Raw genomic sequence first — 57,671 nt, 5'->3', positions numbered from 1 at the left:
GGTGACCTCGCCGACCCGGAAGGCCCGGCGCTGGGCGCCCGCGCCCTGGTCGAGGGTGAGTTCACGCTTGGTCGTCTTGCCGTTGGCCAGCGTGATGGTGGCCTCGACGCGGTGCGGCAGGGCCGACTGGGAGAGCTGGTCGGCACGGGCGGAGACGCCGGGCGTGATGAGCAGGTCGAGCAGCCGGGTCGGCTCCTCGAACTTCGCCTCGATCCACTCGCCGCGGCCCGATGCCGACACGCCCGGACCCCACCAGGTGTCGTTGAGCTTGTCGAAGGCCAGCGCCGGCTTGTGACCCGGGTAGGACCGGGACGCGCTGACGCTGTCGGGGGCGACCTGCGCACGCTTGGCGAAGTGATCGCGGGTGGCCTGGACGCCCTTGGGGATGCTGAACGCCAGCCAGATCAGCAGGGCCAGTACGACCGCGGCGGTCAGCCAGGTCAGGATCTGGTCGAAGGCGCGGCGCAGTCTCGGCCGGTCGCCGGCCCAGGGGGTCTCCCGGTTCCGGAAGCCCAACAGCCGCCGCCACCAAGGCAGTCGACCGGGTATGGGCCCCTCGCCGGCCATCGGCATCGCGCACCGCGCGCAGTAGTGCCGCTCGGGCCGATTGCGCGTCGCACACCAGGGACACGGCGTCCCCCCGTCCGCCCCGAGTTCCTCACCGGGCGCCCGCACGGTCTGCGGCCGCTGCGGCGCGGGCCGTCCCGGCAGCACCGGCGCGACTGCCGGCTCGGCCGTGGGGCGAGGCTCCGGATCGTTTACCGGCACGAGCAACTGCCGGGCGCGGTGGGCCATGTCGTCGTGGTACGCCGGGTCCGCGGGGGGCGGGGCCGCCGGGAAGACAGCGGGGGTCGGAACCGTCCCCGCGGCGAGGGACCTCGATTGGTTGGGGAGGGTGTCGTCGTCCTGGTCGGCGGGGGACTGAGGGGCGGATTGAGAGGGGGTGGGCGACGGCGCGACGGGCTGAGCGGCGGAAGGGGACGGGCCGGTGGGCTGAGGGGTGGCGGAGGACTGAGCGGTGGAGGGGGACGGGCCGGCGGAGGCGTTCGTGGCCACCGGCGCGCCACCGGCATCGACCGCTGCGGCCGACGTACCGGAGGCCAACAGCTCCTCCCGCGCGCTACGGACCAGCCCCGCACTCCCGTCCGACCGGGCGAAGGCATCCCAACCGGGGTCACCGGACCCACCGGGCCCGCCGGACGAGGAACCGCCCGCCCCGGCGGAGGAGGCGGACCCGGCGGAGGACGTGGCGAAGGCAGCGTCATCCGCCCCGCGGCCCGAGGCGTCCCCGCCCTGAGCGGAGCCGTTCCCGTTCCGACCGGTCGCTCCTGAACTGCCGTTGGAGGCACCGGTGTTCCTGTCGACGGCCTCCTCATCACGACCGGAGTCGTCCGTGCCCCTGCTGGAGCCCTCCGCACCCCCGCCGGAGGCACCCGCACCCCCGCCGGAGGCACTCGCGTTTCCGCCGGAGGCACCGGCGGGCACCCGGTCCGTCCAGCTCAGTACCGCCCCGCAGGCGTCGCAGAACGACTGGCCCGGTTCCGCGCGGGTGCCGCATTCGGCGCAGTTCTGGGTGGTCGTCATGTCTGCGGGGTCCTTTCGGCGGGGTCGCCTGCGGTCACTTGGACCGTGTACGGCATGTGGGCTGGGCGGGCGGCCGCCACGAGGGCGTCCAGGCGGTGGTGGTCCGCCGAGGTGGGGGAGGGCAGGCGCAGGTGGACGTGGAGGCGCGGGCGCGCCTCGCCGGGGACCGGGCCCAGCGGGCGCGCGCTCCAGGCCGCCGCCCCGCTCTCCGTGATCTCCGGTGTCACGCCGAAGGCGAGTCGTACCGCTTCGGCGAGGCCGCGTACCGTGCCGCGCACCCGGTGCAGATACGCGGCGGCGGCCACCGCGGTCCGCAGCAGGGCCTCCGGTTCGCTGCCGTCGGTCTCCGCGCCGACCCAACTCCCCAGCCACTGGGTGAAGTCGAGCGGCGCGAGGGACGGGCGGAAGTACGTGTCGAGACAGTCCAGCGTGTTGTGGATCGGGGCCACCACCTCGTCCAGCCCGCCGACGAACCGCTGCGCGAGGTCGTCGTCGGCGAACACGGCCGGCAGCATCATGCCGATCGGCGCCGAGGATTCGAGGCCGTCTATGGAACCTCTCATCAGTTGCCGTCCCCGATCACCCGTACGCGATGGTCGAACGAGAAGACCAGTGAGGGCGCGGACAGATCGATCCGGTCCGTCGCCTCGCCGCGCTTGCCCGTCAGCGGGTCGGCCGGGTGCAGGGTCACCTCGTCGACCAGTTCCACCCCGGGTACGCGCTGCAGCACCGCGAACACCTCGCCGGACTGCACGGGCCGCCCGAAGGGCCAACCCGTGCCGTTCGCCCCGCCGGTGAGCGGATCGAGGTGCCGGTACAGGGCGTCGTGCGCCTCGCGGCGCACCTTGTCGGTGTCGACGCCCCGGAAGGCGTGCACGGTGGCGACCACGGTCACGCCTTGGTAGTACGGCGGCCCGACCGCCAACCTCGTGCCGATCAGGCGCCGTTCGTCGAGGTGTCGGGTGATGCGGTCCAACAGGGCGTCCCCGGGGACCAGTTGCTCGAAGCGCAGTCGGCCGCCGGGATCCGCCACCGCCTGCGGTACCACCAACACCCGTACCGCGTACGCTCCGTGCTCGCCCTCCGCGCCCTCAAGGCAGGTGATGCGCGCGGTCTCGGGGGCCGCCCGGCGGGCCAGCTCCTCGTAGTCCCGCAGCGTCACCGCCCGTTCCTGCGCGCGCAGCGTGATCGGCGCCCGGACCTTGGCCTCCTGGACGGTCTCCCCGTCCACCCCGCCGCGCGCGGCCTCGCGGTTGACGACCTCCGAGACGTACGGAATCGAGGTGCGCAGGATCTGTACGGCGCCGCGCGCCACGTTGCCGGCCCGGCCGCCGCCGGTGCGGTAGCGGCGGGCCCGGATCGGCGAGCCCTTGGGGGCGACTGTGCCGTACTGGCGCAGGGAGCCGTCGGGCTCGCGCACGGCGGGCCCGAAGGAGATCTCGCCGCTGGTCGCGTCGACGACGATGTGCCGGTCGTCAGGGCCCGAGTCCGCGAAGTGCGGCACGACCCGCCAGTCCGTCCAGCCCTCGTGCTCGGCGGTCTGAAGCAGCACCGGCGGATCGTCGCCGACCACGGGCGCGTGCTCCAGCCGCACCCGCTGCCCCGGCAGCCCGGTCGACTCGCCGAGCGCCTCGTCGTACACCGCTTCGGCGTGTACGGCCGCGGTGGTGCCGCCGATGGTGAAGGCCTCGGCGGCCCGGATGGTCGGCGAGGTGGTGTAGAAGGGCTGGCCGGGGCCGGGTTCGGTGACCCGGCAGCGCAGCCAGCCGGCCTCCTGCCCGGCGTTGCGGGACAGGACGTGACCGCTCGGGATGTGCAGGACGACCTCGCCCGGCCGGTTGAGACCACCGGTGCCGTCCCGGTCGACCTCGCACAGCTGCCAGCCGTCCGCGGTCCACGCCTCCCACACCAGCGGCGGCTGCCGCGGGTCCACGCCGACGCCGTCCACCCGGCTGTCCAGGTCCAGCGCGACCGCGCAGTGCGGCACCGCGTTGGTCAGGCCCAGCAGCATGCAGTCACCCGGGTCCGGGGACTCGGAGAAGCACAGCAGGTCCCGGTCCTCGATGGCCAGGTCCGGTGTCCGGTCCACCGCCGGCTCACCTCGGTGCTGCACCAGCAGGTGGCTCAACTCGCACGGCACGACGGTCAGTTGGCGCTCGGTGGCGAAGACCACCGCCTCCTCGCTCTCGGTCCGCATGGTGGCCACCTCGGTGCCCACCGGCACCGGGATCGCCTCCTCCTGCGGCGCCGACAGCCAGAACGTCACGTCCGTGCGCGCGGCCGACGGCGGGAACAGCGTGATCCCCACCAGGTCCAGGAACGCCAGATGGTTCTTCTCCGGCACCCGGTTGAGCCGGTAGACGATCTGGTCGGCCATGTGGGCGACCGTCTCGACGAGGGTGACGCCCGGGTCGGAGACGTTGTGGTCGGTCCACTCCGGGGCGCGCTGCTGGATGTAGCGCTTGGCGTCGTCGACGAACTGCTGGAAGCGGCGGTCGTCGAGGTTGGGTGAGGGCAGGGCCATCAGCGGTCGCTTTCAAGGGAGTTGCCCGCGCCGGGGCCGGCGTCGGGCTCCTCGTGGGACGGAATGACGTAGAACGGGAAGACCAGGCTGCGCGGGTTGTTGGTGCCGCGGATCGAGTAGCGGACGTCGATGTAGAGCACGCTCTGGTCGCCGCCGGCGGTGACCTCGACGTCCTCGACCTCGATCCGCGGCTCCCAGCGGTCCAGGCTTATGTGCACCTCGTGCTGGATGCGGCCCGCGGTCTGCTCGTTGACCGGCGCGAACACCAGGTCGTGGATCGCGCAGCCGAAGTCGGGCCGCATCGGCCGCTCGCCCGGCGAGGTCGACAGGACCAGCCGGATCGCCTCCTCGACCTCCCGCTCGCCGCTGACCAGCGCGATCCCGCCGGTCGGCCCGATCCGCAGCGGGAACGACCAGCCGGATCCGACGAACTGCTCGGCCATCAAAGACGCACCTGCCTTCCTGGGAAACGGCTCACGGGACCATCGGGACGGGGATGGTGGTGACCCCGAACACCGGGGACATGACCATGGTGGTCGGCGCCTTGATCGTCGTGTTGACGGCCGAGGTGACCTGCACGGTGCCCACGCCGGTGAGGCTCGCGGCACCCAGCGCGTTGAGGTTCAGGGCGCCCGCCGCGTTCAGGCCGATCACACCCGCGGACCGCATGTTGACCACACCGCCGCCCTGGATGTTGAGCGGACCGCCGCTCTTGATGGTCAGCGCCCGCCGCGCGCTCAACGTGAGGTCGGTGCCGGCCTCCACCGACACCGACCGGCTGCCCTTGATGGTGACCGAGCCCTTGCTGTCCACGGTGATCTCGGTCTTCGTCCGGTCCAGGAAGACGGTCAGCATCTTGTCGCCGGAGATCAGCCGCACGCCCTGCTTGCGCATGCCGGTCTTCTGGCTGAGCAGGTCGAGCCGGTTGCCGTCCCGGTCGGAGACGGTGTGCCGGCTCGCCTTCTTGCGCACGGTGTCGTGCAGCGGCACATCACTCACGACGGTCGGCTTGTCCCGCCCGTTGTAGAGCCCGCCGATGACGAACGGATGGTCAAGCGCCCCTCGGTCGAAGGCGACCAGCACCTCGTCGTTGACGTCCAGCGGGAAGATCCCCCCGCCGCCCAGACCGCCCATCTGCACGGTCCGCGTCCAGTCGCTGACGTAGGTGTCGTCCAGCCACGGGAACTGCAGCCTGACCCGGCCCTGCTTGAGCGGGTCGTTGACGTCGGTCACCAGCGCGTTGGCCACACTCGGCAGCCGCGGCGAGGAGTCCGCGCCGCCCGAGGCAAGGCCGTACAGAGAACGCCACTGCCGGCCGCTGACCGTCACCCACGCCTCGTAGTGCTTGCCGTCGCCGAACACGTGCCGCACCGAGGTGACCGTGTACTTGCCCTCGAAGGGCACGCCCACGTCCGCGAGTGCGACCGGAACTCCCGGGCGCAGCTTGGGATTTCCGCGCGCGACGACCTCCAGCTCGGCGAACGAGCCGGTGACGTCGTCGGCTAGGGCGTCGGCGGCGAACTTCACCTCGTTCTGCTTGTCGTAGGGCGTGCCCGTCTCGACCAGCTTGGCCGTCTTGAACTTCCCGGCCGCCGCGCCCGGAGTGGTGCCGATGGTGATGCCCGGGTTGGAGGTCGCGGGCGCGATGGCGGTGAGTTTCTTCTTGGTCGTCACGTCCCAGCCGCGCGCCTCGACCTTGCCGACCTGGTCGGCGGCGGTCGCGGCGGCCCGGAGCCGCAGGATGTCGTGCCCGGCCTGGAGCACGAACGGACTCTTGTCGCCGTCCGTGTTCGGCGAGGGCGCGCCCGAGGCCGACTTGGGCTTCACGAACTGGAACTTGCCGTCCGCGTCCACGGACATGACCATCTCGTTCTCGTCGGCGAGGCGCGACAGGAAGTCCCAGTCGGTGACGTTGGACTGGCTGATGAACTCGTAGACCGTCTTCGTCGACTCGATCTTCCCGACCGGCACACCGTCCTGGCCGGCCAGCTTGCGGGCGATGTCGGAGGCGCTCTGATTGCGGTACGCGGCCACCCGGCGCTGGCGCAGCATGCGGTGCCCGAGGTCGTAGCCGCGCACCACGGTGTAACTGCCGGTGCCGTCGTAGTCGGCCTCAAGTCCCGTGACCTCGCCGGTCAGCAGCGGATCGCCGGCGCCCTCGCCGTCGGCCACCGGCGCGAACACCACCTTGGTGCCGAAGGTGATGTTCAGTTTGCCAAGGAGCAGCCGGTAGGGGTCGCGGAAGGTGAGCCGGAACGCGGCCGGCACGCCGACGCCCTGGTCGACGTAACTCTCCACCAGGTCGGGGGCGAACTCGGGCGGCAGCTTGGCGCCGCCGATCTTCACGTCTACGACGTTGGAGTACGCGGACTGCACCATCAGCCACGCACCTCCTCGGCGGCCGGCAGCACGAGTTCGATGCCGGTGGGCAAGTGCCCTGGGTCGTCGATGCCGTTGATCTCGGCGATGGACCGCCAGGCGGCCGCGTTGCCGTACTCCCGCCAGGCCAGCGACTGAAGGGAGTCACCCGCCACGACCCGGTGCACGCGCTGGGCCGTGAGCGCGCCCGAAGTCGGGTTCTGCCCCTTGGTCTTGCTCGGGATCTCGTGCAGCTGGAGCCGGCAGGTGGCGCGGATGGGCACGCCGGTCGTCGAGAACAGCGTGTAGTTGGCCTCCGCCGAGCTGACGTACGCCGTGAAGCGGGCCGTCGCGAACGACCCCCACTGGAAGACGACCCACGGCGGCGAAGGCTGCTTGGCCGCAATGGACTTGGTCGTCACCTCGCAGCACGACAGCAGCGACTCGACCTTCTTCATGACGGTGTTGCTGGTCGGTTCGTCGGAGGAGTCGAGGAAGATCTCGACGCTCATCTCACGCGGCTCGGAACCCATGAACTCCGGTAGCGGGCCGTCCCGTTCGATCTGCGCCGGGGTCACCTTCCACTGCGCACGGCGGGTCAGCGACAGCTGCGCCGGATTGAAGTCGAAGCCGAACGTCTTGATGATCCCGCCGGGCGCCCTGCTCTTGCCCTTCGGCGGTTCGTGGATCGCGAGCGTGGCGTGTACCAGGCTCTTGCCCGCGCCCTTGCTGCCCTTCGCCATGTCTCCCGCTCCCCGCTAGTCCGTGAACCCGTGGTGGGCGATCTCCAGCACCTCGGTCGCCACCGACGGGCTCGCCGGGTCGAGGGTGGGCCCGGTCCAGCTCACCGGCAGCACGTCGATCAGACCCCAACGCGCCACCTCCGAACCGTCCGCGCGCAGCGCCGCGATCTGCGCGGTGGGCCGCTTGATGCCCGTCTGCACCGACGAGATCCACTTGGCGACCTTCGTGGTGTCCGGGGTGAGCGGACGCGTCAGCCGGATCGTGGAGAACGTGACCCGCGTCGGCAACTGCCAGACGAAGCCGTTGTTCCCGCCCTCCTGGCGGTGCTCGACCTCCACCTGGGACGACAGGCCCTCGCATCCGTTGAAGTAGCCGAGGCTCTCCCCGTCGATGCTGAGGGTGAACCAGATGGTGGAGCCCGGGTCCTGGCGGGACATCACGGGGCCTTTCTGTCGTTCAGTGGCGGGTGGGTGCTGGTCGGTCGGGCGCTTGTCAGTGGCGGGGGTCGCGGAGCTTGCCGATCCGCTCGCGGTCCATACGGAGTTCGGTGCGGATCAGCCGTGTGATCCGGCCGATGATCCGGTGGACGAGTTCGTCGAGCTGGAAGTCGGTGAGCTCCCGCGGGTCGAACCCCCCGGCGGCCACCGCCGTGTACTCGGGCGGCGGCGCGGCGGCCGAGGCGGACGCGGACACGGAGTAGGGCGGCGGCGGGTCGTTCGGCGGGCCCGAGGTGGTGGCGGTGTACGGCGGTGGCGGTTCGCTCCGGCGAGCGGTGGCGGGCGGGCCGGAGGGAGGAGCGGCGGGTGTGTGCCGGCCGACCGTGCTCGCGACCGTCGCCGCGGCGGCTGCCGCGAGGGCACCGGTGGCACTGTGCCGGGTCTGGTGCTTGGCCGGTGACGACGACTTGGACCTGCTCCAGGGGGCGCGTTGGACGGCCAAGGGGGAAGCGGCGGCGCTCTGTTGGTTGCCGGGCGAGGTGGAGGCGGGGCCTTGGACGCCCGAGGTCGGAGGCAGCGGAGGCGGAGTGAGCGCGGCCACGGGGAGCGGGGCACGACCGGTGACGGGAGGTGCGGGGCGTCGCAGCGGGGTGGCCTTGACGGAGGCTGCCTTTCGCTGAACCGGCGCTGCGGGGTGGGCAGTTGGCGGCGCGGGCGTCGGAACTGGGCCCAAGGGGTTCCCCGTGGTGGGGAATTGCGTCGGCGGCGGCTGGTGCGAGATGACGGTGGGCGGCGCCGACGGGAGGTCGAGGGGGGCGGCGCCCGTGATGGGTGCCGGGGGGAAACCGGGCGGGGCGAAGGTGGCCGGAGTGCCCGGTATGGAGGGGGAGTTGATGGATGACGTTGTCGCCGGGGGCGCGGACGGGACGCCGGGCGGGGTGGCCGTGGGTGCGGCGGGCACGGCGGGCGTGGGCGCCGCGGCGAGGCGCTGCACGAAGGGCTCGTTCGGTACGGCGGTGGTGGGTCGCGCCGCGGGGATGGCCGGGGCAGCGGGGAAGGCCGGAGCCGCCGGGACGGGGGCGCCGAGGAGGGGCGTGGCGTCGGCCGGGGGAGAGGCCAGGGGGGCGCCCAACGGGGAGCGGCGGGAGGTGGGCGCGGGGGAGGTGGCCGGGGTGCGTTGGACGGGTGGCGTGGCGGAGGTGGCCGGGGTGCGCTGGACGGGGGGTGGGGTGGTGAAGGAGGTGGAACTGGAGGGGGCGGCAGGGGCGACCGGGGTGGGTCGGCGTGTGGGCTCGCCGGTGCCGGTTCCCACGGTGGGTGAGGTGAGCGGGGTGCTGCCGGTCGCGAGGGTCGGCGGTGTGGGAGGCGCCGCAGGGGCGGGCGTGATCGAACTGGGCGGTGTGGACGCCGAGTTCGGCACGGGCGCGGGCATCGACGCAGGCGTAGGCATCGGTGCGGGCGCAGACGCAGACGCAGACGTAGGCGCAGGCGCGGGCGTCTGCGGAGTCATGGGCGTGGCCGGCTTCGAGGCCAGCGGCGCTCCGAGACCGGGGCGCGGGGTGGAACGAGGTGCGGCGGGGGCAGTACTGCGCTGGACCGACGGGAGAGGGGCGGCCGGCGAGGAAGCGGGCTCGGCAGTGGGAAGCGGCGCCGGTGTGGAGGCGTCGGCAGGGGTTACTGGCGGCTGCTGTACGGGTGTCGGGGCGCCGTCGGCAGCTGACGCCGTGCGCTGCACGGGAGTTGGCGTAGCGCTGGGAGCTGCCGCGCTCTGCCGTACAGGTGTTGCGGCGCTGTCGGGCGTCGCCGAGGCGCGCTGCGCACCAGCGGACGTAGGCAGGGAAGGAGACGTCGACCGCTGCACGGCGGGCGGTGAAGTGCGGGCCGGAACAGGAGAGTTCGGGACTGCCGCTGCCGCTGCCGCCGCCGTTGTCGGTGGCGTGGTAGGCGTGGGGCCCGGTGTCGTCGTACGGCTGATGTCGGACGACGACGAAGACCCTGTGACCGCGCGTCGCTGGACCACGGGAGGCGCGGCCGTCGGACGGGACGAGGAGGGTGCTCCTGGAGTGGCACCGCGTACTGGACCCGGCGGCGGCACCACCGGGTTGGCGCTGGGGACAGCCCCGTCTGGCTCAGAAGTCGGCGCGACCTCGATGCGCGGGTCGTCGACCGGCGCGGGACCGCTGCTGCCGGGAGCGCGCTGCACGATGACGTCGCTGACCTCGCCGACTTCCCCGACCGACGGAGTCGTGGACGCGGAACCCGCGGAGCGCCCCGCTCGGTCGCTCTCGGCGCCCGGGTCAGTCGTACCGCTAGACGCCTTCGCGCCGGACGCCGTAGGCCCAGCGGAGGCGCGCGGCGCCACGGGCAGGGCACGGCGCTGTACTGCCGTAGCACTGGTCCGGGCCCTCGTCAGGGACTGCGGAGGCCGGAACGACGGTGTGGCAGCCGGGACGTTTCGCACCCGGAGACCCGATGCAGGCGGTGCCACCACGGGGGCAGGCGACGAGTTCACTGAGGCGACCTGCTGAACGGCGGGCATATCGACGCCCGAACTGCCTGCGATGACGGACGGCGTACTCGTACGAACGCCCCCTGCGACACTGCTGGAAGGAGCTGCCGTCGACGTGCCTCCGCCTGTAACGGGATTGCCGACTGCCTGGGCTTGGGTTGCAGCGACCGGCCCCGACGCACGTGACGACCCACTGTTACGCGCCACTCGCTGAACGGCCTGCCCGACCACGGGAGTTCGCGCCCCGCTCGTAGAGCTGCCCGGCACCGACGCCGGAAGCACCCGCAAAGGCACCGCAGCCCGTCGCTGTACCGGAGTCGGTGTCGGCTCGGGGCTCGCCAACGGCAGGGCGCCCGCGGGGCGTTCGAGGCCCGGCATCGGAAGACCCGCCGTGCGTGCCGCGTCACCCAGGAGCGCGCTGGAGCGGCCGTCCAGGACCGCGTGGGACGCCGTGGCCATGAACGACGGGTTCTGCCAGGTCGGCAGGCGCCCGCCGAAGGCCGCGTCGGCGACCCCGGCCCGCCCCGGCGCCAGGGTCCGCTGGATCGGCGGCAGCCCCGGCCAGGAGGCGAGCACCGGAGCCGTACCGCCCGATGGCACGGGTGCGGGGGCGACGGCGTTCTCGCCGTCACCCTTGCTCTCGCTCGCGCCGCTTTCACCGCCGCCGGCGACGGAGTCACCCCGGCTGCGGAACCGGTCCAGGAAACCCACCGCTCAGCCCTCCGCCCCGGCCCGTGTCACCAGGGACGCGATCTCGTCCGTGAAACGGCGGCGGTCGGCGTGCTCCAGGTCGAGGATCTCGTCCATGCTCCAGTGGAAGTGGTAGGCGACGTACGCGATCTCCTCGTGCAGCCGGTCGGTCGCGTACGTCACGATTCCCCCAGGCGGCTCCCGCCGAGTTCCACCTCGAACGGCTCCGAGCAGTGCGGGCACTGCACGGCGGCGCGGGTGTGGCCCTCCGCGTTGATCTGGCGGTAGAAGTCCTGCAGGAAGGCCAGGTCGGAGGCGAACATGTTCTCCACGATGCCGTCGTGGACGATCGGCAGCGTGCCGAGGCGGGTGATGACCCGGCCCAGCAGCACCACCGAGAGGAACGCCGGGTTCTCCTGCACCCGCACGTCCCGCAGCGGGACCAGTTCGTCCCGTGCCGTCGACAGACGCATCACGCCGTCCCGGTGGACGGTGCCCGCCTCGTCGACGTATCCGCGCGGCAGCTGGAAGGCGAACTCCGTGCGCAGCGGCTCGGGTTGCTGCACGGGGGCGGGCGGCGCGGGGGCCGTCTGCGCACCCGCCGCCACCTGAGTACCCGTCAACTCCCCGTCCGTCTCCGGCGCGGGCGCCGCCGCGTCCGCGCCGGAGTACGAGACGGCGCCGCCGGCCCTGGCAGCCGAACGACGCATTACTCGATGACCAGTTCTTCGAACGCGATGGTCACGGTCTCGGTGAGCGCGGCGGCCTCGCCGGCCTTGACCGTGCTCGCGTCGATCTTGTTGCACCAGGCGTTGCGCAGGTGGTAGCGCTTCACCGGGTTGTTCTGGAAGTCCATCATGATGATCGACGCGTTCTTGCGGGCCGTCGTCATCTGACCGGAGATCGACTCGTTGATCCACTGGGTGAACGAGGCCGACTGGGTCATACCGCGGACCACCGTGCAGGTGCCGTTCTTCTTCACACCCGGCAGGTTCTTGACCACGTTCTGGCCGTTGGGGGTGTTCTGCTGGTACGTGATGACGTCCTGCTCGATGCTCAGACCGCTGACCTCGGCGAGGTACTCGACCATCACACCGTCGATCTGCAGGCCGAAATTATGTGAGGTGAGGGCGTCACCCGGCTGGAGACTCATGAATTCGCTGTCCTTCTAAGCGCTGAGGGTGGTGAAGACGACCTGGAGAGGTGAGGGCGAGGCCCTGCCCTACTCCTCCAACTCCCCGTTGCCGCTGGAGAACTGGGCCAGCCGGAAGATCACGAACTCGGCGGGCTTGACCGGCGCGATGCCGATCTCGCAGACGACCCGGCCGACGTCGACCGACTCCGGCGGGTTGGTCTCCTCGTCGCACTTGACGTAGTACGCCTCCTCGGGCCGCTGCCCGAACAGGGCGCCGCTGCGCCACTCGTTGACCAGGAACGCCGAGATGTTGCGCCGGATCCGGGCCCACAGGGCGTGGTCGTTCGGCTCGAACACCACCCACTGGGTGCCGATCAGGATCGACTCCTCCAGGTAGTTGAAGTACCGGCGGATGTTCAGGTAGCGCCAGGCCGGGTCCGAGGAGAGGGTGCGGGCGCCCCAGACGCGGATGCCGCGGCCCGGGAAGGAGCGGATGCAGTTGACGCCGATCGGGTTGAGCAGGTCCTGCTCACCGCGGGTGATCTGCATCTCCAGGTCCACCGCGCCGCGCACGACCTCGTTCGCCGGGGCCTTGTGCACACCGCGCTCGGAGTCGTTGCGCGCCCAGATGCCGGCCACGTGACCGCTCGGCGGGATCAGCCGGGACTGACCGCTGGAGGGGTCGAAGCTCTTGATCCACGGGTAGTACAGGGCCGCGAACTTGGAGTCGTAGCCGGCCGTCTCCTGCCGCCACACCCGGATCTGACGGGCGTTCAGGCTCGGCGGCGGGTCGATGATCGCGACCCGGTCGCCCATCAGCTCGCAGTGCGCGATCAGACCCAACTGGACGGCCTTGACGGCCTCCAGGTCGATCGCGCCGCGCTGGTAGGCGGCCATCAGGTCGGGCACCGCGACCATGGAGATCTCGTCCACGGCCTCCAGGCCGCCGAAACCGGTGCGGTCGGCGGAGTCGCCGAGATAGGTGGCCGGGCCGGGGTGCGAGGTCTCGACGGCGCCGTCGGTGCTGCCAGGGGTGGCGGGCGCGGCGGCCGGGGAGACCAGGGCCAGCGTCTGGTTGTCCGGACGGGCGAGCTGTCCGGCGGGCGCGGCCTCGGTCACGGTGATGAGCTTGGAGCGCTCCTTCACCTGCGTGACCACGTAGTTGCGGCCACCCTTCTTGGCGGTCACGTCGAAGTTCTCGACGGCCTTCTCGCCGTCCTTGACGATCAGCTTGAACCGCTCGGCAGGGCCTTCGCCCTCCGCGTCCGCGACCTCGACGCTCAGCGGACCGCTGCTGCCGGCGGCGAGCGCCGTCACGGAGAAGGTGCCCAACTGGCGGGGCTCGCCCGCGGGAAGAGCGGCCGGGGCGGCGGAACCGGTGACCGCGGCGGGGCCGGCACCGTTCCCGGCGGACGCGCCGGGAGCACCGCCCACGCGGACGACGTACGCGGCGCTGCCGCCGTTCTGGAAGAAGCCGTAGACGGAGTGCGCGAGGTAGTACCCGTCGGTGAACTCACCGAAGGCCGCCACGTACTGGGTCCAGTTGGTCACCAGGGTCGGCTCGTTCAGCGGGCCGCTCGGGGCGAGGCCCACAAAGGCGGCGACCGACGTGCCCACTCCCTCGATGGGGCGCGAGCCGCTGGCCACCTCCTCGACGTAGACGCCGGGCGACAGGTAGGACGGCATGCTCTGCTCTCCTCGGGGTACGAGACAGGAACGCCTCCCACCCTCACGCGCGCGCAACTCTCCGCGAAACGGCCTCCAGTGCCGGATCGGGGGCAACTCGGTTGCCCGGAAGGGCAGTCCGGCCGGGGGTGCCCCGCCCCGCTGCCCTCATCGCTGCCCTTCCGGTCCTTCCCGCGCTCCCGACCGCCCGGTAACGCTGGGGAGTCGACGTCCAGCTTCGAGGGAGTGCCGTGCGCGCACAGGGGACACCGGTCCGCAAGGACAGCGACCAGCAGGGGGCACGCCGCGCCCCGGCGCCGGGTCCGCCCGTACAGCGCATGCTGGACCTGCAACGCCTCGCGGGCAACGCCGCCGTGACCCAGGCCATCGCCGAGGAGCGCCACGAGCACGACGCGGGCTGCGGACACACCCCGTCCGTACAGCGCCGGGCCCTCGTGCACGACGTGGTGCGCTCTCCCGGGCAGTCCATGGACCCGGTCCTGCGCGGCGAGATGGAAGCCCGGTTCGGCGGGGCCGACTTCAGCGGCGTACGCGTGCACACCGGTTCCACGGCCCGCGCCTCGGCCGTACAGCTCCAGGCCAAGGCCTACACCTCCGGTCCGAACGTGGTCGTCGGCGACACCATGACCAAAGAGGACTGGGCGCACGAACTGACCCACTACCAGGACCAGATGGCAGGACCGGTCCCCGGCACGGACAACGGCACCGGGGTGCGGGTCTCCGACGTCAACGACTCGGGCGAACGCCGTGCGGTGGACAACGCCCGCAAGGTGATGAGCGGTTCGGTGCCGCAGGTGCAACGCATGCCGGCGACGACGGTCCCCGCCACGCCCGCGCCCACCGGCGCCGTGCAGCGGGTCACCAAGCTGGCCGTGCAACAGGGGCCGTCCTGCTGGCTCTACGTGCTGGAGGCCATCGCCGAGCACCACGGGCTGCCCATCCAGGCGCTGTCCGTCGCGATGCGGGCGTACCCCACCACGGCCGACCGCGACGACCGCCAGCGCGAGGAGAAGCAGCGGGGGAACAGCATCGAGGGCCGCCGGCTCGCGGTGATGATGACCGCCGAGGCGCTGGGCGTCATGGTGAGCAAGCTCGACAACTGGCGCGCGCACCAGGACCCGTCCGTCACGGACATCACCCGCGACGAGGTCGCCCTGTTCGCTCGCCGGTCCATGGGCGCGGAGACCTCGCTCGACAAGCTGGACTTCCAGAACGGCAGCGCGCAGTTCGCCTCGATCCGCGACGTCTACGCCAAGGCCCAGGACCGTGCCACGAAGCTGGTGCAGAAGGTGGGCGCGCAGGGTGACGAGGTGAACAAGCTCCTCGACACCGCCCCCGCGCAGATCGACGCGAGCCAGAGCCTCAACGACGTCCACCTCGCCATGACGCACCAGAGCCTGCCCTGCTACGCCGGTATCAAGCGGAGGTTCAAGCTGAAGGCGGGCGACGACACGTCCGCGCCGGAACTGGACCTGACCTCGCGGTTGGCGAGCACGATGGAGAGCACGGTGCACGCCGTTCTCATCGACTCCTACGACACGGGGAGCCGGGAGGTCCGCTACAAGGACCCCAACTACGGGAACATCACGCTGAAGGTGAGCCTCTCCCAGTTCCAGCGGATGGCCGGCAACAGCTCGCAGCACATGACCCTGCGGCCCTACTCGACCGGACCCCGCGCCAAGCCGGGACTCGACGAGCTGAAGGACTGACCGCCACCACTGTGCCCCGCAGGTCACCCGATGTGCCCCAAAGCTTCCTGACCGGCGGCGCCGACCACCCCTAGCGTGACTGTGTGAGCCTGTGGACTTCTCTGGAACCCGCTTCCGCGACGGTTGATCCGGGCGGCAGCACGCGCGTGCGGCTTCGGTTGCGCAACACCGGTGACGTGGTGGACGAGTACCGCTTCGAGGCGGTGGGGCCGGTGGCCCCGTGGACGAGGGTGGAGCCGCAGACGCTCCGCCTGTACCCGGGGACGACCGGATCGGTGGACCTGACCTTCGCCCCGCCGCGCACGCCGGACGCCACCGCGGGCCCGAACCCGTACGCGGTACGGATCATCCCGACCGAGCACCCGGAGGCGACGACCGTCCCCGAGGGGAATCTGACGATCACTCCGTTCACGGAAGTGCGGGCCGAGTTGGTCCCGCCGACCGTGAAGGGGCGTTTTCGTGGGCGGCCGAAGCTGGCGATCGACAACATCGGCAATACGAAACTGACGGCGTCGATCAGCGGCAACGACCACGGCGATCACCTCGCGTACGACATCCACCCGAGCAACGTGCAGATCGAGCCGGGCCGGGCGGCGTTCGTGAAGACCACGCTGAAGCCGCGCCGGATCATCTGGTTCGGACCGAAGGAACAGCGCCCGTACACGCTGTCGGTACTGCGCTCGGGCACCAACCCCCATCCGGTGGAGGGGACTTACCTCCAGCGCGGCTTCCTCCCTCGCTGGCTCGCCACGTTCTTCGGCATCTTCTTCGCCCTCGCGATCACCTTCGCCATGCTGTGGATCGCGTACAAGCCCCAGGTCGGTACGGGCGCCAGGCCCAAGCCCGTCGAGGCCGGCAACGCCCTCACGCCCACCCCCTCGGCGAGTGCCGCCCCGGTGATACCGGCGGCCCCCGCGACGACCAGCGCACCGCCGGCCGCCGATCCCGGTGCGGGGTCCGGGGGGAGCGGGTCCGGTGGAGGCGGCGGGGCCAAGGCCACGGTGACCGCCAAGCCCAAGGCCGACACGGCGGCGACCGCCGTGAAGCGCCTGGCCAAGAGCGACCCGGGCGGACGGCACGTCTGCTACCGCGCGTTCGTCTTCGGCGCGGGCTGGCAGAAGCCGGTGTGCGACGGCACCCTCGGCGGCACGGTCGGCCAGGGCAGGCAGGTCACCGCGCTCAACATCGCGGTGTACGGCGTGGACGGTTCCGCCGGCACGGCCATGGTGCACAACCCCCAGTCGACCAACGGCCAGGGCGCCTGGCTCCCCAAGTGGACGGCCATCATCGAGGACGGCAAGGACAACTACGTCGGCAGCACGGCCAAGGACGCCCCGTACCTGGTGACCTTCGTCTGGAACGTCGGCGCCGGCCAACTCTGCAACACCGTCAAGCAGGTTGAACAGGACTGGAGCGGCCAGGTCTGCAACGACGCCCGCCCCGGCCTCAACACCGCCGGCAACTTCGACAACAACCACTGGATCGAAGCCATCAAGCTGACGGTGTGACGCCATGACTCTGTGGACCTCACTCGAACCCGCTTCGGCGACGGTCGATCCGGGCGGCAGCACGCGCGTGCGGCTGCGCCTGCGCAACACCGGTGACGTGGTGGACGAATACCGCTTCGAGGCGGTGGGCCCGATCGCGCCCTGGACCGTCGTCGAACCGCCGACCCTCCGGCTGTACCCGGGCACGACGGGTTCGGTGGACCTGACGTTCTCTCCGCCGCGCACGCCGGACGCCACCGCGGGCCCGAACCCGTACGCGGTACGGATCACCCCGACCGAGCACCCGGAGGCGACGACCGTCCCCGAGGGGAATCTGACGATCACTCCGTTCACGGAAGTGCGGGCGGAGTTGGTGCCGCCGACCGTGAAGGGGCGTTTTCGTGGGCGGCCGAAGCTGGCGATCGACAACATCGGCAACACCAAGCTGACGGCGTCGATCAGCGGCAACGACCACGGCGATCACCTCGCGTACGACATCCACCCGAGCAACGTGCAGATCGAGCCGGGCCGGGCGGCGTTCGTGAAGACGACGTTGAAGCCGCGCCGGATGATCTGGTTCGGACCGAAGGAACAGCGCCCGTACGAACTCTCGGTACTGCGCTCAGGGGCCAACCCCGTTGCCGTGGAGGGCACTTACCTCCAGCGCGGCTTCCTCCCTCGCTGGCTGGCCACGTTCTTCGGGATCTTCTTCGCCCTCGCGATCACCTTCGCCATGCTGTGGATCGCGTACAAGCCTCAGGTCGGTACGGGTGCCAGGCCTAAGCCCGTCGAGGCCGGCAACGCCCTCACGCCCACCCCGACCCCCAGCCCGGCCCTCACGCCTCCCGCTCCGCAGCCGTCCGCTCCGGCGGCGCCGACCGGCGGCGGGCAGACCGAGCAGGCCGGTGGCGGAGGCGGCGGGGGAGGCGGCAGTTCGCAGGCCCCGCCCAAGAAGAAGGCCCCGAAGCCCGTGGTGCCCGCGACGAACGTCCTGCTGCGCAACGCCACGACCGGCAAGTGCGCGGACATCCCGTACTACGAGAAGGGCACGATCAACGGTCCGGTGCGCCAGTACATCTGCGACGGCACCAGCCACGACAACCAGCTCTGGAACCTTGAGGTGAGGTACCCGAAGGGCGGCCCGGGCGGCACCGCACTCTTCCAGATCCGCAACGTGAAGGACCGGCTCTGCATGGATCTGCCGTACTACGGGGCGCAGCCGATCCGCACGAAGATCACCGAGTTCACCTGTGACGGCACGACCGCCGACAACCAACTGTGGTGGATCGACAAGCAGGAGAGCGGCGACTACTGGATCCGCAACTTCGCGAGCAACAACAAGTGCCTCGACGTGGACGGCAACAGCTCGTCCGCCAACGACCTCAATCTCACTCTTTTCGACTGCTCCAACACCGACGACCAGGAGTGGCGGATCGTCCACCCGACGGAGGCATGACGTGACCGGCCTGTGGACTTCTCTGGAACCCGCTTCCGCGACGGTCGATCCGGGCGGCAGCGCACGGGTGCGGCTGCGCCTGCGCAACACCGGTGATGTGGTGGACGAGTACCGCTTCGAGGCGGTCGGGCCGATCGCGCCCTGGACCGTCGTGGAGCCGCCGACCCTCCGGCTGTATCCGGGGACGACGGGTTCGGTGGACCTGACGTTCTCTCCGCCGCGCACGCCCGACGCGACGGCGGGCCCGAACCCGTACGCCGTACGGATCACCCCCACGGAACACCCGGAGGCGACGACCGTCCCCGAGGGGAATCTGACGATCACTCCCTTCACGGAGGTGCGGGCCGAGTTGGTCCCGCCGACGGTGAAGGGGCGGTTCCGCGGGCGGCCGCGGCTCGCCGTGGACAACCTGGGCAACACCGGGCTCACGGCGTCGATCAGCGGCAGTGACCACGGTGATCATCTGGCGTACGACATCCATCCCAGCAGCGTGCAGATCGAGCCGGGTCGGGCCGCGTTCGTGAGGACGACGCTGAAGCCGCGCCGGATCATCTGGTTCGGGTCGAAGGAGCAGCGGCCGTACACGCTGTCGGTGCTGCGGTCGGGCGCCAACCCCCTTCCTGTGGAGGGGACTTACCTCCAGGGCGGACTCCTGCCCCGCTGGCTGGCGACCTTCTTCGGCGTCTTCGTCGCCCTCGCTCTCGCCTTCACGATGTTCTGGATCGCGTACAACCCCCAGGTCGGTACCGGTGCCAGGCCGAAGCCCGTCGTGGCCGGCAACCCGCTCGCCCCGTCGTCGCAGGCCACACCCGACCTAGCCCAGGCGGCTCCGGAGCCGTCCGTCCCGTTGGCGACCGAGGAGGAGTCGGACAAGGGGTCCGGCGGCTCGGGGGACACCGATTCGTCCGGTTCCTCGGGGTCCACGGGCTCGACGGGCGGCGGCAAGAAGCAGGAGAGCGAGGCCAAGCCCACGCCGAAGAAGACCGTCAAGGTCGTGGGGCAGCTCATCATCGGGCAGGGCTCGGACCGCTGCATCGACGTCACCGACGCCCAGAACGGCAAGGGGAAGGACGGCACCCAGCTCCAGCTCTGGGACTGCGCGGGCAGCGCCAACCAGAAGTGGGACTTCCGCGGCGACGGCACCGTGCGCTCGCTCGGCATGTGCATGGACGTGGCGTGGGGCTCCAAGGACGACGGGGCGCACATCCAGCTCGCCCGGTGCAGCGGCAACCCGGCCCAGCAGTTCGTGCTGAGCCAGGCCGGCGATCTGGTGAACCCGCAGGCCGACAAGTGCGTGGACGCCAAGGACAACGGCACCGCCAAGGGCACCAAGCTCCAGCTGTGGACCTGCTCCGGCACGCCCAACCAGAAGTGGCGCGTGCAGGACTGACCGGGACCGGTGGCGGCCGAGTGGGAGCCCGGCCGCCACCAGAGCCGCGCGGTTACCAGGACCCTTCGCCCGGCACCAGGCGCCCCGCCTTGCGGTACTCGCGGCGGGCGCCCTCCAGGAGGTCGGTCCCGGTGACGAGGTCGTCGCGGGCCGCCGCGAGGTACGCGGCGGTCACCACGGCGCTGCGGATGGAGCCGCCGGCCAGCTCGAAGTCGGCGGCCACGGGCCCGAGTTCGAGCTCCCCGGCACACGGCACGTGGGACAGGCTCTGCCGCCACAGGGCGAGCCGCTGGTGGCGGTCCGGGAACGGGAAGTCGACCACCAGGTCAAGGCGTCGGGTGAACGCCTCGTCGATGTTGGCCCGCAGGTTGGTGGTGAGCAGGGCGATGCCGTGGAAGGACTCCAGGCGCTGGAGCAGATAGGCGCTCTCCATGTTGGCGTACCGGTCGTGCGAGTCCTTCACCTCGGAGCGCTTGCCGAACACGGCGTCGGCCTCGTCGAAGAGGAGCACGGCATCGGTGCGGTCGGCCTCGGAGAAGATGCGCTCCAGGTTCTTCTCGGTCTCGCCGACGTACTTGTCGACCACGGACGAGAGTTGGACGACGTAGAGATCGAGGCCCAGTTCGGCGGCGACCACCTCTGCCGACAGTGTCTTGCCGGTGCCGGACTCGCCCGCGAACAGTCCGAGCACGCCCCGGCCCCGGCCGCCGCCCGCGCTGAGCCGCCAGTCGCCGAGCACCCGGTCGCGATGCCGTGCGCGCAGGGCGAGTTCGCGCAGCTGGGTGAGCGGACGGTCGGGCAGCACGAGGTCCTGCCAGTCGACCGCGGGGCGGATACGGCGGGCGTGCTGTTCGAGCCCGGACGCGGACTGCTGCCGGGCGCCCAGGCGCAGATGGGCGGGGGAGAGCGGGGTGGCGTCGAAGCGGGCCAGCTGCCGGGCGGCCTGCGCCGCGCGCGCGATGCGGTCGCCGGAGAGGTGGTACGGGGCGACGACGGCGGCCAGATCGAAGCCGGGCTCCTCGCCCAGGGCGGCCGACCAGGTGCGTACCGCCTCCGCCTGCTGTGCGGGCACGTCCAGCACGAGCGGGTCGTGCTCGCACCACTGGGGGTCGTAGGGGCGGGGCCCGATGACCAGCACGGGCACATCGGTGGCGGCCGTCAACTCCCGCATCAACCTTGCCGGTTGGTCCGGCAGCCTGGAGACGACGATCGCCCGGCCGCTCAGCCGGGCCTCCCGCAGCAGGTCGGGTACGCGGTCCTCGGGGCCGGAGAAGCGCAGGGCCGGCACGCCCGCGGTGTGCAGTGCGGCGGCGGCACAGGCGAGCCCCTCGCCCTCGCGCCGCTCACGGAGGTAGACGGCGAGCGGCGGACCGGCGGCGAGGTGGACGGCCAGCCGGTGCGCGAAGGGCGCGAACTCGCCTTCCTGGAACGGCTCCTGACCCTCGTACGAGTCATCCTCGTCGTACGACGCGGGCGGCGCCGGCAGCGGGTGCAGGTGGGCGGCGAGTGTCGCGTCCGGGGTGTCGTCGCCGAGCAGGTGTGCCACCAGCCGGTCGGGCACGCGCAACGAGCGGCTGAGGAAGGGACGCTCGGGTTCCTCCACGGTGAGGAGCCCGAGCGTCGACAAGGGGGCCGAGGCATGGAACCGCGCCCGGGCGCCGGCCGAGTGCACGGGCACGCCGAGCAAGTCCAGGGCCAGCGCGACCGTGGCCCGACGCCGGCTGACGTCGTCGTTGAGATACCCGTAGAGCGGCTCGAAGGTGCGGTCCAGGTCGGGCGCGAGGGCGATGAGCAGCAGCGCCGCGTCGAGCTCGGTCAGCGCCAGGCGCCGGGCGAGCTCGACGAGACGGTCCTGCGGGGCGGCGGACCCGTCGAGCAGGCGGGCGTCGCCGAAGGCGTCCGGGACCGGTTCCACCGGCTGCAGCAGGTGCCGTACCGCCTCGTCCGACAGGTACAGGCCGCGCAGCGGGTCGCCGGCCGTGGGGTCGTCGGCGGAGCGGATCTCGACCAGCACGGCCACGCGGTCGCGCAGGACGTCCAGCCGGGCGACGAGCGCGGCGGCGGTACCGGCGACGGACTCCACCGTCGGCGCCTGCGGAGCGTACGTGTCGTGTGGCTCGCCCGCGTACGTCTCCGGGTCGTCGGGTGCCGCACTGCGCGGGGTCTGCGTCGTCAACTGCGGTCCGTCTCCTGGCCGTTGCCGAGCCGTGCCGTCGCGCGGGCGTCCCGGGCCGCGGCCACGTGGACCGGGCGGTGGGCGCGTTCCTCGGTGACCGGGTGCTCCTCGTCCATGGTGCGGACGCGGACGGCGGCGCCCTCGGTGACGGGCGGGCCGGCGTCGTACTCGGGGTAGGCCGGGAAGGGCGCGGTGACCACCAGGTCGAGGGACGGCTTGAGTTCGCCGCCCAGCGCGGACCAGATCTCGGCCAGCGAGCGCGCCTCGGTCTGGATGCCGGCGACGGAGAGGCCGACCGTGAGGCCCAACGCGCCGAGCGAGCCCGGGAGTTCCTCGGGGGCGATCAGCTCGCGCGGGATCAGGGTGGCCAACACGGCGGACAGCAGCCGGTGTTCGTCCTGCGGCTGCTTCGTCCACGCCGTCACCAGGTACGACAGCCGGAACCAGCGCGGCGGCTGACGCCGCTTCACGATCACGTCCCGCTCGTCGCGCACCGGCACATGCCCGCGCTGGCGCCGGTTGACGTCCTCACGGATGTCGTACAAGTAGGCGTTGATCGTGGGCGCGTTGCGGCGGGCGGCCCAGTCGCGGGTCGGCGCGTCGAGGGCGACGTCGATCCCGGAACCCGCCAGCGCGCCGCCGCCGAGCAGCTCCTTGAGGACCTCGTCCACTTCGTGGATCACCGTCGTGCTCCCGCCCTGCCGTGCCCAACCGCGTGCCTGACCTGCCGCTCTCCGATCCTGCCCCCGGCCGGCCCCGCCCCCGCAGGCACGCAGGGGACGGCGGCGGGGCAGAACGTCCTGTCCGAGGGGGCGGCCCCGGCTGCCCTTCCGGTCAGATGTAACCTTCCCGAAGGGCATGGGCCACGGCGTGCGCCCGGTTGCGAAGATGCAGTCGGGTCGTCAACCCGTGCATGACATTCTTGACGGTGCGTTCGGAGTAGGACAGCTTGGCGGCGATCTCTCCGGTGTCCAGTCCCTCGGCGACCAGCCGCAGCACATCCACCTCACGCGGCGTCAGCCCCGAGGAGGGTGCGCCGGTCCGGCCCGCCGCACTGCGGTGCAGCGTCCCGACCTGGTTGATGAGCCGGCCCAGCAGATCGGCCGGCAGGTCACCGTCGCCGCGCGCCGCCGCGATCACGGCCTGCACCAGGCGCGTCGCCGTCGCCTCGTGCCGCCACACGATGGCGCCGACCCCGCACTCGATGACGTCGAGCAGTTCGGTCTCCCGCAGCGAGCTCACCACGAGCACCGCCCGCGCCCCCTCGCTGCGCACCAGCCGGCGCAATCGGGTCAGGGCGGCCTCGTCCAGCACGTCGCCCACGAGCAGGGCCACCGTGCCGGGGCCGGATTCCTCGCGCAGTTCGATCTCCGGGTACCGGCGCAGCTGTCCGGTCGCCCCTTCGCGCAGGATCGGGTCGGGTGCGTGCACCGCCACGGGTATCCGCTCGGGCACGTCCGCCGTGCCGGAGCGCGTGGTCCGCGATGAGCTGAGCAAGCGTTTCCCCCATGTCCACGTACGTGTCACCTCTGAGCGGGCGGTGACAGGTGTGTGCTCCTCACACTCGTGTGGCGGGTGGGGCGGGCGCAATCGTGGAGCACCACGAGCAGCACCACGAGATCGGCCGTACGAGTACCACGACACCAGCGGGTGGCCCGGTTCCCCGAGGACGGGTTCCGGCCGGCGTGGGACTTGTCACGTCACCTACCGGCCTCCGCGGTCGTCCTCGACAGCGGAACACGGCACGTCCGAGCAAGGAGGCAGGGATGTCCCAGGCGCACCATGAGCGACCGCGCGAACATCGGGAAGCCGCCGCGCTGTTGGCGGACGCGGCGGCCCGCGCCCGGGCCGGCACCGGAAGCCTGGTGCTCCTGCGCGGCGCCACCGGCACCGGCCGGACCACCGTCCTGGAGGCCGCCGCGGCGGACGCCGCCGCCCACGGCATGCGGGTGCTGCGCGCCCGCTGCTCCCCGGGCGACACCACCGCGCCCTTCGCCACCGTGCTCCAACTCCTCGGCCCCGTACCCGAATTCGACGAGACCGGCCCCGCGGCGAGCGAACGCGACCGGGCCGCCCTGCTGCGCCGGGTGCTTCGCTCGTACGCCGACGAGTCCCCCCTGCTGCTCGCGGTCGACGACATCCACCTCGCCGACGGCCCCTCCCACCGCTGGCTGGTGGAGATCGCCCGGCACGTGGGCCGATTAAGGCAGCCCGTCCTGCTGGCGGTCACCGAACGCAGCCAGTACGACATCGACGTGCCCACACCGGGCCTGACCCACACCCTCTCGCCCGCCCTCGTGCACACCCACACCCTCGCCCCGCTCACCCCGGACCGGGCGGCCTTCGTGGTGCGCGCGGAGTTCCCCTCGGCCCGCCCCTCCTGGGTGGCCGACTGCGTACGGGCCGGCGCGGGCAGCCCGCTGCTCCTGCGTGCCCTGCTGGACGACCTCGCGGCCCCCGGCGGCCCCGCGGCCGTGCCCGACACGACCGCGGCCCTGTACCCGGGGGAGTACTCGGCGGCCGTGTCGTGGTGGCTGGACAGCGCCGGGTCCGGCACCGCGGAGGTGGCCCGGGCCCTCGCCGCCCTCGACGAGGGCTGGGACCACGCGCCGGCCGGCGCCGAGGACGTCGAACCGGCCGGTCAACTCGCCGGTTTGCTCGCCGAGTTGGCGGACGCCGACCCCGTCCGGGTGGCGGGCTGGCTGACCGCGATGACCGGGCTCGGCCTGCTGTGCCCGGACGCCGACGGCCGCCCCCGCTACGCCCATCCGCTGCTGCGGGACGCGGTGCTCACCGGCGTGCCCATGACCCGGCGGCGCGCCGCGCACCGGGCCGCCGCCGAGGCGATGCTGCACCGCGGCGCCCCCACCGAGGCGGTCGCCCGCCAACTGCTGGTCGCCGACCGGGTGGGCACCTCCTGGGCACCGGGCGTGCTCCAGGACGCGGGCGCGCTCGCCGTGCGCGACGGCCGTCCCGAGGACGCCGTGGAGTATCTGCGCCGGGCCCTGGACGAGACGCTGCCCGACGAACGCCGGCAGCGGCTGCTGACCGAGTTGGGCTCCCTGGAGTGCGCGGGCCGCAGTTCCTCGGCCGGGATACCCCGGCTCACCGAGGCGCTGGGACTGCCGGGCCAGCCGCAGGACCGGGTGCGCGCCGCCATGGCCCTGGGCACCGCGCTCGCCGGGCGCGGCCGGGCCCGCGCGGCGGTGGAGGTGCTGCGCGGGGTGGACGAGCAGCTGGTCGGCCGCCCCGATCTGGCCGGCATCCTGCAGAGCGCCTCCGCCCTGCTGTCCGAACAGGACCAGACCGTCCGCCGCGAGGTGTACCGCGGACTGTGCGAACGCGCCCGGCACGCCCCGGACTTGGTCGGCCCGGCCACCCGCGCCCTGCTCGTCCGGTACGCGGCGACCGCCGGACTGACCTCCGCCGCCGACGCCATGCGCCAGGTACGGGACCTGCTCGCCGAACCCGCCGACCCGCTGACCGAGCCCTTCCTGCTGGGCACCGCCGCCGCCGTCGCCCAGTGGGCCGACGAACTCGACGAGGCGGAGCGGCTCGTGGAGCGCGGCCTCGCCGGTCAGCGGCCCGGGATGCTGCACCCCATGCACCAGGCGCTGCTCAACACCCGTGCCGACATCGCGGCGGTGCGCGGCGAGTGGGCGGACCTCCCGGTCGAGCCGCCGGTCCGGCTGCACGACGGCCCCTCGAACGTGCACGCGCACACCCTGATCGCGCTGGTGGAGACCGGCCGCACGGTCGAGGCGCGACGGCTCGCGGACGGCTTCGACCTGCGGGAGGCGCCGGACTCCTGGGAGTTGAACCGGTTCCTCTACGCGCGCGGAGTCCAGCGGGCCGCCGCGGGCGATCCGGGAGCGGCGCTGCACGACTTCCTGGAGTGCGGGCGCCGCCAGTCGGCACGCGATGTGGTCAGCCCGGTCGTCACGCCCTGGCGCTCGGCCGCCGCCGAGTGCCGGCTCGCGCTCGGCGACCCCCACGAGGCGCTCGCGCTGGCCGAGGAGGAGCTGCGGCTGGCCCGCGAATGGGGCACGCCCCGCACGGTGGGCCGCGCCCTGCGCACCCTCGGCACGGTCACCGGCGGCCGGCGCGGTCTCGAACTCGCCGAGGAATCCGTACGGTTGCTGCGCACGGCGCCGGCCACGGCCGAACCGGAACTGGTGGCGGCCCTCCTCGCCCAGGGCCGGCAACTCACCGCGGCCGAGGGTGCCCGCGCCCGCGAGTGTCTGCGCGAGGCCGCCGAACGCGCCGAACGCCTGGGCGCGTTGCGCCTGCGCACCCTCGCGGAGGAGGCCCTGCGCGAGGGCGGCGCCCGCCGCTCCGCCCTGGTCCGCACCGGCTCCCGCTCGCTCACCGGCAGTGAACGCCGCATAGCCCAGCTCGCCGCCCAGGGCCGCACGAACACGGAGATCGCCGACCTCCTCCACCTGGCCCGCCGCACGGTGGAGACCCATCTCACCAGCACCTACAAGAAGTTGGGGATACGGAGACGGGGGGAGCTGCCGCAGGCGTTGGGTGCGGAATAGCTTCCCGCCGAGAGACCCGTCTAACTGCCGGACGGCGGGGGCGGTGGGGCCACCGTCGTCCGGAGGCCCAGGTGGTTGTCCGGGTCCTGGAGGCGGTCGCCCTCCGTCAGGAGCATGCGGCGGACCATCGGTTCCGGCATACGGACCACCACCGGGCGAGCGAGGGTCGTCTCGCGTTCCACCGTCTCGGTGCGGCCGGTGCGGACGCGGTTGGTCAGCTGGGCGACCACCCGGACGTCCAGGGTGAACTGGACCAGGACCGACTTCATCTTCGGCTTGTGCAGCGGCATCGAGCCCGCCTGGTTCGCCGTGGCGTCCGCCGCGCCGCCCGAGCCGCCGGTGTTGCCCATCAGCTGGTTGAGCCGGAACTCGTCCGCGTTGAGCAGCCCCGCACCCCCCATCGGCCGGGCCGCCCGGCTCCGGTCGGTGGAGCTCTGCCCCTCCGTCTGGGTCGGGCGCGGCGCGTCCAGATGGCTCTGGCCCACCGTCTCGAAGGTCATCTTGTCGCCGACGCCCAGCACCCGCCCCTGCCGCAGCCGCGCGTGCAGCGAAGCCCGCAGATCCTGCCCCTCCGCGCCCGAGACGTGCACCGGCGGCAACTCGGCCCCCGCGGAGGTGAGCAGCGGCAGCGCGGCGGTCATCCACTCGGTGGACACCGCCTCGTTCAGCGCGTACGCGGCCGCCTGCCCCTTCTCCCGGAACCGGCCGCCACCGCCCGCCTGCCGGACCGCCGAGTCCAGCAACTGCCGTACCTGCGTGACCCCTTGGAACCCGTTGACCTGCGCCTCCATCGGCAGCCGCACCCCACCCGCACGCCAGGCACCGAGCGAGGCAGGGGCCCGCCCGGCGGCAGGACCGGCAGCCGGCTGCGCCTGGGGCGCGGGGGCGACCACGCGGTTCAGCGCCGCGAGGTCGTTCTTCAGGACGCGATGGGTCAGCGACATCTTCTTGTCGCCGAGCTGCGCGAGCCCCAACCGCAGGTCCCGCTTGTACAGTTCGAGGCTCGCCCGGATCGGCACGCGCATCTTCGCCGACGGCGCCGCGCTCGCCTCCGCGACCGTCTTCATGCCGAGCTGCCCCCGGGCCGCGCTGCCGGTGCGGCGCGAGTCGCCGGACGCGTAGCCGAGGCCCACCGAGCCACCCGTGCTCTTCAACTGGCCCACCCCGCCCTCGGGTTTGCCCGACCCCGCGACGATGCCCTCGACGCCGGTCATCGCGCCCTCGTCGTGCGAGGTCGCGCTCTGGGAGACGGCCGAGGTGATGTACTCCATGTCCCGGCCGTCGGCCACGTCACCCTCGTACGTGCCGGGCCCGTTGCGGGAGATCTTGAACACCGCCCAGTACGGCGTCCCGCGGCCGTCGAGCAGTTCGACGGTGACCCCGCCGTCCATGGCGCTCGACAGCAGCCCGGCGGAACCGTCCCGGTCGAGGACGCGCAGCAGCCGCTGCACGTTGTCGTTGCGGTCCTTGGTCTGCTGCCGCGGCAACACGGCGTCGGCGACGGCCTGTTGACCGGAGGCCGCGAGGTTCGCCCGCAGCCGCGTCAACAGCGGTACGAAGTCCGGCAGATCCTCGATCGTGCCGAAACCGAGCGCCGCGTCGGTCCCGAGGGTCGGACCGGTGGCACGCGCCGGAGCGGACCGTGAGCCCCCGGCCCCGGTCGAGCCCGCCGCGTCCGTGACCGTCTGCTCCCGCTCGGCCCGCTCCTGCGCCATCCGCGAACTCTCCGCCGGACTCTCGCCCTGCACCCGGGACGACGCGGTGTCGGCCGGGGCGGCCTTCGCGGCCGGCTCCTCCGCGTCCAGCCCCAACTGCCGCCGTATCCGCGCCGGCAGCTGCGCCTCCGTCAGCCACACGCCCGCCGCGGCCGGCAGCGTCCGCGCCCCCTTGGTCACGTAGGGACCGCCGCCGGTCACCTTGACCTCCGCGACCATGTTCACCAGCACATCGCACTGGACCAGGTACAGCGGGGCCTTCTTCGGCGTGTGGGTGTTGCGCTCGACCGTCCCGGAGACGGCGGCGGCCTGGGTGTCGCCCTTGCCCGAGGTGCGGAACGACGACAGGCCCTGTCCGGTCCGCCACTCGGGGCCGTTCTCCGAGAGGGTCGCGCCGATCTGCACCGTGCTGGTGGTGCCCTTGCCGGTCTGCCCGGCCGACTGGTGCCCGCCCAGCACGAAGGTCTCCGTGCCCGGCCCCGAACCCGTCTGGAGGTACTTGGGGTTGGCGAGAGCGATCCGGGTGCCGACCGCGCCGTTGAGGGACGCGAGCCGGCGCGGATAGCGGAGGTTCTTCACCACCCAGCCCGAGGACGCGGCCTGGCGCAGCGCGCCCTGGATCGACCGCTCACCGAACCGCTCCTCCAGCGCCTGCCGGGGCGCGAGCCCCTCCGCCTCCAGCGCGGTGTCCCTGCGCAGACCCTTGTCCCGGGCGGCGGCCTGCGCGAGCAGCTCGTAGGCCAGGGCGCGCACGGGCTCGCCGTCGAGGGTCTCCACCAACTGCCAGTCCCGCAGCACCCGTCCGGCGGACGGCCGCGGGGTCACCGCGGCCAGGTCACCGATGCCCTCGGCGGCGAAGTCGTGATCGGGCCTCGGCGCCTGCGCCTTGCGGGCCTCGACCACGGCGTCGAGCCGCTCCTTGCCCTCCTCGTCCAGCGTGAACTCGGTCGGCGTGAGCAGCCGTACGTCCTGTTCCGGCAGATGCAGCCCGCCCAACTGCCGGGACTCCGGACCGTGCTGGCCCGGCGAGCCGGGAGTGACGGTACGGGCCAGTTTGCGCGGCCGGGACGTCATGGTGACGTCCACGTCCAGGCGCAGCGGCGCCGCGAAGGCGCTCGCCGACTCGGAGCCGTTGGTCACGATGTCCGAACGGCCGGTGGGACCGGCCTGGTTGCGCCGGTTGCCGGTGCTGTGCCGCTCGTAGCGGGCCGCGGCGGTCAGCACGCTCGGTATCAACCGGGCCTGGCCGAGCACCAGACCGCCGATCGAGCGCGAACTGCTGCGTCCGCTCTGCGAGTTGCTGGTGACCCCGGAGTGCGCGCGCACCAGCCAGTCCTTGACGTCGCCCTGGTAGGCGGTGTCGCCCAGATCGCCCTTGACCCGCAGGTGGACGTCGTGGGCGTGCATGGTGGTCTTGCGGCGCAGCCGGACCGTGAGACCGGTGGACAGCAACTGGTCCTTGTTGACGCGGAGGTTGGTCTCCGAGAGGGCGGTCATCAGCTCGCGGTAATTGCGCCCATGGACCTCGGCCTCCTCGTTGCTGGTGTACACCGAGGGCGGGTTGGTGCCGAACGCGGGGAGATAGCCCGCCAGTCGGGGATCGGTGGCGAACATCTCGCGCACGGCCCGCACCATGGGCCCGGTGTCGATCTGGCTGAGCGCGACGTTGGATCCCTTGCCGCCGTAGGGGAGATGGCGCTCGACGTCCACCTCGTCGCCGTTCTCGTCGGTCCGCTTCGGCTTCTCGACGAACTCCCCGGCCGTCATCCCCGGCGGCAGCGGCAGCCCGAGCGCCTGTGCCTCGTCGGCCCGCAGGCTCATCCACACCTTCATCGAGTGCGTGGCGACCCGGCGTTCGGGGTGCAGGACCATCTCGGCCGACCGCGGACCCGTACCCTCCGCGCTGATGGTGACCGTCCCGAAGTAGAGCGCCTTCTCGCCCCGGACCTCCGCGCCCTGCCGGCTGGTGACGGTCTGTTCGGTCGCCGTGAAGCGCGCCTTGCGGGCGCCGGCCACCGGCATGGCCGTGGCCCGCACGACCGCCGCGCTGCCGGACAGGCCGACGCCGATCGCGGGGCCCACACCGCCCGAGATCGCCCGCCCCTTGCCCGCGCTCTCCGCGACCGAGTCCTGGCCCTGCTGGTGGGTGCGCAGCTGGGTCTTGCCGGTGCTCCAGGCGGGGGAGAGGCCGGTGAGCCGGGCCCGCAGCTGGTAACTGCCCGCCGTCTTCCCGTCCTTGGACTGCAGGTCCTCGCCGACCACGCCGTCCCGCAGCAGCCGGGGCATGTCCTCCAGGACGGTCGCCGTGGCGGTCGCCTCCTGCAGCCGGGCCCGGCCGGGCGCGCCGGACGCGGTGATCGAGGGGTGCAGCACGGAGGCGACCGCGTCGAAGAGACCGCCCCCGCCGCGCTGCGGGGCGCCGGTCTCCACGACGGCGACGGGCGCCAGCGAGTCGGCCTTGGAGACCGAGTCGGCCAGCGCGGCGGCCCGCACGGGGTCCGTGTGCAGGGGCGCCGGCGGGACGGGTGCGCCGGTGCCGCCCGGCACCAGATGCTCGGTCGGCACGCGCTGCGTGAGCGTGCCCGCGCCCTGGAAGGACTGCGCGTCCGCGCTGCCGTGCTGCTGGATCCGTACGTCGTAGACGACCTTGCGGGTCACCTCGACCGAGCCCTTGTCGCTGCGCAGGACGCGCGGCTCGGCCACGTTCTTCTGCCGGCGGGTCTCCCGCGAGGACTGCCAGGGCTGCACGTTGCCGGTGGCCGCGCCGCCGAGGAAGAGCCCGGGCACGACGGGGGCGAGCCCGAACCCCATGCCGCCGGCCCCCTTGCTCGACGAACTCCCCGCCGTACTGCTCACGGTGGCGCCGCTGTTGTGCTGGACGTCGACCTTGGTGTCCTTGCCCTCGGCGTCCTCCAGCTCCGCGACCGGCGCCGTGTCCGGGCCCGGCGTGACCGTGGACACCTGCCCGGGGGGCTGGAAGACGGGCGGCCGGTCGTCGGGGGCCCGGCGGACGGCGACGGTGACGTCGAACCACTCCTTGCCGGTGCGGCCCTGGACGGCGAAGGCACGGCCCTGCCCGAAGAAGCTCTCCGGCCGCCCGGCCAGTTCGGCCGCGAGGTCACCGACGGCGCCGTCGCCGCGTCCGACGACCGCGGCCACCGCGTGCCGCACGAACTCGTGCCCGGTCGGGCCGTAGGCCGTGGAGAGGCCCGCCGCTTCCAAGTGCAGCAGATAGGAGGGCAGTTCGAACTTGGTCTCCGGGTGCTCGTCCATGCCCGGCAGCGCGGGGCGGGGGAGTCCGGCGCGATTGCTCCGCACGGTCCGGGTGGCGGCCCTGTTCCCCGCGGAGTTCTGGACGCCCAGCAGGGGGTGCGCGGCAGGCGCGGGCGGCCGGGCGGTGCGGGTCGGCGGGGGCGCCTGCTGGGAGTCGCCGGTCCTGCCGTTCCCTGACTGCTGAGGTGTCCGCACGGCCTCAACGTAACCAGCGCCGTGGCGGCCGGAGATCGCTCCGCCCACTTCCCGCCCATTCGCCGCTCCCGCTCAACCGACCTGCCAACTCCCGTACACCGCAAGGACATCTGCGACTTTGCCAGCCCTTTACAACCCGCCCGCCGGCTGCCTCGTCTCTCCGCTCGATCCGTCAGCCGACCGCCGAGTGGCGTTCGTCCGACGGTCGACCGACCGCCAACCGATGAAAGAGAGCGATTCATGCGTCGAACCGGCCTCAGTGCCATGGCACTCGCCTGCGCCGCCGTACTGGCGGGTGCGGTGCCCGCGTTCGCCGACGACACGTCCCCGTCGCCCGTCCCCAGCCAGTCCGCCGCGCCGACCAAGGCGCCGTCCCCCGTCCCGAGCCGCGCCGCCAGCGCCGAGCCGACCCGCGGGCCGTCCGACGCCCAGGTCTCCGTCCGGCCCGGCGGTGCGCCGAACACCGGCGAGGTCACCCCCTCCTCCGGCACCGGCACGACCACGCTGATCGGTGGGGGCGCCGCCGCGGCGGTCGTCCTGGGCGGCGGGGTCCTCCTCGTCCGCCGCCGCCGGGCGAACGGGGTATGAGCCCCCTCTCCAGGCGCGCCTTCGCCGGGGCGGCGCTGGCCTCGCTGCTCGTCGCCTGCGGCGGCCCCGGCACCACGACCGGAAGCTCCGCGAGCCCACCGCCGTCGTCCGCCTCCTCCGCGTCGTCCGAGGCCTCCGTCCCGCCGCCCGCCAAGTCGGCGGCGGCGCTGGGGCGTTCGGTCCCGGTCGGCCTGAAGATCCCGGCCATCGGGGTCGACACGTCGGTCATGCGGCTGGGGCTGGCGGTCGACGGCACCGTCGAGGTGCCGCCGATCGCCGCGCATGACCGGGCGGGCTGGTACCGGCACTCACCGACCCCGGGTCAGACCGGCCCCTCGGTGATCCTCGGCCATGTCACGGTCGGCTCCTACGGGGACGGGGTGTTCCGGCACCTCGGGGAGCTGCACCGGGGGGACAAGGTCGTGGCGCGCCTGGAGAACGGAAAGTCCGCGGAGTTCGCCGTCACGTCCGTGAAGACGGTCGCCAAGGCCGACTTCCCGGCGGACGAGGTGTACGGAAACGTGGACCGGCCGGAGCTGCGGCTCATCACATGCGGCGGACCTCGTTCCGGTGACGGCTACCAGGACAACGTCATCGTCTTCGCGACGCTGACCGGGTAGCCGGATCCCGGACCGTCGGAACCCGAGCCGACGGTCCGGGCTCTTCCTCCGCGAAGGCGATCGCCACCACCCCCCCCACATGGAGAACACAGAGAACGTTGAAACGGTCCAGCGAGAAGGCCGCGTCCGAGCTGTTCGCCGCCCTCTACCCGCGCCTCGCCGGCTGGTGCCGCCGGCTCGTCGACGACGACGAGACGGCCCACGAGATCGCCTCGGAGGCCTTCACCAGGCTGTGGGCGCGCTGGACGACCGTGTCCGAACCGCGTGGATTCCTCTACGTCACCGCGGCCAACCTGGTCCGGGACCACTGGCGCAAACTGGAGCGCGAGCGCCGGGCCGTGCGCCGCGCCACCGACGAGGCGGCCGTGCGCCCGCAGCCGGAACAGGAGGACCCCTCGGTACGACTCCTGGTCCAGTCGCTGCCCGAACGGCTGCGCGTGCCGATCCTGCTGCACTACTACGCTGACATGCCGATCCGGGAGGTGTCCGCGCTGACCGGACGCAAGGAAGGAACCGTCAAGGCCGACCTCCACGCGGCCCGCGAACTGCTCCGCGCCCATCTGAGGAGAAGCCTTGATCACACACTCTGACGACGGCCCGGACTTCGACCCCGAGGACGAACTCACCGTCCTGCTGCGCCCGTCCACCGAATACCTCGGCCCGCCCACCGGCCGCTACGAGGCGATCCGCCGCGGCGCGGCCCGCCGCAAGCTGTACAAGGCGGCCGTCGGCGCCGCCCTGACCTGCGGTGTCGCCGCCCTCGTCGTCCTGCCCCTGCGGCTGACCGCCACGGACTCCCCGTCCGCCCCGACGCTCCCGCAGGCCCCGCCCCCGGCGAGCAGCCCGTCCAACGGGCCGTCCAGCGGTCCGTCGGACGGCCCGTCGACCGGCCCCGACCGGACGCGGGTCCCCAGCCCGGTGACCCCCACCCCCGCGACCCCCGTCCCCAGCCGGATGCCGTCCAGCACCCCGCCCGGGCAGCGCGCCACGGAGTCCTCCTCCGTAGCGCCGTCATCGGTACCGACGGACGTACGGGACACGGCCTCCGTGGCGCCGTCGTCGGTCCGCACCTCCGCACCGCGTGGCTGACACCACTCGGACATCACCCGCCCACGGTTTTGAACATGTTCAACTACGGGCGTACGCTGCCGTCATGAGCGACAGAGCCGCCCTGCTCAAGGGCATCCGCGCCTGGTTGGTCCTCTTCGTCGTCTGTCTCGTGCTCAGCGGCGCCACGGCCTTCCCGCTGGTCCACGAACTGCGCTGGACCGAGGACGCCCTGCGCGCCCTGTCCGTGCCGCAGCACCTGCCCGCGCTCATGGAGTGGATCGAGCACGTCCGTCGCGGCCTCGACACCGCCGACGCCGATTACCCGTTCGTCCTCTACGGCACGGACTGGCTGGCGTTCGCCCATCTCGTCATCGCGGTCGCCTTCTACGGCCCCTACCGCGACCCCGTCCGCAACATCTGGGTCGTCGAGTTCGCGATGATCGCCTGCGCCGGAATCATCCCGCTGGCCCTGATCTGCGGGCCGATCCGGGGGATCCCCTTCTGGTGGACGGTGATCGACATGTCCTTCGGTGTCATCGGGATCGTCCCGCTGTACGTCGTACGCCAGAAGATCAAGCGACTTGAGGTCCTCACCCCGAACCACGCCCCGGCACTGGCTACTTGAGCGCGGCCAGCGCGATCCGCTGCGCCACGGGATTCATCTCCTCGCCCTTCGCGTCCGTCGCGTTGACCGAGTAGACGAGGGTCCGGCTGAGGTCGCGGGTCGCGCCGATCACCGCGCTGTACCCGTACCGCGAGCCCGACTTGACCCAGTACACCCGGCCGTCGACCACGAACCGCTGGAGCCCCGCGCTGTAACTGGCCCCCTTGATCCCCGCCGGGACGGTGAACATCTCCCGCAACTGCGGCCCGGACACGATCCGCCCCCGGAAGAGGGAGTCGACCAGCCGCTCCAGGTCCGCCGTCGTGGAGATCATGTCCCCGGCGGCGAACCGGTCCGCCTGGTTCCAGTCGGTCACATCGACGAACTCCGTGGTCCCGTCGGCCCGTTTGACCGCCTGATAGCCGTGGTTGTGCGGCCCGCGGATCCGGGGATCGGTCCCGGGGAAGTACGTGTCCCGCATCCCGGCGGGCCGCAGCACGAGCCGCGTGGCCTCGTCGGCGTACGAGTGTCCCGTCACCTTCTCGATCAGCAGCCCGAGGATCGTGTAGTTGATGTTGAGGTACTGCTGCTGCCGGCCCGGCCGGAACGCGGGCCCCTTCGCCACCGCCGACGCCACCACCTGCTGCGGGGTGAGCGTGTCGAAGCGGTGCGCGTACTGCGCCTCGAAGTCGCCGTTGCCCCACCCGTCCCCGGGCTGGATGCCACTGGTGTGGTTCAGCAACTGCCGTACGGTGATCGGCTTGAAGCGCGAGGTCAGCAGCCCGGGGAGGTAGCGCTGCACGGGTGTGCCCAGGTCGATCCGGCCCTGTGCGGCCAGTTTCAGCACGGCCGCCGCGGTGACCACCTTCGTCGTCGAACCGGCCCGGAAGCGGGCGTCCGGGTCCGCCGCCCGCCCGCTCACCAGATCGTGCACACCCGCGCTGCCCCTCCAACTCCCGTCCCTGCCCCCGACCCGGACGAGAGCCGCCGTCGCGTCCGCGTCCGGTAACCCGGCGATCGCGGCACGCAGGGCTTCGGCGTCCGGGGCGGTGGCCGGGCTGCCGACCGCGGTTGAGGCCGGCACGGCCGAGGCGGGCGCAGCCAATGGGCCAGCCGCTGCAAGGGCGAGGACGACAGAGACGGCGAGAACGGGGGTACGCGCACGCATCGGCTGCTCCAGAGGGCTGTGTCGGCGGTCACTGTCATCGATCAGCCTCTGCCGCGGACGCCACCCGCGGATCGTCGGCGGGGAGGGGCAGGACCCTGACCGAACCCTGAGCAACTCCCTTACATAACAAGGGTGTTGTGAGGGATGACCCCTACGGGGATGGCGTCTGCGGGAGACGGTCCCGGCGTGAAAAAGTGTTATCCCGCCTGCCCCCGCTACGTCTCCACTCGCACCCGCCGCCCCCCCCACACCCCGGGAGCCACCACCACACGCGCGGCTGAGAAGGTGCGGTCGGAGGACGGATGACCTTGGAGAGGACGGACGTGGACGGGCGGCAGTGGCGTTCCACCATCGCGGCGGCGCAGGCCGGTGACCGGCAGGCGCTGGACGAACTGGTGGCGGGCTGGCTGCCGTTGGTCTACAACGTCGTCGGCCGCGCCCTGAACGGCCACGCGGACGTCGACGACGTCGTCCAGGAGACCATGCTGCGCGCCGTCGACAACCTCGGCTCCCTGCGCGACCCGGACAGCTTCCGGTCCTGGCTGATGGCCATCGCCATGCGGCAGATACGGGACCGGGCCCGGCGCAGGTCGACGGAGAAACTGGACGAGTCGGCCGCCCGCGAGGCCACCGACTTCGCCGAACTCACCGTGCTGCGGCTCCAGTTGGAGGGCCAGCGGCGCGAGGTCGCCGAGGCGGTGCGCTGGCTGGACGACGAGGACCGGCAGTTGCTGTCGCTGTGGTGGCTGGAGGTCGCGGGGGAGCTGGGCCGACGCGAGCTGGCGGCGGCCGTCGGCATCAGCCGGCAGCACGCGGCCGTGCGCGTCCAGCGGATGAAGGAGCGCCTGGAGACCGCGCGCGGCATCGTGCGGGCGCTGGACGGCGCCTGCCCGGAGCTGCGCGAGCTGACCGGCCGCTGGACCGGCCGCCCCGACTCGGTCTGGCGCAAGCGCCTGGCCCGGCACATCAGGGGCTGCGCCTACTGCTCGGACACGCGCGAGTCCGTCGTACCCGCCGAACGCCTGCTCGTCGGCATCGCCCTCGTCCCGCTCCCCGTCGGCTTCACCATGTCCCTTGCCCTCGGCGGCAAGACGGCGGCGGCCGCGACCTCGGCCGGCTGGTCCGCCAAACTGCTCGGCGCGCTCACCAAGCCGGCCGTCGCGGTGACGGCGAGCGCGACCATCGTCGCGGGCGGCGCGTACGTGGTGACGCGGCCGGCCGACACCCCGCCCCCGCGCGCGGTGACCACCCCCACGGCCACCTACCGCTCCCCGTCCCCGTCCACCCCGCCCTCGTCGTCGCCGTCCGACTCCCCGTCCCCGTCACCCACGAAGAAGGCGACCGCGTTGTACGGCAGTGTCGTGGACGCCGTCGACCGGGCCCCGGACCCCGACACCCCGCCCGCCGCCCTCCCGCACCGCCCCGGATCCGGCGTCACCAGCACCGGCGGCGCGCACGCCACGATGAACCACCGCGGGGACGCTGTAACCCTCACCGGCAAGGGCTATGTCCTGGTCCGCTGGCAGATCTCGCCGCAGTACCGGGCCGGCAGCCTGGTCATGCCGAGCTGGACCGGTCTGCAGGGCAAGCTCTTCCACGTCGCCTCGGGCGGCGGCAAGCGCATGGACGACCGGGTCAGCACGACCGACAACTCCGCGACCGGCATGGGCAGTTCGGCCACCGGCTTCGCGGTCCTGCCCGCCGGCACCCAGCAGATGTGGCAGAACGAATACTTCTACGTCGACGGCACCGTCACCCTCACCGTGAACGAACGCGGCGCCGACTACGGCCTGAACGTCTTCCCCACCACCTGGGACGCGGTCGAGAAGGACGTCACCACCGGCCCCGCCCAGGGCGCGATCCGCTACGGCCTGGTCCGCGACACCGGCGAGGACGACACCCCCGTACCGCAGTACGCCACGCGTACGACCCCGGCGGACCCGGCGACGGTGGCGCAGCGCTCGCGCCTGTAGCCGTCAACTGTGGGTGTCTCAGCCGCCGTTGCTGTCACTTTCGTTGTCGCCGTCACGCAGGGCGTGCAGGACGTCGACGCGGTTGGTGGTGATGGAGTCGACGCCGAAGTCGAGCAGGCGGCGCATCGAGCGGCGGGTGTCGGGGGTCCAGACGGAGAGCAGGTAGCCGGAGCGGTGGACGTAGGTCGCGAGGTCCCGATCCACCAGCGCGAAGCGGTAGTTGAGCCAGCGCGGGCGCACCGCCTCCAGCAGCGCGGGCCGCGGGGGCGCCAGCGACTTCCAGGTCAGCGCGATCTCGGCGGCCGGGTCGGCGGCCCGGACGGCGAGCATCGCGGGGGCGTCCGCGGTGTAGTACGCCCGGTCCGCCGCGCCGCTCTCGCGCACGACGTCCACGATCCGCCGCACGGCCGGCAGCTCCGGGTCGCCGGGCAGGTCGACCATGACCCGGCGGCCCTCGGTCGCGGCCAGCGCCTCCGCGAGGGTCGGGATCCCGCCGTCCGTGAGCCCCCGCACCTCGTCGGCCGACAGCGACCTGATCGGCCGGTCGTGCTCCCACAGCCGTTTCAGCGTGTCGTCGTGCAACAGCACGGGGACGTCGTCCTTGGTCAGCCGTACGTCGAACTCGACCGCGTCCGCGCCCATTCGGAACGCGGAACGCAGCGAGTCGGTGGTGTTCTCACGGGCACGGTAGGGGTCGCCGCGATGGGCGACTGCGGTCACCTTCTGCATGGACCCCATTGTGGTGACTCCGTGACTCAGGGGGCGAGCCACGCCGTGGTGAAGGTGTCGATCTCCGCACGGATCCGCGCCTTGCCGGGCGCGTCGAGGAAGGAGACGTCGACGGCGTTCTTCGCCAGCTCCGCGAGCCCCCGCTCGTCGAGGTCGAGCAGCCGGGCGGCGACCGCGTACTCGTTGTTCAGGTCGGTGCCGAACATCGGCGGGTCGTCGGAGTTGATCGTGACGACGACCCCGGCGGCCACGAACTCCTTGATCGGGTGCTCGTCGAGGGTGCGGACCGCGCGCGTGGCGATGTTGGAGGTCGGGCACACCTCCAGCGCGATCCGCTGCTCGGCCAGGTGCGCGAGCAGCTTCGGGTCCTGGGCCGAGCTCGTCCCGTGCCCGATGCGCTCCGCGCGCAGATACGTCAGCGCGTCCCACACCGTCTCCGGTCCCGTGGTCTCGCCGGCGTGCGGCACCGACCGCAGCCCGGCGGCGATCGCCCGGTCGAAGTAGGGCTTGAACTGCGGCCGCGGTACGCCGATCTCGGGCCCGCCGAGCCCGAACGACACGAGGCCCTCCGGGCGCAGCCGGTCGTCGGTGGCCAGCCGCACGGTCTCCTCCGCGGCCTCAAGGCCCGCCTCGCCGGGAATGTCGAAGCACCACCGCAGCACGGTCCCGAACTCGGCCTCGGCCGCCTTGCGGGCGTCCTCGATCGCGTCCATGAAGGCCCGCTCGTCGATCCCGCGGCGGGTCGAGGAGTACGGCGTGATGGTCAGCTCGGCGTACCGCACCTGCTGCCGGGCCAGCTCGCGTGCCACCTCGTAGGTCAGCAGCCGCACGTCCTCCGGGGTCCGGATCAGATCCACGACGGACAGATACACGTCGATGAAGTGCGCGAAGTCCGTGAACGTGAAGTAGTCGACGAGTGCCTCGGCATCGGTGGGCACCTGGGAGTCGGGGTGCCGTGCGGCCAGTTCCGAGACGATGCGCGGGGAGGCGGAGCCCACGTGATGCACGTGCAGTTCGGCCTTGGGCAGCCCGGCGATGAAGGCGTGCAGCTCACGCGGGGCGACGGACGCGTCGAGGTGGTCGGTCAAGGGGTTCCTCCCCAAAACGGCGCCCCAGGGCGACTCGGCCTCACGGGACGCGGGTGATCGGCTGATCGATGGTTCAGGGATCATCGTAGGCCGGGGGCGAACGGGACGTGAGGTCGGTTCGGACGAGGCGAGGGACCGACGGGGTGCTGGGCGACCGGGCCACGGGCCGGGCGACGAACAGGGCGGGGGCAGGGCGACGAACAGGGCGGCGGGCAGAACCGCGAACCGGCGGTGAACCCGGCGGCGGGCGCGGACGGTGGTGCGGCGGGGCTGCGGCAGAGCTCGATCGGGCCACGGGCCGTGGGCGACGGGCCACGGGCCGCGGGCGACGGGTCACGCGGCTGGGCGGGCCGCGGGTCGGGCGACCGGCCGCGCCGCGGGTCGGCCGAAGGCCTGGGCGGCCAACCGGCCGGTGAGCTGTTCAGCGGCAGGCTTTACCATGGCCTGGCGATCGATCGAGGGGGACGGGAACGTGGTGGACGGGACACAGCCGGGCGGGGGAACGGGCGCGGAACGCGACCCGTGGGCACCGCCGCCCGAGGAGAAGACGTCGCTGGACAAGGGCGCCCGCCCCGGGCCCGGCGAGCAGCCCCAGTCGCCCCCGCCGTCCGCGTATCCGCCGCCGCAGGCGTACCCGCAGCCGCCGTCCGTGCACGACCAGGCCACGATGGCGGCCCTGCCGTCCGACGGCTTCGCCCCGCCCGGCCAGGGCACCGGCGCCCCTGGTCAGGCCGCCCCCGGTTTCGGCGCCCCCACCTACGGCGCTCCCGGCACGCCCCCGCCCGGCTGGTCCGACTCCGCCGTGCCGCCCCCGCCGTTCGCCCCGACCGGCCCCGCCCCGCAGGGCCCCGGCGGCTACGGCTACCCCGCTTACCCGCAGGGCTACGGCTGGCCCGGCATGCAGCCGCCCCCGCAGAACGGCATGGGCACCGCCGCCATGGTGCTGGGCATCCTGTCCTGCTGCCTCTTCTGCGTGTACGGCATCCTCTCCGTCATCCTCGGCGTCCTCGCCGTGGTCTTCGCCGTCAAGGGCAAGCGCCGAGCCGAACGCGGCGAGGCCACCAATCGCGGCCAGGCGCAGTCCGGCCTCATCACGGGGATCATCGGGATCGTCCTCGGCCTCGCCACGATCGCCCTGGTGATCGTCGGAATCGTGATCGCCGTGAACGACGACGACAGCAGCAGCACGGACGACGGCTCCTACTACGACTCGGCCCCCGGCATCTCGGCCCCTCTGCTGACCCAGGGCTGACCTCCGCCGGTTCCGCTACTCCCCGTCCCCGTCACCCCCGCCACCCTCATCGCTCGCCTCCCGAAGCTGCTCCCGCGCCTCCATCAGCGCGAAGCCCAGCAGGTTCGGCCCCCGCCACCGCTGCGGATCCTGGGCCGCGGGGTCGTCCGCCGCGAGGCCGATGCCCCAGACCCGGTCCACGGGACTCGCCTCGACCAGCACACGGTCACCCGTGGTCAGCAGGTACTCCTGTAGATCCGCGTGCGCCGCGAACTTGTGGACGCTGCCCTCGACCACGATCCCGAACCGCTCCCGCGCCCATGTCGCCTCGTCGAAGCCGCGCACCAGCCGTCCCGCCTTCTTGGCGAGCGAGGGATGCCCCGCGTCCAGGACGCGCCGCTCCGCCTCCGCGTCCCCGAACAGCCGCGCTTTCCGCGCCATCATCCAGTGCTCGGCCGTGCCGTACTCCACCCCGTCCACCGTGAACGGCGCCGGCCACCACTGGCTCAGACAGCTCGAACCGACCCGACCGTCCGCCCGCGGCCGGTGCCCCCAGAAGTGCAGGTACTTGATCTTCGCCCCCGCACGGACCGCCTTGACCAGCGTTTCCTGTGAATCGATCGTCCCCGTGATCCGTCCCATGCACGCGAGTCTGGCAGCCACCACTGACATTCCGTCCGCCCTTTCCCGTGGTCACTCGACACCTGGTCGACAGATTCCGTCGCGTAACCAAAAGGCAACAACGGAATCACTTGTTGGACGCCCTTTGCTCTGTCAGGATCGGCACTCAAATCGAGCTGGAGCTACGCCACCCGCCCCCGCGACCGAGGGGCTCCGGCGGAGGAGAGCGACATGCACAAGCCGGGCAATGCCACCCCGGACCGATTCCCGGCGCAGGACCGCTTCGCGGACGGCGCCCAGTACATCGCCGGCCGCCTGACCAAGGGCACCTCCGGCCGTACGCACACCGTCGTCGACCCGTCGACCGGCGAGGAGGTCCTCACCTACGAGCTGGCCGGCCCGGAGGACGTGGACGCGGCCGTCGCCGCCGCCCGCGAGGCGTTCCCCGCCTGGTCCGCGGCCACCCCCGGCGACCGCTCCGACGCCCTGCATCGGCTCGCCGCCGTGCTCGCCGACCGCGCCGAGGATTTCGCCCGCGCCGAATCCCTCCAGTGCGGCAAGCCGCTGAAGCTGTCCCGCGAGTTCGACGTGCCGGGCACGATCGACAACACCTCCTTCTTCGCCGGCGCCGCACGGCACCTCCAGGGCCAGTCCGCCGGCGAGTACTCCGGCGACCACACCTCGTACGTCCGTCGCGAGCCCATCGGTGTCGTCGGCTCCATCGCGCCCTGGAACTACCCGCTCCAGATGGCCGCCTGGAAGATCCTCCCGGCGATCGCCGCGGGCAACACGATCGTCCTCAAGCCCGCCGAGCTGACCCCGCTGACCTCACTCCTGTTCGCCCAGGCCGTCACCGACGCCGGCATCCCGGACGGAGTCGTCAACATCGTCACCGGCACGGGCAAGGAGGCGGGCGAGCACCTGGTCGGCCACCCCGACGTGGTGATGACGTCCTTCACGGGCTCCACCGCCGTCGGCAAGCGCGTCGCCGAGATCGCGACGGCCACCGTCAAGCGCCTGCACCTGGAGCTCGGCGGCAAAGCGCCCTTCGTCGTGTTCGACGACGCCGACCTGGAGGCCGCCGCCAACGGCGCGGTCGCGGGCGCGCTCATCAACACAGGCCAGGACTGCACCGCCGCCACGCGCGCGTACGTGCAGCGCCCCCTCTACGAGGCGTTCGTCGAGAGGACGGCCGCCCTGATGGAGACCGTCCGGCTCGGCGACCCCTTCGCCGGGGGCACCGACCTCGGCCCGCTCATCTCGCACGTCCAGCGCGACCGCGTCGCCGGTTTCGTCGACCGGGCGCGTGCCTACGCGCGCGTGGTGACCGGCGGCGAGGCGCCCGGCGGGGAGCTGGAGAAGGGCGCCTACTACCGGCCCACCCTGATCGCCGACGCGGCCCAGGACAGCGAGGTCGTCCAGTCCGAGATCTTCGGCCCGGTCCTGGTGGTCCTGCCCTTCGACACCGACGACGAGGGCATCGCGCTCGCCAACGACACCCCGTACGGCCTCGCCGCCTCCGCCTGGAGCCGCGACGTCTACCGGGCCAACCGCGCCACCCGCGACATCAAGGCGGGCTGCGTGTGGATCAACGATCACATCCCGATCATCAGCGAGATGCCGCACGGTGGATACAAGGCATCCGGCTTCGGCAAGGACATGTCGGCGTACTCCTTCGAGGAGTACACCCAGATCAAGCACGTGATGTTCGACAACACCGCGGTGGCCAGGAAGGACTGGCACCGCACGATCTTCGGGGACCGGCTGTAGTTCATCTCCGGCTACCGCCGGGCGGGAAGACCGGCCGCCGACCACGGCCTCAACCTCGTCCCTCCTGAAAGGGCAGCAAGCGCATGGAGCAGTACGAGCCCGAACGCCTCTCCCCGGCCCAGGTGGCCGCCATGCGGCGCAGCTTCCGCAACGGGAGGGCCGCCCTCACCCGCCGTTCGCTGCTGCGCGCCTCCGCGGGCGGCGCGCTCGCGCTCGGCGGCGTCGGCGCACTGAGCGCCTGCGGGATCCCCGCGGCCGGCAAGACCCAGGGCGGCGTGTCCGCCGACGACCACTCGGCCACGGAGAAGACCGTCAACTTCTCCAACTGGACCGAGTACATCGACGTGGACGACAGCGGCAAGCACCACCCGACGCTGGACGCGTTCCGCAAACGGACCGGCATCACGGTCAAGTACACCGAGGACATCAACGACAACAACGAGTTCTTCGGCAAGATCAAGCCGCAGCTCGCCGCGGGCCAGGACACCGGCCGCGACATCATCGTCCTCACCGACTGGCTGGCCGCCCGCCTGATCCGTCTGGGGTGGGTCCAGAAACTGGACCCGTCCCATCTTCCGCACGCCTACGCCAACTTGTCGGCCCAGTTCCGCAACCCGGACTGGGACCCGGGCCGCGCCTACTCCTACGTATGGCAGGGCATCTCCACCGTCATCGCCTACAACAAGAAGGCGCTCGACGGCGTCGAGGTGAAGTCGGTCTCCGATCTGCTGGACAACCCCAAGCTCAAGGGCAGGGTGGGCTTCCTGTCGGAGATGCGCGACAGCATCGGGATGACGCTGCTGGACATGGGCAAGGACCCGGCGAAGTTCACCGACGACGACTTCGACGCGGTGGTCGCCCGCATCCAGAAGGCCGTCGACAAGGGCCAGATCCGCCGCTTCACCGGCAACGACTACACGTCCGACCTCACCAAGGGCGACTTCGCGGCCTGTATCGCCTGGGCCGGTGACGTGGTCCAGCTCAAGGCGGACAGCCCGGACGTCGACTTCGTCATCCCGGACAGCGGCTACATGACGTCGACCGACAACATGCTGATCCCCAACAAGGCGCGCCACAAGACGAACGCCGAGCGGCTCATCGACTTCTACTACGAGCCCCAGCAGGCCGCCGACCTCGCCGCCTACATCAACTACGTGACGCCCGTCGACGGCGTGAAGCCCTATCTGGCGAAGATCGACAAGTCGGCGGCCGAGAACCCGCTGATCATTCCCGACCAGGCCATGGCCGCCAAGTCCCATGCCTTCCGCTCACTGAGCGCGAAGGAAGAGACGGCCTACGAAGAGAAGTTCGCGAAGCTCACAGGGGCGTGACGACCATGAACACCACGGACAACAGCGGCGACGTCCGCCTCTCCGGAATCAGCAAGACCTACGGCGCCTTCACCGCCGTCCACCCGCTGGACCTGACCGTGCCGCAGGGCTCCTTCTTCGCCCTGCTCGGCGCCTCCGGCTGCGGCAAGACCACCACCCTCAGGATGATCGCGGGCCTGGAGGAGCCGAGCAGCGGGACCGTGTTCCTGGGCGACCAGGAGGTGACCCATCTGCCGCCCTACAAGCGGCCGGTGAACACCGTCTTCCAGTCCTACGCCCTCTTCCCGCACCTCGACATCTTCGAGAACGTCGCCTTCGGCCTGCGCCGGCGCGGCATCAAGTCGGTGAAGAAGCAGGTCGAGGACATGCTCGACCTGGTCCAACTCGGCGAGCAGGCACGGAAGAAGCCCCACCAGCTCTCCGGCGGCCAGCAGCAGCGCGTCGCCGTGGCCCGCGCGCTGATCAACACCCCGAAGGTGCTCCTGCTCGACGAGCCCCTCGGCGCCCTCGACCTCAAGCTGCGCCGCCAGATGCAGCTGGAGCTCAAGCGCATCCAGACCGAGGTCGGCATCACCTTCGTGCACGTCACGCACGACCAGGAGGAGGCCATGACCATGGCCGACACGGTCGCCGTGATGAACGCGGGCCGCGTCGAGCAACTCGGCTCGCCCACCGACCTGTACGAGAACCCCAACACCACGTTCGTCGCCAACTTCCTCGGCACGTCCAACCTGATCGAGGCCGAGGTCGACACCAAGAGCGGCGACGACATCGTCCTCAAGGCGGGCGGCGGCAAGCTGGTGCTGCCCGAGGCGCGCTGTTCGGCGCCGACCACCACCGGCGGCAAGGTGCTGGTCGGCGTACGCCCCGAGAAGATCTCCCTCACCCACGCCGACGAGGCAGGCGAGATCCCCGAGGGCCGCAACCGCATCACCGGCAAGATCGTCGACTCCAGCTTCATCGGCGTCTCCACGCAGTACGTCATCGACAGCCCGGTCTGCCCCGAGTTCGAGGTCTACGCCCAGAACATCGACCGCGACGCCCGGCTGCGGCCCGGCGCCGAGGTCGTCCTGCACTGGAACCCGGCCCACACCTTCGGCCTCGACGCGGCCCAGGACATCGACGCCGGCGTCGACATCGAGGAGGAGGCCGCCTGATGGCCGCAGCCACCGAGGCGCCACCTCTGGCGCCGGCCCCCGAGAAGAAGCCGCCGCGCAAGCGGGGCCGCTGGACGCCGTACTGGCTGCTGCTGCCCGGTCTGCTCTGGCTGGTGGTCTTCTTCGCGCTGCCGATGATCTACCAGGCCTCCACCTCCGTGCAGACGGGCTCCCTGGAGGACGGCTACAAGGTCACCTGGCACTTCGCGACCTACTGGGACGCGCTGAGCGAGTACTGGCCGCAGTTCCTGCGCTCGGTCCTCTACGCCGCCGCCGCGACCGTGCTGTGTCTGCTGCTCGGCTATCCGCTGGCGTATCTGATCGCCTTCCGCGCGGGCCGCTGGCGGAACCTGATCATGATCCTGGTGATCGCGCCCTTCTTCACCAGCTTCCTGATCCGCACCCTCGCCTGGAAGACGATCCTCGCGGACAGCGGCCCGGTCGTCGGCGCCCTCAACACGCTGCACATCCTGGACGTCACCAGCTGGCTCGGCTGGACCTCCGGCGACCGCGTGCTGGCCACCCCGCTCGCCGTGGTCTGCGGACTGACGTACAACTTCCTGCCGTTCATGGTGCTGCCGCTCTACACCTCGCTGGAACGCATCGACGGGCGGCTGCACGAGGCGGCCGGTGATCTGTACGCGAAGCCCTTCACGACCTTCCGCAAGGTGACCTTCCCGCTGTCGATGCCGGGTGTGGTCTCCGGGACGCTGCTGACGTTCATCCCGGCGGCCGGCGACTATGTGAACGCCGAACTCCTCGGCTCCACCGACACCCGCATGATCGGAAACGTCATCCAGACGCAGTTCCTGCGGATCCTGGACTATCCGACGGCCGCGGCCCTCTCCTTCATCCTCATGGCGGCGATTCTCCTCATGGTCACCATCTACATCCGCAGGTCCGGGACGGAGGATCTGGTCTAAATGCCCGTCGTCACCTGGCTCAAGCGCCATCTCGTCGTCATCGCGGGACTTCTGACCCTCGGTTATCTGCTGCTGCCGAACGTCGTCGTCACGGTGTTCTCCTTCAACAAACCGAAGGGGCGCTTCAATTACGAATGGCAGCAGTTCTCCTTCGACGCCTGGAAGGACCCGTGCGGGGTCGCCGACATGTGCGGCTCGCTCTCGCTCAGCCTCCAGATCGCCTTCTGGGCGACCGTCGGCGCGACCGCGCTCGGCACGATGATCGCCTTCGCGCTGGTCCGCTACCGCTTCCGCGCGCGCGGCTCCGTGAACTCGCTGATCTTCCTGCCGATGGCGATGCCCGAGGTCGTCATGGCCGCCTCGCTGCTCACCCTGTTCCTCAACCTCGGTGCGCCGCTGGGCTTCTGGACGATCCTGATCGCACACATCATGTTCTGCCTCAGCTTCGTCGTCGTCGCCGTCAAGGCGCGCGTGATGTCGATGGACCCGCGCCTGGAGCAGGCCGCCCAGGACCTCTACGCCGGCCCGGCGCAGACCTTCCTGCGCGTCACCCTGCCCATTGCGGCCCCCGGAATCGCCGCGGGCGCGCTGCTTTCCTTCGCGCTCTCCTTCGACGATTTCATCATCACCAATTTCAACGCGGGCTCGACCGTCACCTTCCCCATGTTCGTCTGGGGTTCGGCACAGCGCGGAACACCCGTACAGATCAATGTCATCGGCACGGCGATGTTCCTGGTCGCCGTACTGTTGGTGCTGTTCTCCATGGTTCTCGGAAATCGCCGCAACAGGCAAAAGGCGTAAACGCAAAGCCGCTGTAGGGAGTTGAAATCATGGCCCCGAGCGCCATGAGCAAGTGGACGAAGTCACTCTCCGACGCACAGCCGGTCCCGTACTGGCTCGAAGATCCCGGCAAGCCCCACCCCGAGCCCGCGCTCACCGGCGCCGAGACCTGCGATCTGCTGGTCGTCGGCGGCGGATACAGCGGACTGTGGACCGCGCTCATCGCCAAGGAGCGCGATCCGCGACGGGATGTCGTCCTGCTGGAAGGCCGCGAGGTGGGCTGGGCCGCCTCGGGCCGCAACGGCGGCTTCTGCGCCGCCTCCCTCACCCACGGCCTGCCCAACGGCCTCGCCCGCTGGCCCGAGGAGATCCACAAGCTGGAGAAGCTGGGCGCCCGCAACCTCGACGAGATCGAGAGCGCGGTCGCCCGGCACGGCATCGACTGCGACTTCGAGCGCACCGGCGAGATCGACGTGGCGACCGAGCCGTACCAGGCGGCCGAACTGCGCGACTGGTACGAGGAGATGGAGCGGGCCGGTCTCGCCGAGGGCGTCGAGTTCCTGGACGCCGAAGCGGTACGGCAACAAGTCGACTCACCGACCTTCCAGGCCGGCCTCTGGGACCGCGGGGGCGTGGCGATGCTCCACCCCGCGAAGCTGGCCTGGGGGTTGAAGCAGGCCTGCGTCCGGCTCGGCGTCCGCGTCTACGAGCACACTCCCGCCCTCGCCCTGAAGCCGTACGGCGCCGGCATGGCCGTACGCACCCCCTACGGCTCGGTCCGGGCCCGCAAGGTCGCGCTCGGCACCAACATCTTCCCCAACCTGGTCAAGCGCGTACGGGCGTACACCGTCCCGGTCTACGACTACGCGCTGATGACCGAGCCGCTCAGCGACGAGCAGTTGGCGTCGATCGGCTGGAAGAACCGTCAGGGTCTCGGTGATTCGGCGAACCAGTTCCACTACTTCCGGCTCTCCGCCGACAACCGGATCCTGTGGGGCGGTTACGACGCGATCTACCCGTACGGCGGCCGGGTGCGCCGGGAGTACGACGACCGCCCGGAGACGTACGCGAAGCTCGCGGGGCATTTCTTCACCTGCTTCCCGCAGTTGGAGGGCGTCCGCTTCTCGCACGCGTGGGGCGGCGCGATCGACACCTGCTCGCGCTTCTCGGCGTTCTTCGGCACCGCGCACCGGGGGAACGTGGCGTACGCGGCCGGGTACACGGGCCTCGGCGTCGGCGCCACCCGCTTCGGCGCCGACGTGATGCTCGACCTGCTGGACGACGAGGACACCGAGCGGACCCGCCTGGAGATGGTCCGCAGGAAGCCGCTGCCGTTTCCGCCCGAGCCGTTCGCCTGGACGGGCATCGCCCTCACCAAGTGGTCGCTGGCCCGAGCCGATTCGCACGACGGCCGGCGCAACCTGTGGCTGCGGACGATGGACCGCTTCGGCCTGGGCTTCGACAGCTGAACGCCGCTTTCGCGAGGTGTGATCCGGTTCACTCCAACGGGGTGCCGGAACCCGCGTAATGCTCCCCGCAAGACCTCCCTCTCTCTCGTGACGCGACCAGCGTCCACGACACAGAGGGAGGTCGTCTCATGACTGGGGCGAAGACGGCGGTCGACTGGCTGGCATCGGTGGCACCCGACCCCGAGGCTTGCCGCTGGGAATGGGAACGCAATCCGCTGGGGGTGGCCCTGCTGCCCGCCGGCAAGGCGTGGGACGTACTGATCCTGCCGGGCGAGCTCGGCTATCCCACGCTCGACGTGCTCACCCGGGTGCTGGACCAACCCGGGCCTGTGCTCGTCGACTTCGGCGACAACCGGATGGGGTTCTTCGTGCCGCCCGGGACGGCCGCGCGCTGGCTCGGCACCGGCATCCGTACGGCGGGCGCCGGTACCTGGATCGTCGTGCCGTATCCGGGCCGCTCCACCGGAGGAGTCCGCTGGCTGGTCCCACCGGACGGCTCGGGCACGCTCACCGATCCGGCCCTGCTCGAACTCGCCATGCACGAAGCGGCGGCCGGGCTGGCGACCGATGACGACGGGCGATGACGGCAGCCGCCCGGGACGGGCGATGACAGGAGGCGATGAAGGCGGGTAGCGGCAGAAGGTCTTGACAACAGGATTGGTCTGGACCAAATTGAGCGCGCTCCACCCCTCCAATTCCCCCATGCCCGGAGGCACTTGTGGACCGCTTCAGACCCTTCCTCGCCCTGCTCACGGCCACCCTGCTGGCCGTGCCCGGAATCACCGCGCTCTCGTCGGCCGCCCGTGCGGCCGACGCGGACCTGGCGAAGAACGGAGGCTTCGAGTCCGGCCTCGACAGCTGGACCTGTTCGGCCGCCACGACGGTGAACTCGCCCGTGCACAGCGGGAGTTCCGCGCTGCAGGCAACCCCGGCCGGCAGCGACTACGCCCAGTGTGCGCAGACGGTGACCGTCCAGCCGAACTCCCAGTACACGCTGAGTGGTTATGTCCGCGGCTCCTACGTCTATCTCGGTGCGAACGGCACCGGCACCACCGACGTCTCCACCTGGACCCAGTCCGCCCCCGACTGGCAGAAGCTCACCACGACCTTCACCACCGGCGCCGCCACCACCAAGGTCACTCTCTACACCCATGGTTGGTACGGCACCGGGGCCTACTACGCCGACGACATCTCCCTCATCGGCCCCGGCGGCAGCACCGGCCAGCCGCCCGCCGCCCCGACCGGCCTCAGGACCGGCACGATCACCTCGTCCTCCGTCGCCCTGTCCTGGACGGCGGCCACCGGCGCCACCAGCTACTCGATCTACCGGAACGGCACCAAGGTCCAGACGGCGACCGACACTTCGGCCACCGTGAGCGGCCTGTCCGCGTCCACGGCGTACAGCTTCCAGGTCACCGCGAGCAACGACGCCGGCGAGTCGGCGAAGTCGGCAGCGGTGACCGCCACGACCACCGCGGGCTCAGGCGGTGGCTCGGGCGACCTGCCCACTCATGCCCTGGTCGGCTACCTCCACGCGAGCTTCGCCAACGGCGCCGGCTACACGCGCCTGGCCGACGTGCCCGCCAGCTGGGACGTCATCGACCTGGCCTTCGGCGAGCCGACCTCCACCACCTCGGGCGACATCCGCTTCAACCGCTGCCCGGTGACGGAGTGCGCGAACGTCGAATCGGACGCCGACTTCAAGGCGGCGATCAAGGCCAAGCAGGCGGCGGGCAAGAAGGTGCTGATCTCGATCGGCGGCGCGAACGGCCAGGTCCAACTCACCACGACAGCAGCCAGGGACACCTTCGTCTCGTCCGTCTCGAACATCATCGACACCTACGGCCTGGACGGCCTGGACATCGACTTCGAGGGCCACTCGCTCTCCCTGAACGCGAGCGACACGGACTTCAAGAACCCGACAACTCCGGTGATCGTCAACCTGATCTCGGCCCTGAAGACCCTGAAGGCCAAGTACGGCGCCAAGTTCGTGCTGTCGATGGCGCCGGAGACCTTCTTCGTGCAGATGGGCTACCAGTTCTACGGCACCGGCAAGTGGGGCGGCCAGGACCCGCGCTGCGGCGCGTACCTCCCGGTCATCTACGCCCTGCGCGACGACCTCACCCTGCTGCATGTCCAGGACTACAACTCGGGCCCGATCATGGGCCTCGACAACCAGTACCACTCGATGGGCGGCGCCGACTTCCACATCGCCATGACCGACATGCTGCTCACGGGCTTCCCGGTGGCGGGCGACGCGAACAACGTCTTCCCGGCCCTGCGCCCCGACCAGATAGCCATCGGCATGCCGGCGTCGACGAACGCGGGCAACGGCTACGTCTCCCCGTCCGAGGTCACCAAGTCCCTGGACTGCCTGACCAAGAAGACCAACTGCGGCTCGTACACCACCCACGGCACCTGGCCCGCCCTGCGCGGCCTGATGACCTGGTCGGTCAACTGGGACCGGTTCTCGAACTGGGAGTTCCAGCGGAACTTCGACGCGTACTTCCCCTGAGCGAACCGAGCACCAGGACCAGGACAGTCAGCAGGATCGTGCCGAGGCACCAACTGGCCACCACGTCCAGTGGCCAGTGGTAGCCCCGGCGGACCAGACCGAAGGCGACGGCGAGGTTGAGGACGGTGGCTGCGACGACCACCGCCCGGCGGGCGTTCGCCGAGCGGAGCCAGGGGAGGAGGAGCAGGGCCGCGGTGCCGTAGGCGATCATCGCCGTCGCCGTGTGGCCGGACGGGTAGTAGCCGGTGGCGGGCGGCACGGCCGGGGTCCCGGGGCGGTCGATCAGCTCCTTGAGAGGGACGACCAGCACCGGGACCAGCACCATCAGGACGGCTCCGGCGAGCGGCGGCAGCCACCAGCGGTCCACACCTGTGGCGCGGCCTCGCAAGGCGACGTAGATCAAGGCGACGGCGAGCACGGGGACCGCGATCTGGAAGTTGCCGAGGTCGGCGAGTAGCTCGGAGGCGCGGTCCGGATGGACGAGGGCCCGGCTGATCCGTTCGTCCGCGCGGAGCAGGGGGCCGTCGGCCACGACCTGCCAGGTGAACAGCGCGAAGAGGAGGGCGGGAAGCCCGAGGAGAAGTGCGAAGGAGAGAGAGGAGGTCGGCCACCCCGGAACAGGGGGGGTGGTTCCGGGGTGGCCGTCCGGATCGGATCGACGCCCACCCCGGGGGGTTTGGGGCGGGCGACTGTCCGATCGGTGAGGAGATCCGGAGCCGGAGGCTCCGGGTGTGTGCGCGAGGGCACGACCAGGTCGAAGCTGGGGAGGCCCCGGCCTGAAATCGCCCACAGTCCCCTGTGGGCGGGGTGTATCTCTCATCTGGAAAGAACCTACGGCAGTGGAGTGAGCGAAGACAGACGGAATCGAGTCCCGCCATGCACCTCGCACACCTTCTTCACACGCTCTGCCGCTGGGCATCTCCCGTGCGTCCCTAGATGCGGGTGAAGGCCTGCTCGATGATGTCGAGGCCCTCGTTCAGCAGGTCCTCGCCGATGACCAGCGGGGGCAGGAAGCGGAGCACGTTGCCGTAGGTGCCACAGGTCAGGACCACGAGACCTTCCTGGTGACAGGCCTTGGCCAGGGCCGCGGTCGCCTCCGGGTTCGGCTCCTTGGTCGTCCGGTCCTTGACGAGTTCCACGGCGATCATCGCGCCGCGCCCGCGCACGTCGCCGATGATGTCGAACTTCTCCGCCATCGCGGCCAGGCGCGGCTTCATGACCGCCTCGATGTGCTTGGCCCGGGCGTTGAGGTCCAGCTCCTTCATCGTCTCGATGGCACCGAGCGCACCGGCGCAGGCCACCGGGTTGCCGCCGTAGGTGCCGCCCAGGCCGCCGGAGTGCGCGGCGTCCATGATCTCGGCGCGGCCGGTGACGGCGGCGAGCGGGAGCCCGCCCGCGATGCCCTTCGCCGTGGTGATCAGGTCGGGCACGATGCCCTCGTCCTCGCACGCGAACCACTGGCCGGTACGGCAGAAGCCGGACTGGATCTCGTCGGCGACGAAGACGATGCCGTTGTCGGCGGCGAACTTGCTCAGCGCCGGCAGGAAGCCCTTGGCCGGCTCGATGAAGCCGCCCTCGCCGAGCACCGGCTCGATGATGATCGCGGCGACGTTGTCCGCGCCGATCTGCTTGCTGATCTGGTCGATGGCCTGCGCGGCCGCCTCGGGGCCGGCGTTCTCGGCCCCGGTCGGCCAGCGGTAGCCGTACGCCACCGGCACCCGGTAGACCTCGGGCGCGAACGGCCCGAAGCCGTTCTTGTACGGCATGTTCTTCGAGGTCAGCGCCATCGTCAGGTTCGTACGCCCGTGGTACCCGTGGTCGAACACGACCACGGCCTGCCGCTTGGTGTACGCCCGCGCGATCTTGACGGCGTTCTCGACGGCCTCGGCGCCCGAGTTGAACAGCGCCGACTTCTTGGCGTGGTCACCGGGGGTCAGCTCGGCCAGCGCCTCCGCGACCTCCACGTACCCCTCGTAGGGCGTGACCATGAAGCAGGTGTGGGTGAAGTCGGCCAGCTGCGCGCTCGCCCGCCGTACGACGGCCTCGGCGGAGGCGCCGACGGAGGTCACCGCGATGCCGGAACCGAAGTCGATCAGCCGGTTCCCGTCGACGTCCTCAAGGATCCCGCCGCTCGCCCGCACGGTGAAGACGGGCAGCACCGAGCCCACGCCCTGCGCGACCGCGGCGAGCCGGCGGGCCTGCAGTTCCTGCGACTTCGGGCCGGGGATGGCGGTGACTACGCGGCGCTCCTGCGGAAGTGCGGTCATGAGGCGCTCCTGGGGGTATTACGGCCATACGGACTGTTGGCTTCGGCTGTGGTCTTTCCCTTTTCTCGCAGGCTAGGGCGGGGCACGGGGGGTGGGCATGCTCCATGTGGGCGTTTTCGGCGCCGCCGGTTGTCCACCGTGGACATGGCCCGCTCCGGGAGCGGCGCGGCGGACCGGCCCCGCAATCGGTGAACTCCCCTTGCGGGCGCGTTAGATTGACCGCTGAAGGTGGACGGAACGGCTGGTCAGGAAGCGAGAGCGATGGACAGCGACGGGACGCAGGACACACGGGGTACGCAGGCGAATCCCGTGCCGCGCCCGGCGGGGCCGCCCCGGATCCCGCCGCGGCCGGCCGACGCCCCCGGCGCGCCACCGCGCCCGGACGGCTCGGCCTTCCTGACCTGGCTGCGGACCGCGCGCCCCGAGGCGCTGCCCGGCGTGTGGCGGTTCGGACACCGGCCGCGGCCCGAGGAGGAACCCGAGCGGATCCCGGGCCGCCAGCTCATCAGCGGCGCGCTGATCGCGTTCCTGGTCGGCTGGCTGATCTGGTCGCTGCTGTGGAACGGCTACGTCGGCGGCTGGTGGCTGCTCCCGCTCTACGCGATGATCCCGGACTCCTGGGCCTCGCCCCACAGCTTCGCCTCCGTCGTGGTCGTCTACGCCTACTACGTGCTGATCGCCCTGATCATCATGATCGGCGTGGGCCGGCTGGGCCGCTGGGCCGAGATCTGGCGCCGCTACGGCCCGCCCGCCTGGAACCGCTCCGCGACCCCCCGCACCGAACGCCCCCCGGCCCCCGAGCAGGACCCCGCCGAATGGCCCCAGCTGCGGGCCGCCGGGGCCGTGGACGCCGCCGAGCGGCTCACGACCGAGGCGCGGTCGGGGCTGATGCGGGACGTCGACCACGCCCGGATCACCCGGGCCTGGCAGGGCGTACGCAGCGGCCGGCACACCCTCGCCGCCTTCACCGGCGCCGTACTCAAGGACGGCTCCGCCGCCTGTCTGCACCCCTCCGGCGAACGCGACCTGCCGGCCCGGCTGGCCCGCCACGACCTGCTGACCGGCCAGGTACGGCTCGGCACCACCGCCGACGACCCCCGCAACCCCTACGCCTACCGCGGCGCCGGCCTCGGCCTCGACCCCGACCTGCTCGGCACCTCGCTGCTCGCCGTCGGACCGGCAGGCTCGGGCAAGACCGGCACCCTGGTCCGCCCGCTCGCCGAGTCGCTCTGCCTGCACGCGCTGGCCGGCCGCGCCGCGGTGGTCGTGGTCGGTGCGGCGGGCGCGGGGCTCGGACCGGTCGACGCGTACGACGTCGTCGTACGGATCGGGAATCCGGAATCCGTCTACGACCTGGACCTGTACGGCGGCACCGCGGACCCGGACGAGGCCGCGGCCGTGCTCGCCGAGGCGCTGGTCGGGGACCTCGCCGATCCGCACCCGGGCAACGACAGCCGGCGCTCCACGACCGTCCTGGCCCAACTCCTCGGCCCCTTCCGGGCCGTGCACGGCCGCTTCCCTTCCGTGCCGGAGCTGCGGCAGCTGCTGGACGGCGCGCCCGGCCCGCTGGACACCCTGCGCAAGGCGCTGCAGGGCTCGGGCCAGGAGTCGCTGATCCGCGAACTGGACGCGCGGGAGCGGCAGTTGGCGCATCCCGGCGATGTGGCGCCGGTGCTCGCGGACCGGGTGGCGCTGCTGGACCGGCCCGCCTTCGCCGGGTTCTTCGACACGTCCGGGCAGACGCGGCCGTTCTCGCTCAAGGCGCTCGACCACCCCGTACGGGTCCGCATCGACCTGCCCGAGCGCGGGCACGCGGACGCCTCGCGGATGCTGGCGCGGCTGGTGCTCGCGCAGTTCACGGCGAGCGTGTCGGCGCGGGAGGACCGGTCGCTGTTCGCCTGTCTGGTGCTGGACGACGCGTCGGGCGTGGTGACCCCGGAGGCCATCCGCGGCATCCAGCGGCTGCGGTCGGCGAACGCCGGCGTCGTCCTCACCCTGCGCACCCTGGACGACGTACCCAGGCCCCTGCGCAGCCCCCTGCTCGGCGCCGCAGGCTGCCGGATGGCACTCGCCGGGCTCACCCCGTGGGACGGGCAGGACTTCGCCGAGGTCTGGGGCAAGGAGTGGACCGAGGCACGGGACGTCACCGACCGCCAGATCATCGCCGAGACCCCCGCGGGCAAGGCCCTGCACATGGTCCGCCGCGTGATCACCGGCAAGGCCCCGACCCAGCGAGCGGTCACCGTCCGCCAGGTCGAACGGGAGCGCTGGTCGGCGTCCGAACTCGCCCACGGCGTACCGGCAGGCCACGCCGTCCTGTCCCTGACCAACGTGAAGGGCGAACACGCGCCACCGCTCCTGGTGGACCTCCGGAGCTGAGGCGGGCGGCGGGACCGGACGGTGAGGCAGAATCGGTAGAGGTCGTTCATACGAAGCGGCCAAATGATCAGCGCCGGTCATCCGATCTCTCAGCCCTCCGTTCTCCCGCCGACCTGAAGGCCCCATGCGCCCCACCCTCGCCTCGCTCGTCCACCACTCCGCGCTCAAGCTGACCGTGCGCGCGGGCGAGGACCGTCTGGACGTGCCGGTCCGCTGGGTGCACGCCAGCGAGCTGGCCGACCCGGTGCCCTACATGGAGGGCGGCGAGCTCCTCCTGATCACCGCGCTGAAGCTGGACGCGGAGGACCCGGAGGCGATGCGCCGGTACGTGAAGCGGCTGTCGGAGGCGGGCGTGGTCGGACTCGGCTTCGCCGTGGGCGTCAACTACGAGGACATCCCCGAGGCCCTGGTCGACGCGGCGGAGAAGGAGGGCCTGCCCCTCCTCGAAGTCCCGCGCCGCACCCCCTTCCTCGCCATCAGCAAGGCGGTCTCCGCGGCCATCGCGGCCGACCAGTATCGCGCGGTCACGGCCGGCTTCGCCGCCCAGCGCGAACTGACCCGACAGACCCTGACCAACGGCCCCGAGGGGCTGCTCGCCGCGCTCGCCGGCCAGGTGGACGGCTGGGCGGCGCTCTACGACGCCTCGGGCGCCGTGGTCGCCGCCGCACCGGAGTGGGCGGGCCGCCGGGCCGGACGCCTCACGCCGGACGTGGAGCGACTGCGCGAGCGCCCGGCCCCCGCGTCCTCGGTGGTGGGCGGCCCGGAGAACGAGGACCGGGTGGAGCTGCACTCGCTCGGCACCGGCCGCAGACCGCGAGCGGCCCTGGCGGTCGGCACGGCGGCGGCCTTGGGCACTGCGGAACGCTACGCAGTGCACTCGGCCATCGCCCTCCTCACCCTCACCACGGAACGCTCCCGCTCCCTCCAGGACGCCGAACAGCGCATCGACGCGGCGGTCCTGCGCCTGCTCCTGGCCGGCGAACCGGACCACGCCCGCACGGTCGCCGGCGACCTCTACGGCACCCTCCTCGACGCCCCCTTCCGCATCGTCGTGGCCGAATCCGCGGCGGCGTCGGCGGCCCTCGCGGAGGCCGTGGAGTCCGCGGCCGCCCGCGCGGGCGAGTCGGTACTGGTGGTGCCGGAGGGCGGGCGCCTGGTCGTCCTGGCCGCGGACGAGGGCGCCGCGGTGGCCGCGTGCAGGGAGTACACGTCGGCACTGGAGGCGGCACGGACGGGCGCGGTGGGAGAGCAGACCGACGCCGACGAGCCCGAACCGGTCGTGGGTGTGTCGGCCCCGGTGGGCCCGATCGCGGCGACAGCGGCGTACAAACAGGCCGAACAGGCACTGTCGGTGGCGAGACGCCGGGGCCGGATCGCGGTGGAACACGAACAACTGGCGGCGGGATCGGTGTTGCCGCTCTTGGCGGACGACGCGGTGAAGGCTTTCGCCGACGGCCTTCTCCGCCCCCTCCACGAACACGACGCGACCGGCCGCGGCGACCTGGTCGCCTCCCTTCGCGCCTGGCTCTCCCGCCACGGCCAATGGGACGCGGCAGCGGCCGACCTGGGCGTCCACCGCCATACGCTGCGCTATCGCATGCGGAGAGTGGAGGAAATCCTGGGCCGCTCCCTGGACGACCCGGACGTGAGAATGGAGCTGTGGCTGGCCTTGAAGGCAGCTCATTAAGCCCCTCCGGCGTTTGAGTCATCAGGATGTCGCCGGGGAAGAGCAGCACGGCGTGCACGAGGCCGAGCGCGAACAGGGCGAGCGTGCGGCGCAGATGAAGCGACGCGAAGGC

The 57,671-nt window shown here is 71.8% G+C and carries 44 protein-coding genes (1 of these 44 running past the window's edge); 22 read left to right on the top strand and 22 right to left on the bottom strand.

Annotation, left to right across the window (positions count from 1 at the left end; translation table 11 throughout):
* The 12 genes from ACWDR3_RS07775 to ACWDR3_RS07720 all read right to left on the bottom strand — a co-directional run.
* Positions 1-1,584: the 5' portion of an NADase-type glycan-binding domain-containing protein gene (locus ACWDR3_RS07775; RefSeq protein ID WP_450351564.1), read on the bottom strand. Its footprint begins 105 nt before the window's first position; the window shows 1,584 of its 1,689 coding nt (coding positions 1-1,584); the start codon lies at positions 1,582-1,584; the stop codon falls past the left edge of the window.
* Entirely contained in the window at positions 1,581-2,147 is a 567-nt protein-coding gene (locus ACWDR3_RS07770; RefSeq protein ID WP_450351563.1) for a phage tail protein, read from the bottom strand. The genes ACWDR3_RS07775 and ACWDR3_RS07770 overlap by 4 nt, the downstream gene beginning before the upstream one ends.
* Positions 2,147-4,108 carry a putative baseplate assembly protein gene (locus tag ACWDR3_RS07765; RefSeq protein ID WP_450351562.1) on the bottom strand — a complete coding sequence of 654 codons (1,962 nt, stop codon included), beginning with the start codon at positions 4,106-4,108 and terminating at the stop codon, positions 2,147-2,149. The genes ACWDR3_RS07770 and ACWDR3_RS07765 overlap by 1 nt, the downstream gene beginning before the upstream one ends.
* Entirely contained in the window at positions 4,108-4,551 is a 444-nt protein-coding gene (locus ACWDR3_RS07760) for a GPW/gp25 family protein (RefSeq protein ID WP_280880083.1), read from the bottom strand. Before ACWDR3_RS07760 ends, ACWDR3_RS07765 begins: the two co-directional genes overlap by 1 nt.
* A 31-nt stretch (positions 4,552-4,582) precedes the next feature.
* On the bottom strand, positions 4,583-6,487 hold the full coding sequence (locus tag ACWDR3_RS07755; protein ID WP_450351561.1) for a VgrG-related protein: 1,905 nt from the start codon (positions 6,485-6,487) through the stop codon (positions 4,583-4,585).
* On the bottom strand, positions 6,487-7,209 hold the full coding sequence (locus ACWDR3_RS07750) for a CIS tube protein (protein ID WP_450351560.1): 723 nt from the start codon (positions 7,207-7,209) through the stop codon (positions 6,487-6,489). Before ACWDR3_RS07750 ends, ACWDR3_RS07755 begins: the two co-directional genes overlap by 1 nt.
* A gap of 15 nt (positions 7,210-7,224) precedes the next feature.
* A complete protein-coding gene (locus ACWDR3_RS07745; RefSeq protein ID WP_123999236.1) occupies positions 7,225-7,647 on the bottom strand; it encodes a phage tail protein in 423 nt (140 codons plus the stop codon).
* 55 nt (positions 7,648-7,702) lie between these two features.
* A complete protein-coding gene (locus tag ACWDR3_RS07740; protein ID WP_450351559.1) occupies positions 7,703-9,079 on the bottom strand; it encodes a hypothetical protein in 1,377 nt (458 codons plus the stop codon).
* Between the two features lie 1,791 nt (positions 9,080-10,870).
* A complete protein-coding gene (locus ACWDR3_RS07735) occupies positions 10,871-11,029 on the bottom strand; it encodes a DUF6760 family protein (RefSeq protein ID WP_185146030.1) in 159 nt (52 codons plus the stop codon).
* Positions 11,026-11,556: a hypothetical protein gene (locus ACWDR3_RS07730; RefSeq protein ID WP_450351558.1), complete on the bottom strand. Its 531-nt coding sequence runs from the start codon at positions 11,554-11,556 to the stop codon at positions 11,026-11,028. Before ACWDR3_RS07730 ends, ACWDR3_RS07735 begins: the two co-directional genes overlap by 4 nt.
* Positions 11,556-11,999, bottom strand: coding sequence for a phage tail protein (locus ACWDR3_RS07725; RefSeq protein WP_133047373.1), 444 nt, complete (start codon positions 11,997-11,999; stop codon positions 11,556-11,558). Before ACWDR3_RS07725 ends, ACWDR3_RS07730 begins: the two co-directional genes overlap by 1 nt.
* Before the next feature lie 69 nt (positions 12,000-12,068).
* Positions 12,069-13,667: a phage tail sheath subtilisin-like domain-containing protein gene (locus tag ACWDR3_RS07720; protein ID WP_450351557.1), complete on the bottom strand. Its 1,599-nt coding sequence runs from the start codon at positions 13,665-13,667 to the stop codon at positions 12,069-12,071.
* A 230-nt stretch (positions 13,668-13,897) separates the two neighbouring features.
* Here ACWDR3_RS07720 and ACWDR3_RS07715 point away from each other — a divergent pair, with 230 nt between their 5' ends.
* The 4 genes from ACWDR3_RS07715 to ACWDR3_RS07700 all read left to right on the top strand — a co-directional run bounded on the left by ACWDR3_RS07715 (position 13,898) and on the right by ACWDR3_RS07700 (position 19,709).
* Complete coding sequence (locus ACWDR3_RS07715) at positions 13,898-15,376, top strand: eCIS core domain-containing protein (protein ID WP_450351556.1); 1,479 nt, start codon at positions 13,898-13,900, stop codon at positions 15,374-15,376.
* A gap of 83 nt (positions 15,377-15,459) precedes the next feature.
* Positions 15,460-16,884, top strand: a complete 1,425-nt coding sequence (locus ACWDR3_RS07710) for a hydrolase (protein ID WP_450351555.1) — start codon at positions 15,460-15,462, stop codon at positions 16,882-16,884.
* A 4-nt stretch (positions 16,885-16,888) separates the two neighbouring features.
* Positions 16,889-18,319: an RICIN domain-containing protein gene (locus ACWDR3_RS07705; protein ID WP_450351554.1), complete on the top strand. Its 1,431-nt coding sequence runs from the start codon at positions 16,889-16,891 to the stop codon at positions 18,317-18,319.
* A gap of 1 nt (position 18,320) precedes the next feature.
* On the top strand, positions 18,321-19,709 hold the full coding sequence (locus tag ACWDR3_RS07700) for a ricin-type beta-trefoil lectin domain protein (RefSeq protein ID WP_450351553.1): 1,389 nt from the start codon (positions 18,321-18,323) through the stop codon (positions 19,707-19,709).
* 52 nt (positions 19,710-19,761) lie between these two features.
* Here ACWDR3_RS07700 and ACWDR3_RS07695 read toward each other — a convergent pair whose 3' ends face one another.
* The 3 genes from ACWDR3_RS07695 to ACWDR3_RS07685 form a co-directional block, all read right to left on the bottom strand.
* Positions 19,762-21,792, bottom strand: a complete 2,031-nt coding sequence (locus tag ACWDR3_RS07695; protein ID WP_450351615.1) for an AAA family ATPase — start codon at positions 21,790-21,792, stop codon at positions 19,762-19,764.
* 89 nt (positions 21,793-21,881) lie between these two features.
* Positions 21,882-22,568 carry a DUF4255 domain-containing protein gene (locus ACWDR3_RS07690; RefSeq protein ID WP_450351552.1) on the bottom strand — a complete coding sequence of 229 codons (687 nt, stop codon included), beginning with the start codon at positions 22,566-22,568 and terminating at the stop codon, positions 21,882-21,884.
* Positions 22,569-22,719: 151 nt separating this feature from the next.
* Entirely contained in the window at positions 22,720-23,382 is a 663-nt protein-coding gene (locus ACWDR3_RS07685) for a helix-turn-helix transcriptional regulator (protein WP_450351551.1), read from the bottom strand.
* A 269-nt stretch (positions 23,383-23,651) separates the two neighbouring features.
* Between ACWDR3_RS07685 and ACWDR3_RS07680 the strand changes: the two genes are divergently transcribed.
* On the top strand, positions 23,652-26,426 hold the full coding sequence (locus tag ACWDR3_RS07680) for an AAA family ATPase (RefSeq protein ID WP_450351550.1): 2,775 nt from the start codon (positions 23,652-23,654) through the stop codon (positions 26,424-26,426).
* Between the two features lie 20 nt (positions 26,427-26,446).
* On the opposite strand, the gene ACWDR3_RS07675 is transcribed toward ACWDR3_RS07680, so the two are convergent.
* Positions 26,447-31,609: a hypothetical protein gene (locus ACWDR3_RS07675; protein WP_450351549.1), complete on the bottom strand. Its 5,163-nt coding sequence runs from the start codon at positions 31,607-31,609 to the stop codon at positions 26,447-26,449.
* 240 nt (positions 31,610-31,849) lie between these two features.
* On the opposite strand from ACWDR3_RS07675, the gene ACWDR3_RS07670 reads away from it, so the two are divergent.
* The 5 genes from ACWDR3_RS07670 to ACWDR3_RS07650 all read left to right on the top strand — a co-directional run bounded on the left by ACWDR3_RS07670 (position 31,850) and on the right by ACWDR3_RS07650 (position 34,492).
* The gene (locus ACWDR3_RS07670; RefSeq protein ID WP_450351548.1) at positions 31,850-32,197 is read left to right on the top strand and encodes a sortase-dependent protein; all 348 of its coding nucleotides are present in this window, start codon (positions 31,850-31,852) and stop codon (positions 32,195-32,197) included.
* A complete protein-coding gene (locus ACWDR3_RS07665) occupies positions 32,194-32,817 on the top strand; it encodes a class F sortase (RefSeq protein ID WP_450351547.1) in 624 nt (207 codons plus the stop codon). Before ACWDR3_RS07670 ends, ACWDR3_RS07665 begins: the two co-directional genes overlap by 4 nt.
* Before the next feature lie 98 nt (positions 32,818-32,915).
* Positions 32,916-33,407: an RNA polymerase sigma factor gene (locus ACWDR3_RS07660; RefSeq protein WP_450351546.1), complete on the top strand. Its 492-nt coding sequence runs from the start codon at positions 32,916-32,918 to the stop codon at positions 33,405-33,407.
* The gene (locus ACWDR3_RS07655) at positions 33,391-33,906 is read left to right on the top strand and encodes a hypothetical protein (protein ID WP_450351545.1); all 516 of its coding nucleotides are present in this window, start codon (positions 33,391-33,393) and stop codon (positions 33,904-33,906) included. Before ACWDR3_RS07660 ends, ACWDR3_RS07655 begins: the two co-directional genes overlap by 17 nt.
* Positions 33,907-33,970: 64 nt before the next feature.
* Positions 33,971-34,492 carry a hypothetical protein gene (locus ACWDR3_RS07650; protein ID WP_450351544.1) on the top strand — a complete coding sequence of 174 codons (522 nt, stop codon included), beginning with the start codon at positions 33,971-33,973 and terminating at the stop codon, positions 34,490-34,492.
* On the opposite strand, the gene ACWDR3_RS07645 is transcribed toward ACWDR3_RS07650, so the two are convergent.
* Positions 34,485-35,639, bottom strand: a complete 1,155-nt coding sequence (locus ACWDR3_RS07645) for a serine hydrolase domain-containing protein (RefSeq protein WP_450351543.1) — start codon at positions 35,637-35,639, stop codon at positions 34,485-34,487. The two genes, ACWDR3_RS07650 and ACWDR3_RS07645, sit on opposite strands and share 8 nt — an antisense overlap.
* A gap of 302 nt (positions 35,640-35,941) precedes the next feature.
* Here ACWDR3_RS07645 and ACWDR3_RS07640 point away from each other — a divergent pair, with 302 nt between their 5' ends.
* Positions 35,942-37,612: an RNA polymerase sigma factor gene (locus ACWDR3_RS07640; protein ID WP_450351542.1), complete on the top strand. Its 1,671-nt coding sequence runs from the start codon at positions 35,942-35,944 to the stop codon at positions 37,610-37,612.
* A gap of 18 nt (positions 37,613-37,630) precedes the next feature.
* Here ACWDR3_RS07640 and ACWDR3_RS07635 read toward each other — a convergent pair whose 3' ends face one another.
* Together ACWDR3_RS07635 and ACWDR3_RS07630 are read right to left on the bottom strand one after the other, a co-directional pair.
* The gene (locus ACWDR3_RS07635; RefSeq protein ID WP_450351541.1) at positions 37,631-38,341 is read right to left on the bottom strand and encodes a glycerophosphodiester phosphodiesterase; all 711 of its coding nucleotides are present in this window, start codon (positions 38,339-38,341) and stop codon (positions 37,631-37,633) included.
* Between the two features lie 26 nt (positions 38,342-38,367).
* Entirely contained in the window at positions 38,368-39,429 is a 1,062-nt protein-coding gene (locus ACWDR3_RS07630; protein WP_450351540.1) for an adenosine deaminase, read from the bottom strand.
* A gap of 439 nt (positions 39,430-39,868) precedes the next feature.
* Between ACWDR3_RS07630 and ACWDR3_RS07625 the strand changes: the two genes are divergently transcribed.
* On the top strand, positions 39,869-40,681 hold the full coding sequence (locus ACWDR3_RS07625; RefSeq protein ID WP_450351539.1) for a DUF4190 domain-containing protein: 813 nt from the start codon (positions 39,869-39,871) through the stop codon (positions 40,679-40,681).
* A gap of 15 nt (positions 40,682-40,696) precedes the next feature.
* Here ACWDR3_RS07625 and ACWDR3_RS07620 read toward each other — a convergent pair whose 3' ends face one another.
* Positions 40,697-41,302, bottom strand: a complete 606-nt coding sequence (locus tag ACWDR3_RS07620; RefSeq protein WP_450351538.1) for an NADAR family protein — start codon at positions 41,300-41,302, stop codon at positions 40,697-40,699.
* 210 nt (positions 41,303-41,512) lie between these two features.
* Here ACWDR3_RS07620 and ACWDR3_RS07615 point away from each other — a divergent pair, with 210 nt between their 5' ends.
* From ACWDR3_RS07615 to ACWDR3_RS07580, 8 genes are all read left to right on the top strand, one after another.
* Positions 41,513-43,051: a gamma-aminobutyraldehyde dehydrogenase gene (locus tag ACWDR3_RS07615; RefSeq protein WP_450351537.1), complete on the top strand. Its 1,539-nt coding sequence runs from the start codon at positions 41,513-41,515 to the stop codon at positions 43,049-43,051.
* A gap of 83 nt (positions 43,052-43,134) precedes the next feature.
* Complete coding sequence (locus tag ACWDR3_RS07610; protein WP_450351536.1) at positions 43,135-44,382, top strand: polyamine ABC transporter substrate-binding protein; 1,248 nt, start codon at positions 43,135-43,137, stop codon at positions 44,380-44,382.
* A complete protein-coding gene (locus ACWDR3_RS07605) occupies positions 44,379-45,539 on the top strand; it encodes an ABC transporter ATP-binding protein (protein WP_401722965.1) in 1,161 nt (386 codons plus the stop codon). Before ACWDR3_RS07610 ends, ACWDR3_RS07605 begins: the two co-directional genes overlap by 4 nt.
* Positions 45,539-46,462, top strand: a complete 924-nt coding sequence (locus ACWDR3_RS07600) for an ABC transporter permease (RefSeq protein ID WP_450351535.1) — start codon at positions 45,539-45,541, stop codon at positions 46,460-46,462. The genes ACWDR3_RS07605 and ACWDR3_RS07600 overlap by 1 nt, the downstream gene beginning before the upstream one ends.
* Positions 46,463-47,263: an ABC transporter permease gene (locus tag ACWDR3_RS07595; RefSeq protein ID WP_123997389.1), complete on the top strand. Its 801-nt coding sequence runs from the start codon at positions 46,463-46,465 to the stop codon at positions 47,261-47,263.
* A gap of 29 nt (positions 47,264-47,292) precedes the next feature.
* Entirely contained in the window at positions 47,293-48,711 is a 1,419-nt protein-coding gene (locus ACWDR3_RS07590) for an NAD(P)/FAD-dependent oxidoreductase (RefSeq protein WP_450351534.1), read from the top strand.
* Between the two features lie 128 nt (positions 48,712-48,839).
* Positions 48,840-49,295, top strand: a complete 456-nt coding sequence (locus ACWDR3_RS07585; protein WP_123997387.1) for a hypothetical protein — start codon at positions 48,840-48,842, stop codon at positions 49,293-49,295.
* A 134-nt stretch (positions 49,296-49,429) separates the two neighbouring features.
* Entirely contained in the window at positions 49,430-51,226 is a 1,797-nt protein-coding gene (locus ACWDR3_RS07580) for a chitinase (protein WP_450351533.1), read from the top strand.
* On the opposite strand, the gene ACWDR3_RS07575 is transcribed toward ACWDR3_RS07580, so the two are convergent.
* A complete protein-coding gene (locus ACWDR3_RS07575) occupies positions 51,165-52,016 on the bottom strand; it encodes a phosphatase PAP2 family protein (RefSeq protein WP_450351532.1) in 852 nt (283 codons plus the stop codon). The two genes, ACWDR3_RS07580 and ACWDR3_RS07575, sit on opposite strands and share 62 nt — an antisense overlap.
* 142 nt (positions 52,017-52,158) lie before the next feature.
* Positions 52,159-53,493, bottom strand: a complete 1,335-nt coding sequence (gene gabT, locus ACWDR3_RS07570; RefSeq protein WP_450351531.1) for a 4-aminobutyrate--2-oxoglutarate transaminase — start codon at positions 53,491-53,493, stop codon at positions 52,159-52,161.
* Positions 53,494-53,754: 261 nt separating this feature from the next.
* Between gabT and ACWDR3_RS07565 the strand changes: the two genes are divergently transcribed.
* Positions 53,755-55,872, top strand: a complete 2,118-nt coding sequence (locus tag ACWDR3_RS07565; protein WP_450351530.1) for an ATP-binding protein — start codon at positions 53,755-53,757, stop codon at positions 55,870-55,872.
* Between the two features lie 124 nt (positions 55,873-55,996).
* On the top strand, positions 55,997-57,559 hold the full coding sequence (locus ACWDR3_RS07560) for a PucR family transcriptional regulator (RefSeq protein WP_450351529.1): 1,563 nt from the start codon (positions 55,997-55,999) through the stop codon (positions 57,557-57,559).
* Positions 57,560-57,671: the final 112 nt, after the last annotated feature.

The organism is Streptomyces sp. NPDC001002, assembly GCF_053599215.1.
The sequence above is the reverse complement of the archived record's forward strand: the minus strand, read 5'-3'. Positions and strand labels throughout refer to the sequence as shown.

Excerpts from the sequence above, each read along its gene's own strand:
- ACWDR3_RS07770 (WP_450351563.1), bottom strand. The coding sequence starts at position 2,147 with ATGAGAGGTTCCATAGACGGCCTCGAATCCTCGGCGCCGATCGGCATG.
- ACWDR3_RS07765 (WP_450351562.1), bottom strand. The coding sequence starts at position 4,108 with ATGGCCCTGCCCTCACCCAACCTCGACGACCGCCGCTTCCAGCAGTTC.
- ACWDR3_RS07760 (WP_280880083.1), bottom strand. The coding sequence starts at position 4,551 with ATGGCCGAGCAGTTCGTCGGATCCGGCTGGTCGTTCCCGCTGCGGATC.
- ACWDR3_RS07755 (WP_450351561.1), bottom strand. The coding sequence starts at position 6,487 with ATGGTGCAGTCCGCGTACTCCAACGTCGTAGACGTGAAGATCGGCGGC.
- ACWDR3_RS07750 (WP_450351560.1), bottom strand. The coding sequence starts at position 7,209 with ATGGCGAAGGGCAGCAAGGGCGCGGGCAAGAGCCTGGTACACGCCACG.
- ACWDR3_RS07745 (WP_123999236.1), bottom strand. The coding sequence starts at position 7,647 with ATGTCCCGCCAGGACCCGGGCTCCACCATCTGGTTCACCCTCAGCATC.
- ACWDR3_RS07740 (WP_450351559.1), bottom strand. The coding sequence starts at position 9,079 with ATGCCCGCGCCCGTGCCGAACTCGGCGTCCACACCGCCCAGTTCGATC.
- ACWDR3_RS07730 (WP_450351558.1), bottom strand. The coding sequence starts at position 11,556 with ATGCGTCGTTCGGCTGCCAGGGCCGGCGGCGCCGTCTCGTACTCCGGC.
- ACWDR3_RS07725 (WP_133047373.1), bottom strand. The coding sequence starts at position 11,999 with ATGAGTCTCCAGCCGGGTGACGCCCTCACCTCACATAATTTCGGCCTG.
- ACWDR3_RS07720 (WP_450351557.1), bottom strand. The coding sequence starts at position 13,667 with ATGCCGTCCTACCTGTCGCCCGGCGTCTACGTCGAGGAGGTGGCCAGC.
- ACWDR3_RS07705 (WP_450351554.1), top strand. The coding sequence starts at position 16,889 with ATGACTCTGTGGACCTCACTCGAACCCGCTTCGGCGACGGTCGATCCG.
- ACWDR3_RS07680 (WP_450351550.1), top strand. The coding sequence starts at position 23,652 with ATGTCCCAGGCGCACCATGAGCGACCGCGCGAACATCGGGAAGCCGCC.
- ACWDR3_RS07670 (WP_450351548.1), top strand. The coding sequence starts at position 31,850 with ATGCGTCGAACCGGCCTCAGTGCCATGGCACTCGCCTGCGCCGCCGTA.
- ACWDR3_RS07665 (WP_450351547.1), top strand. The coding sequence starts at position 32,194 with ATGAGCCCCCTCTCCAGGCGCGCCTTCGCCGGGGCGGCGCTGGCCTCG.
- ACWDR3_RS07650 (WP_450351544.1), top strand. The coding sequence starts at position 33,971 with ATGAGCGACAGAGCCGCCCTGCTCAAGGGCATCCGCGCCTGGTTGGTC.
- ACWDR3_RS07645 (WP_450351543.1), bottom strand. The coding sequence starts at position 35,639 with ATGCGTGCGCGTACCCCCGTTCTCGCCGTCTCTGTCGTCCTCGCCCTT.
- ACWDR3_RS07640 (WP_450351542.1), top strand. The coding sequence starts at position 35,942 with ATGACCTTGGAGAGGACGGACGTGGACGGGCGGCAGTGGCGTTCCACC.
- ACWDR3_RS07635 (WP_450351541.1), bottom strand. The coding sequence starts at position 38,341 with ATGCAGAAGGTGACCGCAGTCGCCCATCGCGGCGACCCCTACCGTGCC.
- ACWDR3_RS07625 (WP_450351539.1), top strand. The coding sequence starts at position 39,869 with ATGGCCTGGCGATCGATCGAGGGGGACGGGAACGTGGTGGACGGGACA.
- ACWDR3_RS07620 (WP_450351538.1), bottom strand. The coding sequence starts at position 41,302 with ATGGGACGGATCACGGGGACGATCGATTCACAGGAAACGCTGGTCAAG.
- ACWDR3_RS07615 (WP_450351537.1), top strand. The coding sequence starts at position 41,513 with ATGCACAAGCCGGGCAATGCCACCCCGGACCGATTCCCGGCGCAGGAC.
- ACWDR3_RS07610 (WP_450351536.1), top strand. The coding sequence starts at position 43,135 with ATGGAGCAGTACGAGCCCGAACGCCTCTCCCCGGCCCAGGTGGCCGCC.
- ACWDR3_RS07600 (WP_450351535.1), top strand. The coding sequence starts at position 45,539 with ATGGCCGCAGCCACCGAGGCGCCACCTCTGGCGCCGGCCCCCGAGAAG.
- ACWDR3_RS07595 (WP_123997389.1), top strand. The coding sequence starts at position 46,463 with ATGCCCGTCGTCACCTGGCTCAAGCGCCATCTCGTCGTCATCGCGGGA.
- ACWDR3_RS07590 (WP_450351534.1), top strand. The coding sequence starts at position 47,293 with ATGGCCCCGAGCGCCATGAGCAAGTGGACGAAGTCACTCTCCGACGCA.
- ACWDR3_RS07585 (WP_123997387.1), top strand. The coding sequence starts at position 48,840 with ATGACTGGGGCGAAGACGGCGGTCGACTGGCTGGCATCGGTGGCACCC.
- gabT (WP_450351531.1), bottom strand. The coding sequence starts at position 53,493 with ATGACCGCACTTCCGCAGGAGCGCCGCGTAGTCACCGCCATCCCCGGC.
- ACWDR3_RS07565 (WP_450351530.1), top strand. The coding sequence starts at position 53,755 with ATGGACAGCGACGGGACGCAGGACACACGGGGTACGCAGGCGAATCCC.
- ACWDR3_RS07560 (WP_450351529.1), top strand. The coding sequence starts at position 55,997 with ATGCGCCCCACCCTCGCCTCGCTCGTCCACCACTCCGCGCTCAAGCTG.